Origin of the sequence: Salinimonas marina, from assembly GCF_015644725.1 — a bacterium.
In the GTDB taxonomy this organism is placed as follows: domain Bacteria; phylum Pseudomonadota; class Gammaproteobacteria; order Enterobacterales; family Alteromonadaceae; genus Alteromonas.
Genome location: NZ_CP064795.1, coordinates 3,659,739 through 3,716,290, shown reverse-complemented (window position 1 = coordinate 3,716,290; position 56,552 = coordinate 3,659,739). Strand labels below are relative to the sequence as shown.

Annotated in this window: 62 protein-coding genes and 4 pseudogenes (2 of these 66 cut by a window edge); 42 read left to right on the top strand and 24 right to left on the bottom strand. The window is 48.9% G+C overall.

Features of this window, described 5'->3' with window-relative positions; translation table 11 throughout:
- On the bottom strand, positions 1–633 hold the 5' portion of the coding sequence (gene elbB / locus IT774_RS16755) for an isoprenoid biosynthesis glyoxalase ElbB (protein ID WP_195810773.1). 21 nt of this gene lie to the left of the window's left edge; the window shows 633 of its 654 coding nt (coding positions 1–633); it begins with the start codon at positions 631–633; the stop codon falls past the left edge of the window.
- Positions 634–1,049: 416 nt separating this feature from the next.
- Here elbB and polA point away from each other — a divergent pair, with 416 nt between their 5' ends.
- Positions 1,050–3,806: a DNA polymerase I gene (gene polA, locus IT774_RS16750; RefSeq protein ID WP_195810772.1), complete on the top strand. Its 2,757-nt coding sequence runs from the start codon at positions 1,050–1,052 to the stop codon at positions 3,804–3,806.
- A 384-nt stretch (positions 3,807–4,190) separates the two neighbouring features.
- Here the strand turns inward: polA and yihA are convergent, their stop codons facing one another.
- A complete protein-coding gene (gene yihA, locus IT774_RS16745) occupies positions 4,191–4,799 on the bottom strand; it encodes a ribosome biogenesis GTP-binding protein YihA/YsxC (RefSeq protein WP_195810771.1) in 609 nt (202 codons plus the stop codon).
- Positions 4,800–4,975: 176 nt separating this feature from the next.
- Here yihA and IT774_RS16740 point away from each other — a divergent pair.
- From IT774_RS16740 to IT774_RS16725, 5 genes and pseudogenes are all read left to right on the top strand, one after another.
- A pseudogene (locus tag IT774_RS16740) lies at positions 4,976–5,598 on the top strand (c-type cytochrome).
- Positions 5,599–5,934: 336 nt separating this feature from the next.
- Positions 5,935–6,231, top strand: coding sequence for a hypothetical protein (locus IT774_RS17645; RefSeq protein ID WP_232365043.1), 297 nt, complete (start codon positions 5,935–5,937; stop codon positions 6,229–6,231).
- A complete protein-coding gene (locus IT774_RS17640; RefSeq protein WP_232365042.1) occupies positions 6,213–6,593 on the top strand; it encodes a methyltransferase domain-containing protein in 381 nt (126 codons plus the stop codon). Before IT774_RS17645 ends, IT774_RS17640 begins: the two co-directional genes overlap by 19 nt.
- A gap of 22 nt (positions 6,594–6,615) precedes the next feature.
- Positions 6,616–7,104, top strand: coding sequence for a Der GTPase-activating protein YihI (gene yihI, locus IT774_RS16730; protein ID WP_195810770.1), 489 nt, complete (start codon positions 6,616–6,618; stop codon positions 7,102–7,104).
- A 12-nt stretch (positions 7,105–7,116) separates the two neighbouring features.
- The gene (locus IT774_RS16725; RefSeq protein WP_195810769.1) at positions 7,117–7,569 is read left to right on the top strand and encodes a DUF2489 domain-containing protein; all 453 of its coding nucleotides are present in this window, start codon (positions 7,117–7,119) and stop codon (positions 7,567–7,569) included.
- A 1-nt stretch (position 7,570) separates the two neighbouring features.
- Here the strand turns inward: IT774_RS16725 and IT774_RS16720 are convergent, their stop codons facing one another.
- Entirely contained in the window at positions 7,571–8,155 is a 585-nt protein-coding gene (locus tag IT774_RS16720; protein WP_195810768.1) for a DNA-3-methyladenine glycosylase I, read from the bottom strand.
- A gap of 121 nt (positions 8,156–8,276) precedes the next feature.
- On the opposite strand from IT774_RS16720, the gene glyQ reads away from it, so the two are divergent.
- The 3 genes from glyQ to IT774_RS16705 all read left to right on the top strand — a co-directional run bounded on the left by glyQ (position 8,277) and on the right by IT774_RS16705 (position 11,781).
- Positions 8,277–9,182: a glycine--tRNA ligase subunit alpha gene (gene glyQ, locus IT774_RS16715; RefSeq protein ID WP_195810767.1), complete on the top strand. Its 906-nt coding sequence runs from the start codon at positions 8,277–8,279 to the stop codon at positions 9,180–9,182.
- A 2-nt stretch (positions 9,183–9,184) separates the two neighbouring features.
- Positions 9,185–11,257: a glycine--tRNA ligase subunit beta gene (glyS, locus tag IT774_RS16710; protein ID WP_195810766.1), complete on the top strand. Its 2,073-nt coding sequence runs from the start codon at positions 9,185–9,187 to the stop codon at positions 11,255–11,257.
- A 182-nt stretch (positions 11,258–11,439) separates the two neighbouring features.
- Entirely contained in the window at positions 11,440–11,781 is a 342-nt protein-coding gene (locus tag IT774_RS16705; protein WP_232365041.1) for a hypothetical protein, read from the top strand.
- A 75-nt stretch (positions 11,782–11,856) separates the two neighbouring features.
- On the opposite strand, the gene gyrB is transcribed toward IT774_RS16705, so the two are convergent.
- The 4 genes from gyrB to dnaA form a co-directional block, all read right to left on the bottom strand.
- A complete protein-coding gene (gene gyrB / locus IT774_RS16700) occupies positions 11,857–14,280 on the bottom strand; it encodes a DNA topoisomerase (ATP-hydrolyzing) subunit B (protein WP_195810764.1) in 2,424 nt (807 codons plus the stop codon).
- Between the two features lie 9 nt (positions 14,281–14,289).
- On the bottom strand, positions 14,290–15,378 hold the full coding sequence (gene recF / locus IT774_RS16695) for a DNA replication/repair protein RecF (RefSeq protein WP_195810763.1): 1,089 nt from the start codon (positions 15,376–15,378) through the stop codon (positions 14,290–14,292).
- Positions 15,379–15,461: 83 nt separating this feature from the next.
- The gene (dnaN, locus tag IT774_RS16690; RefSeq protein ID WP_195810762.1) at positions 15,462–16,565 is read right to left on the bottom strand and encodes a DNA polymerase III subunit beta; all 1,104 of its coding nucleotides are present in this window, start codon (positions 16,563–16,565) and stop codon (positions 15,462–15,464) included.
- Positions 16,566–16,597: 32 nt separating this feature from the next.
- Positions 16,598–18,094 (bottom strand): chromosomal replication initiator protein DnaA, encoded by a 1,497-nt coding sequence (gene dnaA, locus IT774_RS16685; RefSeq protein ID WP_195810761.1) that lies wholly within the window; start codon positions 18,092–18,094, stop codon positions 16,598–16,600.
- Positions 18,095–18,721: 627 nt separating this feature from the next.
- On the opposite strand from dnaA, the gene rpmH reads away from it, so the two are divergent.
- The 6 genes and pseudogenes from rpmH (at position 18,722) to mnmE (ending at position 23,068) form a co-directional block, all read left to right on the top strand.
- Positions 18,722–18,856 (top strand): 50S ribosomal protein L34, encoded by a 135-nt coding sequence (gene rpmH / locus IT774_RS16680; RefSeq protein ID WP_014290886.1) that lies wholly within the window; start codon positions 18,722–18,724, stop codon positions 18,854–18,856.
- 19 nt (positions 18,857–18,875) lie between these two features.
- Positions 18,876–19,232, top strand: a complete 357-nt coding sequence (gene rnpA / locus IT774_RS16675; protein ID WP_195812342.1) for a ribonuclease P protein component — start codon at positions 18,876–18,878, stop codon at positions 19,230–19,232.
- Positions 19,199–19,468 carry a membrane protein insertion efficiency factor YidD gene (gene yidD, locus IT774_RS16670; protein WP_408641190.1) on the top strand — a complete coding sequence of 90 codons (270 nt, stop codon included), beginning with the start codon at positions 19,199–19,201 and terminating at the stop codon, positions 19,466–19,468. Before rnpA ends, yidD begins: the two co-directional genes overlap by 34 nt.
- A 10-nt stretch (positions 19,469–19,478) precedes the next feature.
- A pseudogene (gene yidC, locus IT774_RS16665) lies at positions 19,479–21,142 on the top strand (membrane protein insertase YidC).
- Positions 21,143–21,194: 52 nt separating this feature from the next.
- Positions 21,195–21,677: a YajQ family cyclic di-GMP-binding protein gene (locus IT774_RS16660; RefSeq protein ID WP_195810760.1), complete on the top strand. Its 483-nt coding sequence runs from the start codon at positions 21,195–21,197 to the stop codon at positions 21,675–21,677.
- A 5-nt stretch (positions 21,678–21,682) separates the two neighbouring features.
- Positions 21,683–23,068, top strand: coding sequence for a tRNA uridine-5-carboxymethylaminomethyl(34) synthesis GTPase MnmE (gene mnmE, locus IT774_RS16655; RefSeq protein ID WP_195810759.1), 1,386 nt, complete (start codon positions 21,683–21,685; stop codon positions 23,066–23,068).
- Positions 23,069–23,531: 463 nt separating this feature from the next.
- Here the strand turns inward: mnmE and IT774_RS16650 are convergent, their stop codons facing one another.
- From IT774_RS16650 to IT774_RS16620, 10 genes are all read right to left on the bottom strand, one after another.
- On the bottom strand, positions 23,532–24,254 hold the full coding sequence (locus tag IT774_RS16650; RefSeq protein WP_195810758.1) for a helix-turn-helix transcriptional regulator: 723 nt from the start codon (positions 24,252–24,254) through the stop codon (positions 23,532–23,534).
- A 232-nt stretch (positions 24,255–24,486) separates the two neighbouring features.
- On the bottom strand, positions 24,487–25,368 hold the full coding sequence (locus tag IT774_RS16645) for a hypothetical protein (RefSeq protein ID WP_195810757.1): 882 nt from the start codon (positions 25,366–25,368) through the stop codon (positions 24,487–24,489).
- A complete protein-coding gene (locus IT774_RS17090; protein ID WP_218958933.1) occupies positions 25,358–26,371 on the bottom strand; it encodes a fimbria/pilus outer membrane usher protein in 1,014 nt (337 codons plus the stop codon). The genes IT774_RS16645 and IT774_RS17090 overlap by 11 nt, the downstream gene beginning before the upstream one ends.
- Positions 26,368–27,858, bottom strand: a complete 1,491-nt coding sequence (locus tag IT774_RS17085) for a fimbria/pilus outer membrane usher protein (protein WP_218958932.1) — start codon at positions 27,856–27,858, stop codon at positions 26,368–26,370. Before IT774_RS17085 ends, IT774_RS17090 begins: the two co-directional genes overlap by 4 nt.
- Complete coding sequence (locus IT774_RS16635) at positions 27,836–28,525, bottom strand: fimbrial biogenesis chaperone (protein WP_195810756.1); 690 nt, start codon at positions 28,523–28,525, stop codon at positions 27,836–27,838. Before IT774_RS16635 ends, IT774_RS17085 begins: the two co-directional genes overlap by 23 nt.
- An 11-nt stretch (positions 28,526–28,536) precedes the next feature.
- Positions 28,537–28,881 carry a hypothetical protein gene (locus IT774_RS17080; protein WP_218958931.1) on the bottom strand — a complete coding sequence of 115 codons (345 nt, stop codon included), beginning with the start codon at positions 28,879–28,881 and terminating at the stop codon, positions 28,537–28,539.
- A 56-nt stretch (positions 28,882–28,937) separates the two neighbouring features.
- Positions 28,938–29,231, bottom strand: coding sequence for a hypothetical protein (locus IT774_RS17075; protein WP_218958930.1), 294 nt, complete (start codon positions 29,229–29,231; stop codon positions 28,938–28,940).
- A 62-nt stretch (positions 29,232–29,293) separates the two neighbouring features.
- Positions 29,294–29,569, bottom strand: a complete 276-nt coding sequence (locus IT774_RS17070; RefSeq protein WP_218958929.1) for a hypothetical protein — start codon at positions 29,567–29,569, stop codon at positions 29,294–29,296.
- On the bottom strand, positions 29,566–29,793 hold the full coding sequence (locus IT774_RS17065; RefSeq protein WP_218958928.1) for a hypothetical protein: 228 nt from the start codon (positions 29,791–29,793) through the stop codon (positions 29,566–29,568). Before IT774_RS17065 ends, IT774_RS17070 begins: the two co-directional genes overlap by 4 nt.
- A gap of 86 nt (positions 29,794–29,879) precedes the next feature.
- Positions 29,880–30,383, bottom strand: a complete 504-nt coding sequence (locus IT774_RS16620; protein ID WP_218958927.1) for a hypothetical protein — start codon at positions 30,381–30,383, stop codon at positions 29,880–29,882.
- A gap of 413 nt (positions 30,384–30,796) precedes the next feature.
- Here IT774_RS16620 and IT774_RS16615 point away from each other — a divergent pair, with 413 nt between their 5' ends.
- From IT774_RS16615 to IT774_RS16530, 18 genes are all read left to right on the top strand, one after another.
- Positions 30,797–31,234, top strand: a complete 438-nt coding sequence (locus tag IT774_RS16615; protein WP_195810755.1) for a flavodoxin domain-containing protein — start codon at positions 30,797–30,799, stop codon at positions 31,232–31,234.
- A gap of 7 nt (positions 31,235–31,241) precedes the next feature.
- On the top strand, positions 31,242–31,904 hold the full coding sequence (locus IT774_RS16610; protein WP_195810754.1) for a DnaT-like ssDNA-binding domain-containing protein: 663 nt from the start codon (positions 31,242–31,244) through the stop codon (positions 31,902–31,904).
- 2 nt (positions 31,905–31,906) lie between these two features.
- Positions 31,907–32,731 (top strand): ATP-binding protein, encoded by an 825-nt coding sequence (locus IT774_RS16605; protein ID WP_195810753.1) that lies wholly within the window; start codon positions 31,907–31,909, stop codon positions 32,729–32,731.
- A gap of 557 nt (positions 32,732–33,288) precedes the next feature.
- Positions 33,289–33,441, top strand: a complete 153-nt coding sequence (locus tag IT774_RS16600) for a hypothetical protein (RefSeq protein ID WP_195810752.1) — start codon at positions 33,289–33,291, stop codon at positions 33,439–33,441.
- A 74-nt stretch (positions 33,442–33,515) separates the two neighbouring features.
- Positions 33,516–35,417 carry a tRNA uridine-5-carboxymethylaminomethyl(34) synthesis enzyme MnmG gene (gene mnmG, locus IT774_RS16595; RefSeq protein WP_195810751.1) on the top strand — a complete coding sequence of 634 codons (1,902 nt, stop codon included), beginning with the start codon at positions 33,516–33,518 and terminating at the stop codon, positions 35,415–35,417.
- Positions 35,418–35,473: 56 nt separating this feature from the next.
- On the top strand, positions 35,474–36,058 hold the full coding sequence (gene rsmG / locus IT774_RS16590; protein WP_218958977.1) for a 16S rRNA (guanine(527)-N(7))-methyltransferase RsmG: 585 nt from the start codon (positions 35,474–35,476) through the stop codon (positions 36,056–36,058).
- 11 nt (positions 36,059–36,069) lie between these two features.
- On the top strand, positions 36,070–36,864 hold the full coding sequence (locus IT774_RS16585) for a ParA family protein (protein WP_195810749.1): 795 nt from the start codon (positions 36,070–36,072) through the stop codon (positions 36,862–36,864).
- A 52-nt stretch (positions 36,865–36,916) separates the two neighbouring features.
- Complete coding sequence (locus IT774_RS16580) at positions 36,917–37,795, top strand: ParB/RepB/Spo0J family partition protein (protein WP_195810748.1); 879 nt, start codon at positions 36,917–36,919, stop codon at positions 37,793–37,795.
- A 179-nt stretch (positions 37,796–37,974) separates the two neighbouring features.
- A complete protein-coding gene (locus tag IT774_RS16575; RefSeq protein ID WP_232365040.1) occupies positions 37,975–38,373 on the top strand; it encodes an ATP synthase subunit I in 399 nt (132 codons plus the stop codon).
- A gap of 67 nt (positions 38,374–38,440) precedes the next feature.
- Positions 38,441–39,301, top strand: coding sequence for a F0F1 ATP synthase subunit A (gene atpB, locus IT774_RS16570; protein WP_195810747.1), 861 nt, complete (start codon positions 38,441–38,443; stop codon positions 39,299–39,301).
- Between the two features lie 105 nt (positions 39,302–39,406).
- Positions 39,407–39,628 carry a F0F1 ATP synthase subunit C gene (gene atpE, locus IT774_RS16565; RefSeq protein ID WP_012520222.1) on the top strand — a complete coding sequence of 74 codons (222 nt, stop codon included), beginning with the start codon at positions 39,407–39,409 and terminating at the stop codon, positions 39,626–39,628.
- A 49-nt stretch (positions 39,629–39,677) separates the two neighbouring features.
- Positions 39,678–40,148, top strand: a complete 471-nt coding sequence (atpF, locus tag IT774_RS16560; RefSeq protein WP_195810746.1) for a F0F1 ATP synthase subunit B — start codon at positions 39,678–39,680, stop codon at positions 40,146–40,148.
- 14 nt (positions 40,149–40,162) lie between these two features.
- Positions 40,163–40,696 carry a F0F1 ATP synthase subunit delta gene (atpH, locus tag IT774_RS16555; RefSeq protein ID WP_195810745.1) on the top strand — a complete coding sequence of 178 codons (534 nt, stop codon included), beginning with the start codon at positions 40,163–40,165 and terminating at the stop codon, positions 40,694–40,696.
- 13 nt (positions 40,697–40,709) lie between these two features.
- Positions 40,710–42,251 carry a F0F1 ATP synthase subunit alpha gene (gene atpA / locus IT774_RS16550; protein ID WP_195810744.1) on the top strand — a complete coding sequence of 514 codons (1,542 nt, stop codon included), beginning with the start codon at positions 40,710–40,712 and terminating at the stop codon, positions 42,249–42,251.
- 53 nt (positions 42,252–42,304) lie between these two features.
- Positions 42,305–43,165, top strand: coding sequence for a F0F1 ATP synthase subunit gamma (gene atpG, locus IT774_RS16545; protein ID WP_195810743.1), 861 nt, complete (start codon positions 42,305–42,307; stop codon positions 43,163–43,165).
- Between the two features lie 33 nt (positions 43,166–43,198).
- Positions 43,199–44,584, top strand: a complete 1,386-nt coding sequence (gene atpD, locus IT774_RS16540) for a F0F1 ATP synthase subunit beta (protein WP_195810742.1) — start codon at positions 43,199–43,201, stop codon at positions 44,582–44,584.
- Between the two features lie 65 nt (positions 44,585–44,649).
- Positions 44,650–45,066, top strand: coding sequence for a F0F1 ATP synthase subunit epsilon (locus IT774_RS16535; RefSeq protein WP_195810741.1), 417 nt, complete (start codon positions 44,650–44,652; stop codon positions 45,064–45,066).
- Positions 45,067–45,348: 282 nt separating this feature from the next.
- Entirely contained in the window at positions 45,349–46,290 is a 942-nt protein-coding gene (locus IT774_RS16530; protein ID WP_195810740.1) for a hypothetical protein, read from the top strand.
- Positions 46,291–46,346: 56 nt separating this feature from the next.
- On the opposite strand, the pseudogene IT774_RS16525 reads toward IT774_RS16530, so the two are convergent.
- Positions 46,347–46,861 (bottom strand): annotated as a pseudogene (locus IT774_RS16525) (tRNA-uridine aminocarboxypropyltransferase).
- 35 nt (positions 46,862–46,896) lie between these two features.
- On the opposite strand from IT774_RS16525, the gene IT774_RS16520 reads away from it, so the two are divergent.
- The 5 genes from IT774_RS16520 (at position 46,897) to IT774_RS16510 (ending at position 49,333) form a co-directional block, all read left to right on the top strand.
- On the top strand, positions 46,897–47,238 hold the full coding sequence (locus IT774_RS16520; RefSeq protein WP_195810738.1) for an MGMT family protein: 342 nt from the start codon (positions 46,897–46,899) through the stop codon (positions 47,236–47,238).
- A gap of 65 nt (positions 47,239–47,303) precedes the next feature.
- Entirely contained in the window at positions 47,304–47,957 is a 654-nt protein-coding gene (locus IT774_RS17970) for an HD-GYP domain-containing protein (RefSeq protein ID WP_332308869.1), read from the top strand.
- Positions 47,957–48,340: an HD-GYP domain-containing protein gene (locus IT774_RS17965; RefSeq protein WP_332308868.1), complete on the top strand. Its 384-nt coding sequence runs from the start codon at positions 47,957–47,959 to the stop codon at positions 48,338–48,340. Before IT774_RS17970 ends, IT774_RS17965 begins: the two co-directional genes overlap by 1 nt.
- Before the next feature lie 5 nt (positions 48,341–48,345).
- Entirely contained in the window at positions 48,346–48,504 is a 159-nt protein-coding gene (locus tag IT774_RS17960) for a hypothetical protein (protein ID WP_332308867.1), read from the top strand.
- Positions 48,505–48,691: 187 nt separating this feature from the next.
- Complete coding sequence (locus IT774_RS16510) at positions 48,692–49,333, top strand: OmpA family protein (protein WP_195810737.1); 642 nt, start codon at positions 48,692–48,694, stop codon at positions 49,331–49,333.
- A gap of 330 nt (positions 49,334–49,663) precedes the next feature.
- Here the strand turns inward: IT774_RS16510 and IT774_RS18110 are convergent.
- Positions 49,664–49,876, bottom strand: a pseudogene (locus IT774_RS18110) (nuclear transport factor 2 family protein); the annotation flags it as partial.
- A gap of 117 nt (positions 49,877–49,993) precedes the next feature.
- On the opposite strand from IT774_RS18110, the gene IT774_RS16505 reads away from it, so the two are divergent.
- Positions 49,994–50,551 (top strand): DUF1439 domain-containing protein, encoded by a 558-nt coding sequence (locus tag IT774_RS16505; protein ID WP_195810736.1) that lies wholly within the window; start codon positions 49,994–49,996, stop codon positions 50,549–50,551.
- A gap of 60 nt (positions 50,552–50,611) precedes the next feature.
- On the opposite strand, the gene IT774_RS16500 is transcribed toward IT774_RS16505, so the two are convergent.
- From IT774_RS16500 to IT774_RS16490, 3 genes are all read right to left on the bottom strand, one after another.
- Positions 50,612–51,148, bottom strand: coding sequence for a lactoylglutathione lyase family protein (locus tag IT774_RS16500; protein ID WP_195812339.1), 537 nt, complete (start codon positions 51,146–51,148; stop codon positions 50,612–50,614).
- Between the two features lie 290 nt (positions 51,149–51,438).
- Positions 51,439–52,335 carry a homocysteine S-methyltransferase family protein gene (locus IT774_RS16495; RefSeq protein WP_195810735.1) on the bottom strand — a complete coding sequence of 299 codons (897 nt, stop codon included), beginning with the start codon at positions 52,333–52,335 and terminating at the stop codon, positions 51,439–51,441.
- A 146-nt stretch (positions 52,336–52,481) separates the two neighbouring features.
- The gene (locus IT774_RS16490) at positions 52,482–53,345 is read right to left on the bottom strand and encodes a YicC/YloC family endoribonuclease (protein ID WP_195810734.1); all 864 of its coding nucleotides are present in this window, start codon (positions 53,343–53,345) and stop codon (positions 52,482–52,484) included.
- Positions 53,346–53,536: 191 nt separating this feature from the next.
- On the opposite strand from IT774_RS16490, the gene rph reads away from it, so the two are divergent.
- From rph to tusA, 3 genes are read left to right on the top strand one after another with little or no spacing between them, the layout of a single operon-like run.
- Complete coding sequence (gene rph / locus IT774_RS16485) at positions 53,537–54,250, top strand: ribonuclease PH (protein ID WP_195810733.1); 714 nt, start codon at positions 53,537–53,539, stop codon at positions 54,248–54,250.
- Between the two features lie 9 nt (positions 54,251–54,259).
- Positions 54,260–54,901 carry an orotate phosphoribosyltransferase gene (gene pyrE / locus IT774_RS16480; protein ID WP_195810732.1) on the top strand — a complete coding sequence of 214 codons (642 nt, stop codon included), beginning with the start codon at positions 54,260–54,262 and terminating at the stop codon, positions 54,899–54,901.
- Positions 54,902–54,903: 2 nt separating this feature from the next.
- Entirely contained in the window at positions 54,904–55,158 is a 255-nt protein-coding gene (gene tusA / locus IT774_RS16475) for a sulfurtransferase TusA (protein ID WP_269749779.1), read from the top strand.
- A 63-nt stretch (positions 55,159–55,221) separates the two neighbouring features.
- On the opposite strand, the gene IT774_RS16470 is transcribed toward tusA, so the two are convergent.
- Positions 55,222–56,013: a DUF1206 domain-containing protein gene (locus IT774_RS16470; RefSeq protein WP_195810730.1), complete on the bottom strand. Its 792-nt coding sequence runs from the start codon at positions 56,011–56,013 to the stop codon at positions 55,222–55,224.
- Between the two features lie 126 nt (positions 56,014–56,139).
- Positions 56,140–56,552 carry the 3' portion of a hypothetical protein gene (locus IT774_RS16465; RefSeq protein ID WP_195810729.1) on the bottom strand. It continues 49 nt past the right edge of the window, so 413 of the gene's 462 nt are visible here — the last part of the coding sequence; its start codon lies beyond the right edge, outside the window; it ends in the stop codon at positions 56,140–56,142.

Below are 56,552 nucleotides of genomic sequence, written 5' to 3'. Positions count from 1 at the left end.
TTCGACCAGCTTCGAAAGCCCGGCATGAGCCTGTAAAATATCCTCGGCCAGCATATAAGCCGGCGTGGTTACCAGGCGCGCCTCACTGTCGATTACAATCTCATCAACAGGACAGTCAACATGCTGAGCACCCAGGGCATTAAGGCCCTGGGCGGCTTCACAATCGTTGCCAATGGTCATATTAGTATTGTTCCCATACACCGAGGCTGCCAGCGCCGGAGCGATACAGGCATAACCGGCTGGTTTTTTAGCCTGAGCAAAGGCTTTACACACGTTAAGGACCTCAGTATCAGGCTGGCTGTTTGCCCCGTCCACCGCAAAGGTACACAGATTCTTTGCCGCCCCGAAGCCGCCGGGCAATATGAGCGCATCGAAATCTTCCGGTTTACACTCGGTCACCGGCTTTATGTCACCCCGGGCAATACGCGCTGACTCTGTCAGTACATTGCGGGTGGCACCAGGCTCAGTATCGCCAGTAAGGTGATTGATCACGTGCAGTTGGTCTTTATCAGGCGCAAAACACTGATACGTGGCTCCTTGCTGACGAATCGACAGCAACGTGATGACCGCTTCATAAATCTCGCTACCATCATAGACACCGCACCCACTCAAAATTACTGCTACATGCTTCATTTTATCCTCCTGTGCCTGTCCCAGGCTTATATCGTTTTAGATTAAAAAACAAACAACCTGATTAAAAAAAGATCTGAGATAACCCTTTAGGATTTGATTTTTAATATGCTACATTACTCAACCCATTTGGCTATAGCCGAATGGTGTCAGCAACATAACCACCAACTTATCCACATTTTCAAGGATGAAAAATGACGCACGGTAGCGCTCTGATGACTATTCTGTAACCCTTATTTTATCTGGCGTAGAAAGATTGATCTAAAGTCAAGCCCGATCTTTTTATCGGATCGCCTATTGACACAGATCACAAAGTTATCCACAGATCTCTTCTGTGGGTTTCAGCGCAATGCTGTGTAGCGATCAGCCTTTGCCTGTGGCATCCTTGCCGTAACAACTCTTGAGACAAAAACGGGTCTATGTCTAATACACAACAGCCACCTTTCATCCTGGTAGATGGATCATCTTACCTTTTTCGAGCCTTCCACGGCCTACCGCCACTGACCAACTCCAAAGGACAGGATACGGGCGCGATCTACGGTGTGATCAACATGCTTCGTAGCCTGATACGCCAGTACAATCCCACGCATATGGCAGTGATCTTTGATGCCAAAGGCAAAACCTTTCGCGATGATATTTATACCGAATACAAAGCCAATCGCCCGCCGATGCCAGACGAGCTGGGCAGCCAGATCAAACCCTTGCACGAAATCATCCGGGCTATGGGATTGCCGATCATTGTGGAAGACGGTGTGGAAGCAGATGACGTGATCGGCACGCTGGCGGCTCAGGCCACCGAACAGGGTATAGACTGTCTGATCAGTACCGGCGATAAAGATATGGCTCAGCTGGTAAATCAGCATGTTACTTTGATCAATACCATGACCAACCAGTTGATGGATGTTCCCGGGGTCAAAGAAAAGTTTGGTATTCCCCCAGAGCTGGTCATCGACTTTCTGGCGCTGAAAGGCGATAAGGTGGACAATATTCCCGGCGTGCCGGGGGTCGGCGATAAAAGCGCGCAGGCATTGCTAAACGGAATCGGCGGGATTGATGACATTTATCAAAACCTCGACAAAATTGCCGATTTGGGTTTCCGTGGCAGTAAATCGATGGCGAAAAAAATGCAGGAATACGAAGAGCAGGCCCGCTTGTCGTATGAACTGGCGACCATCAAATGTGATGTACCGCTGGATTTTGCACCGAAAACCCTGGTCCCCACCGACCCGGACAACGCGCAGTTACAAACCTTGTTTGCCGAGTATGAATTCAAGCGCTGGCTCAATGAAGTGTCTTCAAAAGAGGCCGCCGAACAGACCCATGAACAAACCCAGGAAGAGCCTGCCTCGGTACTGGAGATTGATCGCAGCGGCTATGTCACCATTTACGATAAAGCCACATTTTCGCAGTGGCTTGAAAAATTATCTGCCGCACCGTTAATAGCCTTTGATACCGAAACCACCAGTTTGAAATATATGGAAGCGGAGCTGGTCGGCGTGTCCTTTTGTATCGCACCTGGTGAAGCCGCTTATGTACCGGTCGCCCATGACTACCCGGATGCCCCCGAGCAGTTAGATCGCGACTGGGTGCTTGAACAGCTTAAACCCTTGCTGGAAGATGAAAATGTTAAGAAAGTCGGCCAACACCTGAAGTACGATAAAAATGTACTGGCCAACTATGATATTCATCTGGCCGGCATTGCTTTTGATACCATGCTGGAGTCCTATGTACTCAACAGTACTGCCTCCCGTCATGATATGGACTCCCTGGCGCTGGCATACCTGAATCATCAGACTATTCATTTTGAAGATATCGCCGGTAAAGGCGCAAAGCAGCTAACCTTCAACCAAATTGATTTATCAGAAGCAGCGCCGTATGCCGCCGAAGATGCTGATATCACCTTTCGTTTGCATGAAGTGTTGTGGGAAAAGCTTAAAGACGACGAAAAGCTTAAGTCTATTTTGCTGGATATTGAGGTCCCCCTGGCCAGCGTATTGTCGCGGATGGAACAGTTGGGCGTATTTATCGATAGCCAACGCTTAGCCCAGCACAGCCAGGATCTGGCAAAACGGATAGATGAACTGGAAAAAACGGTTCATGAAGAAGCCGGCGAAACCTTTAACCTGGGGTCAACCAAACAGCTGCAGAAAATATTGTTCGAAAAACTGGACCTGCCTGTTATTAAAAAGACGCCGAAAGGCGCGCCCTCGACCTCAGAAGAGGTATTGCAGGAACTGGCGCTGGACTACCCTATTCCCAAGATGATCATGGAATATCGGGGTCTGAGTAAATTAAAAAGTACCTACACCGATAAGTTGCCCAAGATGATCAATCATCGCACCGGGCGGGTGCATACGTCGTATCATCAGGCGGTTACCGCTACCGGCCGGTTGTCTTCTACCGATCCCAACCTGCAGAACATCCCTATTCGCAACGAAGAAGGTCGTCGGGTCAGACAAGCATTTGTGCCACGGGATGGTTACAAATTTGTAGCGGCTGATTACTCGCAGATTGAATTGCGTATTATGGCGCATTTGTCCCAGGATCAGGGCTTATTAAACGCCTTCTCTCAAGGTAAAGATATTCACCAGGCCACGGCCGCTGAAGTCTTTAACCTGCCGTTGGATGAGGTCACCTCCGAGCAGCGCCGCAGCGCCAAAGCCATAAACTTCGGGTTGATTTACGGGATGTCGGCCTTTGGGCTATCCCGCCAGTTAAACATCCCCCGGCACGAAGCTCAGCAATATATGGACCTGTATTTTGAACGCTATCCAGGCGTGCTCAAATATATGGATGACACCCGGGCGCTGGCTAAAGAAAAAGGCTATGTTGAAACGGTCTTTGGCCGCCGCTTATATTTGTCGGATATTAAAGCCAGTAATGGCGCCCGTCGTAAAGGTGCTGAACGTGCCGCGATCAATGCTCCGATGCAAGGCACCGCTGCTGATATTATCAAAATGGCCATGTTACAGGTCGATGAGTGGATAACCAGTCTCAACAGTGATGACATCTATATGATGATGCAGGTACACGATGAACTGGTGTTTGAGATTCACGAGTCGGTATTAGAGGAGTCTATCACCAAAATTGTCGACTTGATGGAAAACGCCGCCACCTTGTCCGTGCCTTTAGATGTAGAAGCCGGAGTGGGGAAAAACTGGGATGAAGCCCACTAAAAAGTAAAAATATTACAGAATTGTCAAAATCAGCAGATTTACCCGACAATTTTGGTAATAAAATTACGTAAATAGCTTGCTTTTTTTGCGCCGGATACGGTAATCTTCCTTCTGTAGGGTACAGAGGTGAGAAAGCTGTTTTCAAACCTTTGCTTTAACCCCAGCATGCTTATGCTGGGGTTTTTTTATGTCTGAGAATAATTGAGCCCGCCTTAAAAAACCTAACTGTCTGAACTAAAACAGGTTTTTAATAGTTTTGTATTTTTTTTGCAATCTTTGGGAACTAACGCTGACCAGCTGACTCTATATCTATGGTTTTTATGTGTTTTCTCTCAGTCCTTTTGCCCCATCCTGCTGTGATGGGGCTTTTTCTTTTCCAGAGGCTTATTTTTTCTCTTCGTGTCGATGAAACCAGCCGTCCAGCATTTGCTCAAGCTCAGGCAATCCCTGCCTGTTGTGTGAAGAAAAGGTCTGTACCGTTACATCACCCATAAAGGCCAAAGCAGCCTCTTGTGCCATCATCAGCTGGGCTTTCCGTTTACCCGCTTTTAGTTTGTCTGATTTGGTCAGCAAGGCCAGTACCGGAATATTTGCCTCTACCGCCCAGTAGATTAAATCCTGATCCAAATCCTTGAAAGGATGGCGAATGTCCATCAATACCACCAACCCTTTTAAACTCTTTCGTTTTTGTAAATACTCACCCAGGGCCTGCTGCCATTTCTTTTTCATGGCAATAGGCACCTGGGCAAAGCCGTATCCCGGTAAATCAATAAGACGGCGGCCCTCTTCAAGTTCGAACACATTGATCAGCTGGGTGCGCCCCGGCGTTTTACTGGTACGCGCCAGGTTCTTTTGTCGTGCCAGCGTATTTAGCGCACTGGATTTACCTGCATTTGAGCGGCCGGCGAAGGCCACTTCAATGCCTTCATCACCCTCAAGATGACGGATATCGGGGGCGCTGGTGCTAAACTTGGCTTGGGTGTAATACGTCATAGTGTTCTGTCCGTCTATACTGCTTGATTATCATCAAAAAATTATGTTCACAAGATTGTACATTTTTAAAGCATCGTTTTACTATGGGTTTGGATTTCAGATGCATTAAATGTGCTCAATAACAATAATACCACGTATACCAGCCATACCGCTGGATCCTTTACGGAAGTTAACTTATGAAAAAACTGTGTTTTATGGTGTGTTTATCTTTTGGTTTAACCGGCACCACCCTGGCTCAGGGCGATGCGCAGGCAGGTAAAGAAAAGTCCGCGGTGTGTGCAGCCTGTCACGGGGCGGACGGTAACAGTGCAATACCCATGAATCCCAAGCTAGCCAGCCAGCATGAGGATTATTTAGTTAAACAATTAAAAGAATTTAAACTGGCTTCCCAGACTGGTGGTGAAGAAGGCCGTAATAACGCAGTAATGAATGGGATGGCAGCCCCTTTATCTGAACAGGATATGCAGGATTTGGCAGCCTACTATGCTGAACAAAAACCCAAGCTGGGAACCACTCCTGAAAGTGCTGTTGAGGCGGGCCAGGCCCTGTACCGTGGTGGCGATGTAGATCGTGGCCTGGCCGCTTGTATCGCGTGTCATGGCCCCGGGGAGATGGCATGGGGTTAGCAGGCTTCCCGGACATCAGCGGTCAGCATCCGGAGTATATTGTGGCTCAGCTAAAAGCGTTTCAGTCGGAACAGCGCCATAACGATATGAATGGGATGATGCGCGACATCGCCATGAAACTCACCGACGATGAAATGCAAACCCTTGCCGATTATTTAGCCGGATTGCATTAAAAAACCGCCCACATGTTAACTTTCTGTTAACCTGGGTGTTGTAATCTGTTTTTTTTCGTGTAAGCTACAGTCCTAGTTTTGGTACTCGCCTAAAGCGAGCTGAAACATAAAACAATAATAATAAGCATATGGAAGATTGGATAAAGCGTCAGGAAGACCTTAAACAACAATGCCAGCTCTGTAAAAAACAATAAAAAGTAGAGCACTTCGGGCTAGGAAGCCAATGTAGCACAAGGTGTGCAAAACGGGAGAAGTGTCATACGACACTGAAACATCGAGGGTGATGGCGCAAGCCATCACCCTTTTTTCTTTTCTGGCCTATTCGAATACCACTTCATGTCTGACCCAATGTGCCCTCTTTGTCGCACACCCAAAGCGCCTTTTTATCATCAGGATCGCCGCAGAATCTATCATCAGTGCAGCGTTTGCCATCTGGTATTTGTGGCCCCGGCCTATTTACCTACTGCCCAGAATGAACAGGCGGAATACCAGTTACATGAAAACCATGCCCATGATGCTGGCTACCGGCAATTTTTAATCCGGGCCGCGGCCCCCTTTGTGCACGGCTTGAGCACCCTGCAACGGGGCTGGACTTTGGCTGTGGGCCTACCCCGGTGCTCGCCGGCATACTAGAAGCAGCCGGTCACCACGTGCAGCTGTACGATCCTTTTTTTTATCCTGACACAAAAGTACTCAACCAGCGTTATCACTTTATAACCTGTACCGAAGCCATCGAGCACTTTCATTCCCCCGCCACCGAACTGGCCCGGCTCGATGCCTGTCTTGAAAATGCAGGATGGCTGTGTGTAATGACCAAACGGGTGATCAGCGCTGAGCGCTTTGCAAACTGGCATTATAAAAACGATCCCACCCATGTGAGTTTTTTCAGTGATGAAACTTTCTACTATATTGGCCGTAAATATGGATATAAAGTGCATCTTGTTAGCGCCGATGTCGTATTAATGCACAAGCAAAGTTATACTACACCGTTATAAATTAAGGTATCAAAGAGCAACTATGTCGTCTCGAAGCAAGAAAACCAGAAAAGTCGGTCAGATTGGGGTAAGAAAAGACCCTGACAGAAAACCACGTACCACTGTGCAACAGGGTAAAAAGAAAGGGAAAGGAAAACCTTCAGGCACCCGTAATGCCCAGGAGCAGGACAGCACCAACCATAGCCAGCGTAAGCAGGTCAATGATCCGCGCCATGGTAGTAAAAAGCCCGTGGCGTTGGTGAAAGAGGCCTCAGTGCCAACGTATGCCACCCCAGCTGAAGAACTCGCCGCCATTGAAGCAGACAGTAAATTGATGCTGTTGCTGGACAAAGCCGACGAAGGTCAGACCATGACCAAAGCCGAACAGCGTTTTATGGATGAGAAAATGGCTCGTCACCGCACCCTTTGTGAGTTGCTGGGTATCGACCCTGAAGCTGATGAAGAAGCTGACGATGACCACGATCCATTAGATGACTTAGACGCTATCAAGATGGACGATTTTAAAAAGTAAAGGGGATGTCTCATGGCCACGACCATCGTGATCATTATAGCGATAGTCATTATTCTGGCTTTAGGTGTGTATGCAGGTCGTTTGCTGTTTATGCTAAAACAGCAAAAACAGCGACACACGGCAGCCCGGGACAAACGCACCCAATCCATCACCGAAAGCATTCTTGTGATAGCCAAGGCCATGGAACAGCAGCAATGTGATTTGTCTGAAGGAACTATTCGGATCGTTAATCTGCTCAATGCGTTGCCCCTGGAGTCACCGCCAAATTTTGCAAAAAAGTTTCCCCATATTCATACCCTGTTCGCCCAGGTGAATGGCTTTGCAATTCTGGAAGAGCGCAATAAATTGCCTAAGTCAGAAAAGCGCCGGCAAGATCAGGCCCGTGAAGAAATTGAAGCTGAGCACGAAACCAAAGTTATTGCTGAGTTACCCGAGATAAAAACCTACTGCCACAGCATTGTTTAAATTAAGCTAACGCCTCACGACAGGCTGCTGTATAACAGTGGCAGCCTGCTTCGTGATCCATAACCATCCCCGTCGCCTGCATAAAAGCATAACAAATGGTTTCTCCCACAAACGTAAAGCCATAACTTTTAAGCGCTTTTGCCATTGCTTTTGACTCGGCACTACTCACTGGCACCTCCCGGGCACTGGACCAATGATTTATCAGAGTTTTGCCTTGCGTAAACTGCCAGATAAACTCGTTAAAGGGCTGTTGCTCCTCAATCTTTAAATAGCCGTGGGCGTTTTTGATAATACTTTTTATCTTTAAACGGTTACGGATAATCCCGGTATTGAGCATCTGCTGTTCGATATCTTTGTCGGTCATCTGAATGATTCGGCCAGGCTCAAAGTTATAAAACGCGGCTTCGTAATTCGCCTGCTTTTTTAAAATAGTGAGCCACGACAACCCCGCTTGCTGGCCATCTAAGCATAATTTTTTAAACAGCATCTGGCTGTCTGTTTCCGGTCGCCCCCACACAGTATCGTGATATTGCCGGTAAATAGGATCCGCGGTCACCCATGCGCAGCGTATTGGTTGTTCCTTCATGCGGTGTTCTCACTTTTTGGTGTTGATTTAATACGCATTTGACGCTTTAACCCTACATACAGTGCCAGACAAATTGTATACTATGCCACCTTTGAATAGTTTAAAACGAAGCAGCAATTGTATGCACAAATACGATATTAAGACCTTTCAGGGGTTTATCCTGGCTCTGCAGGATTACTGGGCCCGACAAGGCTGCGTCATTATCCAGCCACTGGATATGGAAGTTGGCGCCGGTACCTTCCACCCGATGACATTTCTTCGCTCGCTGGGGCCCGAGCCCATCAGTAGCGCGTATGTTCAACCTTGTCGTCGTCCTACGGATGGTCGTTACGGTGAAAACCCCAACCGGCTACAGCAATATTATCAATTTCAGGTGATGATGAAGCCCTCCCCGGATAATATCCAGGAGTTGTATCTTGGTTCATTAAAAGAGCTTGGCTTTGATCCTCTGGTGCATGATATTCGCTTTGTTGAAGATAACTGGGAATCCCCCACTCTGGGCGCCTGGGGCCTTGGCTGGGAAGTCTGGTTAAATGGCATGGAAGTGACTCAGTTCACCTACTTTCAACAGGTTGGCGGAATTGAATGTAAGCCGGTAACCGGTGAAATTACCTATGGGCTTGAACGGCTGGCTATGTATATCCAGGGCGTTGACTCTATTTACGATCTGGTTTGGACTGATGGCCCCATGGGCAAGGTCACCTACGGCGATGTTTTTCATCAAAATGAAGTTGAGCAGTCTAAGTACAACTTTGAGCATGCCAGTGTCGATTTTTTATTCGCCACCTTTGATGAATGTGAAGCAATGAGTAACCGTCTTATTGAAAATAATCTGCCGTTGCCGGCTTACGAACAGGTCATGAAAGCCTCCCACGCGTTTAATCTGTTGGATGCACGACATGCCATTTCAGTGACTGAGCGCCAGCGCTATATTTTGCGTGTGCGCACACTGGCCAAAGCCTGTGCGCAGAGCTATTACCAGGCCCGTGAAGAACTTGGCTTTCCGCTTTGCCAGAAGGAGTTGTAATTGTGCGCACTGAAAATTTACTGATTGAACTGGGCACAGAAGAGCTGCCTCCTAAATCCTTGAAACAACTTGGTCAAAGCTTTGCTGATCAATTTCAGCTGGCCCTGGAAGGCGCACAGCTATCCTTTGGCTCGGTAAGCTGGTTCGCAGCGCCCCGCCGGTTAGCGGTCTATGTTTCGGCGCTGGCAGAAGCACAGGAAGATAAGGTGGTAGAAAAACGCGGCCCTGCTATCAGCGCTGCCTTTGATGACAATAATGAGCCCACCAAGGCAGCTTTAGGCTGGGCTCGGGGTAATGGCATTGAAGTCGCCGATGCTGAGCGCATGGTTACCGATAAAGGCGAATGGTTGTTGCACCGTGCGCAGGTGCCGGGCCAGCCGGTCGCCGCGCTGCTTGAAAGCTTGCTGAACCAGGCATTGTCGAAGCTGCCTATTCCCAAGCCAATGCGCTGGGGTAACTACACTACCCAGTTTATCCGGCCGGTGCATACCCTGACCGTCTTGTACGGCGCGCAGGTTATCCCGGTCACCGCATTGGGCCTTAACAGCGACCGCATGGTGTTAGGTCATCGTTTTCATGGTGATGGCCAGTTTGAATTAGATCATGCTGACAATTATGCTCAGGCGCTTAAAAAGCAATATGTTATGGCCGACTTCACCGAACGAGCCGAAGCGATTCAAAACAGCCTGGAGCAGACCGCCAATGATCTCGAGCTTACCCCAGATTACGACACTGCCCTGCTGGAAGAGATTGCCGCGTTAGTGGAATGGCCGGTAGTACTGACTGCCTCATTCGATGACAGCTTTTTAGCGGTTCCTAAAGAAGCGCTCATCTATACCATGAAAGATGATCAAAAGTATGTGCCGCTGCTTAATCGCGATGGTTCACTGGCGAGCACCTTTTTGTTTGTAAGTAATATAGACAGCCACGACCCTTCACTGATTATCAGTGGCAATGAAAAAGTCATTCGTCCGCGCCTGGCCGATGCTGAGTTTTTCTTCAATACCGATAAGAAGCAGACCCTGGAAGCTCGTTTACCCAGCCTGTCTTCGGTATTATTCCAAAAGCAACTGGGAACATTGGAAGAAAAGTCGCAACGCATTAGCACACTAGCCGGATTTATCGCCGGTCATATTGACGCGAAGGTGGAATATGCCAGCCGTGCCGGGCTGTTGTCTAAAACTGACCTGATGACCGAAATGGTCATGGAGTTTCCTGAAGTGCAAGGTGTGATGGGCATGTACTATGCTCAAAACGACAATGAACCTGAGCCTATTGCCACAGCCTTGTATGAGCAATATATGCCGCGCTTTGCCGGTGATGCTTTGCCCTCACATCCGGTCAGTGCCGCTGTGTCGCTGGCTGATAAGCTCGACACCCTGGTCGGTATCTTTGGCATCAATCAATTGCCTAAAGGTGATAAAGACCCCTTTGCATTACGCCGGGCCGCCATTGGTGTGCTTCGAGTGATCAGTGAAAACAACTATAGCCTCGATTTGACCACGTTGGTTGAGAAGGCCATTGAGGTTTATGGTCAAAAGCTGACAAATGAAAATACGTCACAACAGGTGGTCGATTTTGTATTGGGCCGGTTTGTGTCATTGTTGCAGGACCAGGGTGTGGGTACCGATGTCATTCAGGCTGTATCAGCCCGTCGCCCTACTCGTCCGGCTGATTATGTTGCCCGTATTGAGGCCGTTGCCGAGTTTAAGCAACGGGATGAAGCCGAGGCATTGGCAGCAGCAAATAAGCGGGTGGCCAACATTCTAACCAAACAAGGCATTACCGGTGAGGCGCATATCGATGCCGGCTTGCTGGAAGATGACGCCGAAAAAGCCCTTTATACCTCACTGATGGATGTAAAGGAAACCGTGACCCAGGCCGCGGCGCAACAACAGTATCGGGAAGTACTTCGGGCCCTGGCGACATTACGCGAGCCGATTGATGCCTTTTTCGATAATGTTATGGTGATGGCCGAAGATGAGCGGGTGCGGGGTAATCGCCTGGCCTTATTGTTGCTATTACGAAGTCTGTTTCTAAAAACCGCTGACATCTCGCTACTGGCCAAATCTTAATCAGCAATCGCACGTAACAATAGTATATCCATTATGCCCAACATGTTTGTTGGGCATTTTTTTACGAGGTTCCCGTTTTGAAAAAAATTGCTTCTGTCTTTATTGCTGCTTTTCTTACAGGCTGCTCGTCTAACAGCATTGTCAATCAACTCCCCGGTGTTAGTCCTACACCCCAGGTAAATATGTCAGAGTTGTATCTTCGTGGGGTATTTAACTGGTGGGAGGCCTCACCTGCGTATCAGCTTAGCCAGGGTCGCGATGGCTGGTATGCCGATATTGAATTGATTGCCGATGGCCAGCCTTATGACTTTAAGGTAGCAGATAGTGCGTGGACGCCGGCCCAAACCTGTGGCGGTAACTATCAGGGCCAGCAGGTAACAGTCTCAGATACGGCCACTCTGATTTGCGGTGACAAAGCCCAGAACCTACAGTTCACCCCGAATAATACCGGGACTTATCGGTTCACGTTTGAGAAGACCGATGCGGACGAGCTTGAACTTACCGTCAGGCTAAAAAGCCAATAAGCCGCTCCCTTTTTAGCTGCTCCTACAAAAAGACCGCCGTAATGGCGGTCTTTTTATTTACATGACAAAGCTTAGCTACACGTCAAGATTTTCCACATTAAGTGCGTTCGCTTCGATGAAGTCCCGACGCGGCTCTACCTGGTCGCCCATCAGTGTGGTAAATAACTGATCGCAGGCAACGGCATCCTCAATGGTTACCTGCAGCATACGGCGGCCTTCCGGATCCATGGTGGTTTCCCACAACTGTTCAGGGTTCATTTCGCCCAGCCCTTTATAGCGCTGAATGTACTGACCCTTCTTCGCTTCGCTCATAAGCCACTCGATGGCAGACTTAAATGAATCAATCGACTTGCGACGTTCGCCACGCTGTACATAAGCCGTATCCCCCATCATGCCATTGATGGACTCGTTCAGCTCACGAATGCGCGTGTACTCAGTGGACTCGATAAAATCATGGCCAATTTTGTACTCATAATCAATACCATGCATACGCATCACAATGAGAATATAAAATTCACTTAGTTCATCATCACGCTTTATTTCATAGCGATAGGTCGCCCCATCATTTTCTCTATCGTTCAGACTACTAACAAACTTATCTGCGACCGAGTCCAATGTAGCCTGGTCTTTCAGATCCACCAAATTTAACGTTGGTGAGTAGATAAAGCGATACAAAATGGCTGGCGGCATTAAACGATGCAATCTATCTATCATCTTTTCAACGCTTTGATATTGCTTAACCAGGTTTTCTAATCCTACCCCTGAAATGCCTGGCGCATCTTCGCTGGTGTACAGCGCGGTACCATCTAAGGCAATGTTGGTTAGGTAAGCTGTTAATGCATCATCGTCTTTCAGGTATTGTTCCTGCTTGCCCTTTTTCACCTTATACAAAGGCGGCTGCGCTATATAAACATAGCCACGCTCGATAATCTCAGGCATTTGACGATAGAAAAAGGTCAACAGCAGAGTACGAATGTGAGAACCATCCACATCCGCATCGGTCATAATGATGATGCTGTGATAGCGCAATTTGTCCGGGTTGTACTCGTCCCGGCCAATACCACACCCCAATGCAGTGATAAGGGTTGCCACTTCCTGCGAAGACAGCATCTTGTCAAAGCGGGCCTTTTCAACGTTAAGGATTTTTCCCTTGAGCGGTAAAATAGCCTGATTTTTACGATTACGCCCCTGCTTAGCAGAACCGCCTGCAGAGTCACCCTCCACAATATACAGTTCGGATAATGCCGGATCTTTTTCCTGACAGTCAGCCAGCTTGCCTGGTAGCCCTGCCAGATCGAGAGCACCTTTTCGACGAGTCATGTCCCGTGCTTTACGGGCAGCTTCACGGGCACGGGCCGCATCAATGATTTTTGAGGCTATGGTTTTGCTGACGGTTGGATTCTCTAACAAGAATTCTGAGAGTTTTTCATTCATCGTCGATTCGACCGCGGGCCGAACTTCCGAAGACACCAACTTCTCTTTTGTTTGAGATGAGAACTTTGGATCAGGCACTTTCACCGAGACGACTGCCGTCAAACCTTCCCGGGCATCATCACCAGTGGCTGAGGTTTTGGCTTTTTTATTTAAGCCTTCCTGTTCCATATAGTTGTTCAAAGTACGGGTTAACGCGCCCCGAAAGCCGGCCAAATGCGTTCCGCCATCCCGCTGCGGGATGTTGTTAGTGAAGCAGAATACATTTTCCTGAAAGCTATCATTCCACTGCATGGCAACTTCAACCGCGATGCCATCTTCTTCACGCTCCATGGTGAAGTGGAAAACTTTGTCATGAATCGGTGTTTTCTTTTCGTTCAAATACTCCACAAAGGCTCGGATACCACCTTCATATTTGAACAAGTTTTCTTTGCCATCACGTTCATCTTTAAGACGGATGGCCACCCCTGAGTTTAGGAACGACAATTCACGTAGACGCTTTGCCAGGATGTCGTAATGAAATTCAGTATTAGTAAAGGTGTCGTGGCTTGGCCAGAATCGAACCGCAGTACCCGACTTGTCGGTTTCACCCATCACCTCAAGGGGCGCCTGTGGAACCCCATGTTGGTATTCCTGCTCATGGGTTTTACCAGACCGGCGGATTCGTAGCTTTAACTTGCTGGACAAAGCATTAACTACCGAAACACCTACCCCATGCAAGCCGCCTGAGACTTTATAGGAATTATCGTCGAATTTACCACCGGCATGCAAAACGGTCATAATGACCTCAGCGGCGGAGACACCCTCTTCTTCATGAAGTTCGGTTGGAATACCACGGCCATTATCAGACACGGATACCGAACCATCAGTATGAATTTGTACTACAATTTCTGAGCAGTAACCTGCTAATGCTTCATCAATTGAATTGTCGACGACTTCGAACACCATATGGTGCAAACCTGTGCCATCATCGGTATCGCCGATATACATACCCGGACGTTTACGAACGGCATCCAGGCCCTTCAACACCTTAATGCTGGACGAGTCGTAGTTATTCTGCTCTGACATAATTAGCTTTTACTCCTCTGTCACGTGGCCATGTTCCACGTGAAACATCTTTTTATCATTGTATTTATCTACAAATTCGAGCTGCTGAGATTCTATCGCAGTAACAAATATCTGCGTATCCATTGCCAACAGCCCATCAATAAACCGTTCTCTTTTGTCGATATCCAGTTCCGCCCCGACATCATCAAGTAAAAATATACTTTTGCGGTTTGTTTGTTTCGAGAACAAAGCGGTTTGCGCCAACTGCAATGCCGCGACGGCCATTCTCAGCTGTCCTCGAGAAAGAATTTCCTGGGCATTGATACCGTTCACCTTGAACCTGACATCTGCTTTGTGTGGACCTGATGATGTGTGTCCAACCCGAAAATCGTATTCGTATTTTTTGTCTAGTGCTTCGGCTAGCGAAGCCTCTTTTTCCCACCCCTTATAATACGAAATTTCCACCGAAAACTCAGGTAAAAATTCACTAGAAATAGCGTTAAATACTGGTTTTAATGCTTCCATATAACGCTGACGCTGTAAATCTAGCTTTTCGCCTACCACCACCAGCTGTTCTTGCCAATAGTTGTGCTGGGGCTCTTTGAGGGTGGCGTTTTGTTTTAATAAAGCATTTCGTTGTTTAAGAAGTTTGGTATACGCGGCGTGAAGTCCATGAAACGATTGTTCCACGTGGAACAATCCCCAATCCATAAATTTCCTTCGTTCTGCCGGGGAGCCAATCACCAGATCGGTACTTTGCGGGGTGAAAAGCTGTACCGGTATCAGACTGACCAAATCTGCCAGACGATGGGAATGTTCACCATCTATTGAACAGGTGAACTGATCGGTGTTACGCCGCTCCATCCCTACTTTGAAAGTCGCCTCGTTATCATTGGTGCCTTGCGCAAAGATACTAAATGCGGGTTGCTCATGTTGAATCACCGACCGGTGTTTTGCGGTACGAAACGAACGACCAAAACCCAGGTAAAAAATAGCTTCGAGCAAAGAAGATTTACCACTGCCATTTTTGCCGGTAATTACCGTCAAGCTTCGGGACGGTAACAACGTGGCGGAAGAAATATTGCGAAAATGAGTTAGCTGGACTTTGTCCAGTTTCATAACAGACCGTACAAAATAAAAACATTACCAAAAATAGGAATCAGGAAAAGAAAAAGGCGATAATGTCTATCGCCCGCAAGCCGTTACAATCGCATTGGCATGATGACATACAAGGCGGCATCATCTTCGGCGTCTTCAATTAATGCACTTGAATTAGAGTCTGATAAGGTCAGTTTAACCTGTTCGCCGACTAATGAGTTCAAAACATCTATCAGGTAAGCGACATTGAACCCAATCTCCAGCTCATCTCCCTGATAATCAACATCCACCAACTCTTCGGCTTCTTCTTGTTCAGGGTTATTGGCCGTAATTTTTAGCTCACCAGAGGCAAGATTCAATCTTACGCCGCGAAATTTTTCGTTCGATAATATTGCTGCACGAGAAAAGGCTTCTTTTAATACTGCCTTACTGGCCAAAATTGTTTTATCGCCATCGCGCGGTAATACCCGGCGATAATCCGGAAAGCGCCCATCTACCAGTTTGCTGGTAAAGATAAAGCCACTGCCCTGCAAGCGTATGTGGTTTTCGCCGACCTGGACCCGCAATAATTGATCATCATCGCTAATCAGACGAGAAATCTCCAATACCCCTTTACGAGGAATAATGACCTGGCGAGCAGGTAAAGCAGACTGAGCATACGCCAGCCGGCATAGTGCCAACCGGTGTCCGTCGGTCGCCACAGAACGCACCAGATTTTCTTCTGTTTCCAACGACAGGCCATTGAGGTAATAACGAACATCCTGCTGAGCCATCGAAAAGTGGGTGCTATCAATTAATTTTTTGAGTTCACTACAGCTTAATTCAAACTCAACTTCGCTTTCCCAGTCTTCTAAATTAGGATAGTCATTGGCGGATAACGTGGATAAGGTATACCGTCCGCGACCGGCCCGTAAAATCGCTTTGTTTTCATCTAATGAAAACTGGATGTCGGTTCCCTCAGATAAACCACGAATAATGTCGAACAGTTTTTTGGCTGGAACGGTAATTTGCCCTTCGTCAAAATCCCCGTCTAGCATCACACTGGAGACCAGCTCTAATTCTAAGTCGGTACCGGTTAGCCACAATGATCCTTCACTTACCTTGATTAAGACATTAGATAAGATAGGCAGCGTGTGACGGCGTTCTACGGCTCCTGAAACCATTTGTAATGGTTGTAAAAACTGTTCTCTGCTGATTGTAAATTTCATCGGCTTGTTATCTCGCGTCGTGCTTGAATTGGTTAAGAAGACAAGGTTCTGATAAGGTTTTTATAGTCTTCCTTTATATCATGACTTTCTTCTCTAAGCTGCTCTATTTTACGGCACGCATGCAGCACTGTTGTATGGTCACGGCCACCAAATGCATTTCCCAGTTCCGGCAGACTATGGTTGGTAAGCTCTTTTGCCAGCGCCATCGCTACCTGACGGGGGCGGGCAACACTCCGGCTACGGCGTTTTGATAAAATATCTGATACTTTGATTTTGTAATAATCGGCGACGGTTTTTTGAATATTATCCACCGTGACCAGCTTTTCTTGCAACGCCAGCAAATCTCTCAGGGCTTCGCGAACAAAGTCGATGGTAATGGGGCGACCAGTAAAATTCGCATTGGCGATAACCCGGTTGAGTGCGCCTTCCAGCTCCCGAACATTTGAACGCAATCGTTTGGCGATAAAAAACGCCACTTCATTGGGTAAATGAATACGGTTCTCTGCCGCTTTACGCATTAATATTGCCACCCGGGTTTCAAGTTCGGGAGGTTCGATGGCGATGGTCAGACCCCAACCAAAGCGAGACTTCAGCCGATCTTCTACCCCATCAATTTCCTTAGGATAGCGATCAGAAGTAAGAATGATTTGCTGATTACCTTCAAGCAGTGCATTGAAGGTGTGGAAGAACTCTTCCTGTGAACGCTCTTTATTAGCAAAAAACTGAATATCATCAATCAGCAGTGCATCCACCGAACGATAAAATTTCTTAAAGTCTTCAATGGCATTGTTTTGCAGTGCTTTTACCATATCCTGAACAAAACGCTCTGAGTGCATATATACAATTTTTGCATCTTTGCGATTCGCCACAATGCCGTTACCCACCGCATGCAACAAGTGAGTTTTACCTAAGCCGGTGCCCCCATAAATAAACAAAGGGTTGTACGACCCACCGGGATTGTTAGCCACCTGGGTTGCCGCGGCCCTGGCCAGCTGATTAGACTTACCCTCAACAAAGTTATCAAACTGATAGTTAGGGTTAATATTGCTTTTATGCTTCATGCCTTCCGGAATGGGAATAACATTGGGTGAACGCCCCGCCGCCTGATTCCCCCGGGCCGCTGCCGAGATATTTTCGCCATTGGCGTGCGGAGGTGCAGGTGCCGATGGTTTGGGCGCTGCTTGCTGATACCCTGACTGATAGTGACCACTATCACTTTGTGAGTTGTAGCCACCCGATGTCGTTGCAGGTGTACTGGGTTTTGGGGCAGGCGCCGGCGCTGGTGAAGTAGAACGTTGAACCACCTCCAGGCGCAACTCAGGCGCATCCACCCCACAAAATTCAGCAAACAGCTCGGTGATTTTATTGCGGTACTTGTCGCGAACCCAATCCAGCACAAACCGGTTTGGGGCAAACAAGGTAATGCAGCCGCTGTCTTCGTCGGCGGTGAGCGGTCTTATCCACATACTGAACTGCTGGGTGGGCAGTTCCTGCCGCAAGCGGTCAAGACAATGATTCCATAAAGACATGTAATGTAGGGCTCCGAATGACGCCTGAAAAGCAAACCCATGCAAAGAGCAGGCATCACGGTCAGATGCCGCGAAACCTGGAAGAAAATAGATGCATGTATTTGGGTATCAGCGCAGAATTTGTTTTTTGATCTTATCGCTGTGGATTATCTTATTTTACTAACAGAATGTAAATGGGGATCTTGCAGGATCCCATCGATCTTAATACAACTGATCCCGAATCCGCTCCCTTTTCTGATCCTTGTCGATCGCCTGATCGCCACGCCCTGTCAAGTGTGCAGGTAACGTGAGGGATCTTCTTTGCCCGGGAGGATCAAGGTTACTCTTATTAGAGTGAAAAACTGTGGATAAATCTGTGGCTTCTGCCCGGTTATGCACAATCTTTTGCCGTGCATGTCCCGGTTATAGCCTTTTTTTGATTCGGGTTAACACCACTAGCGAAAAAATAACCAAATAATGTTGTCTATTCCGTCATTATACATTGACAGGAGGCCACGAGATCTCTAGAATTCGGCATCCTTTTTGGATGGGCTGTGTTAGTTACCTAACGACGTAAAAGACTTTGGTCTGCTGTCTTCGTTATTTCAATACCGCCTGTGTTTTAACTAAATAAGTGAGACTTTGGTCATGAAAAGAACATTTCAACCGAGCAACTTAAAGCGCAAGCGTTCACACGGTTTCCGTGCTCGTATGGCGACCAAAAATGGTCGTAAAGTACTAGCGGCTCGCCGTGCAAAAGGCCGCGCTCGCCTTTCTGCTTAATAAAAGAAATAATCCTAAAGTGGGTGAAAATCAATTTTCCAGGGAGTTACGGCTGTTAACTCCCTCCCACTTTACATTTGTGTTTGAAAACGCAATACCAGCGGTATCCCCTTCCTTTACGCTTCTTGCCAGACCTAATCAACTCGATGCACCTCGACTGGGCATAACATTGTCTAAAAAACGGGTACGTAAAGCTCATGATAGAAATCGTTTGAAACGGTTAATTCGTGAAAGTTTTCGTCATCGCAAAGACAAGTTACCTAATGTTGACATTATTGTTGTGGGAAAATCTGGTGCAGATAAACTTTCAAATGAGGAAGTGTTCGCCACGCTTGATAAGCAATGGAAAAAACTAACCAAACGCTGCGCAAAATAGCAATCTTTTTGCCGCTGGCGCTTATCAAATTTTATCAGTGGTGTATTTCCCCGATGTTGGGGCAACGATGCCGGTTTCATCCTACCTGTTCGTTTTATGCAATTGATGCCTTAAAAACACATGGTTTTGTAATTGGCGGTTGGTTATCGTGTAAACGCATTATAAAATGCCACCCTTTGCATCCGGGTGGTTATGATCCGGTACCTGAAAAACACGACACTAAACACTCAAAATAAAGAGACCTCTATGGAATCGCAACGTAGTTTTTTGTTAATTGGCCTGGCTTTGGTCAGTTTTCTGCTGTGGCAACAGTGGCAGAAAGATTATGGGCCTCAACCCGTACAGCCAGTTCAATCTGAACAATCAGCCCAGCAGCAGGATAATGGTATCCCGTCTGCCAGTATCGAGGCTAATGGAGCAGATATGCCCAGTAGCAGCGGTGATGTACCCGGCATGGCAGCCGTGCCGCAACAGAATCAAAACCGTCTGGTACAGGTACAAACCGATGCTTTAAAAGTTAGTATCGATCTTTTGGGTGGTGACGTTGTGTCAGCCAACTTGCAGGACTTTCCGGTAACTCAGGGCTCTGAAGAAACCTATAGCCTGTTGCGCCCGCAAAATGGTCTGTATGTGGCCCAAAGTGGTTTGATTGGCCGGGATGGCCCTGATAGCAATGGTAAGGGACGTCCGCGCTATGCCACCGAGCAGACCACCTACGAACTGACCGGAGACACACTGGAAGTACCGCTGGTATGGCAAAGTGCTGAAGGTTTAACTGTTACCAAGACCTTTGTTTTTGAGCAGGGTTCACATGATGTTTCGGTAAATTATCAGGTTGCCAATAATACTGGTAAGGCCGTTAGCATGCAGCAGTTTGGTCAGTTAAAACAAACCACCGTGGTGCCTGATGGCGGCAATATGTTTATGCCGACTTATCGTGGCGCGGCTTATGGTACCGATAACGATAGCTATGAAAAGTATACCTTTGATGATATCGAAGATGACAACCTGAACATTTCTACTGTGGCAGGTTGGGTCGGCATGCTCGAACATTACTTTGTTTCCGCCTGGGTACCGCCGCAGGATCAGAAAAACGAGGTTTATTCAAAGTTGTCGGCTAACCAGTTTGCGATTATTGGTTTTAAAGGCCAGCCAGTAGCGGTTCCGGCAGGCGACAGCGCCACAATTTCCGCCAACCTGTATATGGGCCCCAAAGACCAGGAGATTCTGGCCGGCATGGCTCGGGGCTGGATTTAACGGTGGATTACGGGATCTTGTTCTGGATATCGCAGCCATTATTCAGCTTACTGAAGTTCTTGCATAGCCTGGTGGGTAACTGGGGCGTGGCGATTATTCTGATCACCGTTGTCGTTAAGGGGATTATGTATCCGCTAACGAAGAAACAGTATGAGTCGATGGCGCGTCTGCGTAATCTTGCGCCCAAAATGCAGCAGCTAAAACAGCGTTTTGGCGATGACCGCCAAAAGATGTCTCAGGCGATGATGGAGCTGTACAAAAAAGAAAAAGTAAACCCCATGGGTGGTTGCTTACCACTGCTGCTGCAAATGCCTATCTTCCTGGCCCTTTACTGGGTACTGCTGGAAAGTGTGGAATTGCGTCATGCTGACTTTGTATTGTGGATCACGGATTTATCTACCAAAGACCCCTACTTTGTGCTGCCAGTGCTTACCGGCGCCAGCATGTGGTTGCTGCAAAAGCTGCAGCCCACCACGGTGACCGACCCCATGCAGCAGAAAATCATGCAGTTTATGCCCGTGGCCATGAGTGTGTTCTTCCTGTGGTTCCCGGCCGGTCTGGTACTGTACTGGCTGGTGAGTAATATCATCACGCTGATTCAGGCGAAAGTGATATACGCCTCGATGGAAAAACGCGGTCTTAAAACCAAATAACTACTAACATCAGCCCGCGTTTGCGGGCTGATTTGTCTTAAGGAGCAACACTATGCCTTCATTTGATGTGGTATCTGAGATAAATATGGAAGAGGTGCGTAACGCCACCAACAATGCCAATAAAGAACTGGCCACCCGCTTTGATTTTCGGGATGTGGATGCCAGCTTTGAATACAAAGATGAGTCGGTCCTGATGACCGCGCAGGCTGAGTTTCAGCTGCAGCAAATGGACTCGATGTTCCGCGGCGCCTGTGCCAAACGCAATCTGGATACTTCTGCGCTGGAAGTAAAACCAATGGACCAGCACGGCCGCACCTGCCGTCAGCACATTGTATTTAAGCAAGGTATTGAACAGCCGGTCGCCAAAAAAGTGATAAAAGCTTTGAAAGATGCCAAATTGAAAGTCCAGGCTTCGATTCAGGGCGAGCAGCTCAGGGTCACCGGTAAAAAGCGGGATGACTTACAACAAGCCATCGCCCTGATTAAGGCCGAAGACTTTGGTCAGCCGTTTCAGTTTACTAATTTTCGCGACTAGTTGTTATGCAGCAAACCTCCTTCAATGAAACTATCGTTGCCCAGGCTACCGCCCCGGGACGTGGCGGTGTGGGCATCGTACGGGTCTCAGGGCCTAAGGTTATGGCCGTAGCCAAAGCTATCGTGCCCTCCTCTCTTGCGCCGCGTATGGCGACTTACACGCCGTTTCATGATGCTGAAGGTCATATCATCGACCAGGGTATCGCGCTTTATTTTAAAGGGCCGAATTCCTTTACGGGTGAAGATGTATTAGAACTTCAGGGACATGGCGGGCAAATCGTCATGGATATGTTGATTGATGCGGTGTTAAAGACCCCCGGGGTACGGCTTGCCCGGCCCGGCGAGTTTAGCGAACAGGCATTTATGAACGATAAGCTCGACCTGGCTCAGGCCGAAGCGATAGCCGACCTGATTGATGCCAGCTCCCAGCAGGCAGCCCGCAGTGCGCTACGTTCATTGCAGGGGGAGTTTTCGGATGCCATTAGTCTGTTATCCGATCAGATCGTACATCTGCGCATGTACGTCGAGGCCGCCATTGATTTTCCTGATGAAGAAATTGATTTTTTATCGGATGGCAAAGTGGCCGGCGACTTAGAAGCCATCATCATCTCGCTGGCAAAGGTACAGGCCGAAGCCAAACAAGGCACCCTGCTTCGTGAGGGTATGCAGGTGGTGATTGCAGGGCGTCCTAATGCCGGTAAGTCCAGCTTGCTTAACGCCCTGGCCGGCAAGGACAGCGCAATTGTGACCGAAGTGGCGGGCACCACCCGCGATGTTCTAACAGAGCATATTCATATCAATGGCATGCCGGTGCATATCATCGATACCGCCGGTCTACGAGAAAGCCCGGATAAGGTGGAACAAATCGGTATTGAGCGGGCCTGGCAGGCTATCGCCCAGGCAGACCGGGTGTTATTTGTGGTCGACAGTACGCAAACCCAGGTTGTGGATCCCTACAGCATCTGGCCAGAATTTATGGCCCGTTTACCGGCCAATATCCCTACCACGGTGGTTCGCAATAAAGCCGACTTATCGGGTGAGACAATAGGTGAGCAAGTACTTACTACAGAGCATGGTGACGTGACTGTAGTGGGGCTGTCTGCCCAAACCGGAGACGGCGTTGCTCAGCTACGGGAACATCTGGCCGTAAGCATGGGGCTGGACACGACCACCGAGGGCCAGTTTATCGCCCGCCGCCGGCACCTGGATGCGTTGGCCCAGGCAGCCGCTCATATTGATAGTGGGCAGGACCAGCTTCACAACAGCCAGGCCGGAGAACTTCTGGCTGAAGAATTACGGCTGGCCCATCAGGCCCTGACCGAAATTACCGGTGAATTTACCTCGGATGATCTGCTGGGTCAGATATTCTCTTCATTTTGTATCGGCAAATAAGCCGCACACTGTTTCCTTCTTCAACCGCATTCGGTCGGGCCTTGTGGTCCTGAGCGGATGCGGTTACTCGCTAGCTGATGGTACGCCAGACCAGCAAAAATTCTGGGTTAATAATTTATTTATCAAAACCTTTACCTTAGTGGCGGTGAGTCCGGCAATGCTCTTTTAGCCTATACCATAAGCCGATAACCCCTGCCTGGTTTTCGCACTAACCACCTGGTGACTGATGAGCGGCTGAGTCTGGCCCCCAAACGGATCAGGGGGATATAACGGGTTACTATCTCTGGGGTACGCTCCATAATCACGCTCTAGGGTCAGGATCCTGGGTCGAAAAGGGATTGGTGTAGCGACAAAAAAGTGTGGGTAAAAAGCGTTAACGAGGAGAAGGAATGAAGGTTTTTAGAGGAATTCCGTTCCTCTGGAGGTAAGTACACTCCACTGTACGGCTGAGACTTAATACAGGTCAGTTCAACTGGGTGTTATTCAATTTGCCGGGAGAGCCATTCAACCGGGCAGCAGTCACGATTGGCTTTTTTGCGCGCAGATGACTGAATTTTTGAATCGCTTCTTTGCGGCAACAGACATTCAGCTTTTTGTACAGCTTGTAGATATGTGTCTTTACTGTACTTTCAGCGACAAACAACTCTTCGGCAATCTCCAGGTTAGACAATCCTTTTACCAGTCGGTCTAAGATTTGTTTTTCACGTTTGGTTAAACTGTTGTGGTTTACTTCCTGTAAGCTTAGTACATAAGGCTTGTAATCTAACAGCATCTTAGCCATGACCTTTCGGGGCAGCCAGTATTCACCATTTTGCACCGCTTCAATACAACGACTGAGATGCTCAATCGGCGCATTGTCATGCAAAACCCCTTTCAGACTGGGACAATAAAACAGGACCAGCTCAGCGATATCGAGGGGCACATCATAAACCACCAAATCGATATCCGGGACCTGCTTTACAATAAAGTCAAAACAGTCACGGTCGGTCAGTACTGTGTTTGCAACCACTATCTGCGTGTACGGCACCACCGGCGTGGCTACCCTGATTTGAGAAAGACTCTTTCGAAGTATTTTGAAGCGTTTGCTTTTCTCCAGCTCACGTTGGATAAATTGATTTTGAATACTGCACTCGCCAATAAGCAGGATATTTGTGTCCATTTCCTTTTTTTGTATCTCGCCTAACATAACCAATCCTATTGTATTAATTAGATTACGTGTTAAACCTGCACTAATCCTGTGGTTGTTATAAATGGGTATAGTGCCCTTTTGCTCTCTTTTCGGTGTTACTTCCAAAACATTTGCAGGTGCTGAGCTATTGGCTCTCCTTATAGTGATATAGATTAGATTTTTCGCATTTAATCAGGTAGATCACGGTCTGTTTCCCAATGTTATGTTTTTTATCTGCTATCCCGGCGTGTTACGGGGGTGAGGATAGAAGCGGCTCTATGGAGATATACAGCGTATCCTGGTATCTTCCTGCCGGGCGGTTGTGAGTGTCTCCAATAGTCAGTTGTAGCGGCACGCTATGGCCTGACGATGCGGATAAAAAAGACAATGCCGCATTGGACTGTCGCAAATCAACTGTACGATTATTGAACAATGTATCATAAGGAATATCCCAGCGGCTGTCATCTGATTGATGGCGTAATCTGCCCTGATATTGTGATTTCAGCACCACCCGGTAAGCAGCATTGCTTTGAATCCAGAGTTTTGGCGCCGAATTTATCACTTTATTGCTGTGTAATACTCCCATGTCCAGGTCATAATGCTGCTGACTTAGCCCATAAAACTGGATTTTTGAGACCGGCGGCACCCACACGTTTACCTCCATAGAGTCTGGCGGCAGCAGATAAGCCGCAGCCACATCGGGTTTATTGAAATGTGCGCTCAGCGCGCCGGTATAATTACCGGCCGGCAACCACTGACCAGCCCCGTAGCGCATCTGCACCAGAGCTTCAGGGTGCAGCTCACTGAGTATCACTTTCCAGCTGTTAGCCTGGCGATAGCCTTTGACCCCCGTCCATTCAAAATGCAGGCGCTGTGCCTCAGGCCCCGTTAACGCGGGCTCTCCGCCATCCAGATTAAGGATGACCTCGACCTCGCACCCCGACCCCACAATCGTACTGCGCACCCGAAACACCGTAATCAGACTAAATGGCCCCGGTGCAAACAGATCGTAGCGATTTTGACCGCCTACCGGCTCCAGGTGCAATGGCCCAAACTCACAGGCGGCCATAGCAGGCAGCGGTAACATCAGAATGATAAGACATAGGCCCAGACAACTCGTTTTAGTCCACATAAAGTTCTCCAAGACGAATCAGGGTAGTGCTGTTTTCTTCTAAGCGAATTTCTACCGTTTGCTGTTCGGCCGTATCCAGCGTCAACTGATAGCGTCCCGGTCTTAACCCGGACAAGGCAAACACCCCATTTCGGTTGGTGAAAAACTCCACCTCAGCCTGGGGCGCCTCTCCCAGATAACTGGCCACGCCTGCAACCAGTGCCAGCGGTGTCTCGGACCCGCTGTTGAGCAATTTTCCAATCACGGTTAATACTGAGTCGGAGCCCACTTTGAGCTGATAACCCCGGCGATAGCCCGGATTAAGCCAGAAGGCGCCGTCGCCCAGGTCGTAGCCGGGCGGTAAATTCTGCACATCAAAGTCAATTAGCTGCTGACTGTAAGCCACCAGATCAGGCACCACTACTGCCGCTTTGCCATAACTGAATACCCTTGCATGGTCGCCATCAGCGGTGGGCGCTATGGCTAATCGATTTTCTCGCAGGCTCGGGTGTTTAGACACAATTGCAAACGCTTCACGTATCGGCCGGCCAACCGCCCACTGGTTACCGGCAAACGCCAGTGAACTGCTCAGCTCTACCCGGGTATTGTGCGTTCTTAGCTCTTCACTGAAGCTTTGTAAACGCGTGCCATGGTCAGCAATAACCTGAAAACGGTTAGCCGCATAGTTAACTCCCGCATCAATCTCTGCATCCGTGTCACGATTGTGGGTAACCCCTGCGTAAGCAGAAATACCGCCAGTATTGCCGATGTGCTGTTGATAGGTGGTTTCAACCCTAAGCTCGTCCTCGCGGCTGTTATAACGGCCCACGGTACGGGTGGCCTGACTAAACGGCCAGCTTAAGGTGAGCCCCACGCCCCATTCATGATCGCCGCTGCGATTATGCTGAAAATTAACCCGGGCGCTCCAGGTTGCGGGGGTACTAAAGAAGTTTCCGGATAACCCTGGGCTCAGGATCCAGACCTCATCGTGGTTCTCTTCACCTTTGCGGTAATTAAAGCTCACCGCCCCCGTAACTGTTCACTAAGCTGCAACGAACCGAATGCCGAAATAAAATGGTTGGTGGTATTAAACAAAGGTTCAATATCCAGCACAGGCTCGCGCTGCACATGATTAATACCAACAAAGTCTGAGGCGCGATATTCATATACCAAGCTGAACTGCGGCTGCCACACACTGTTGCGGTCAAACAGGGCATCGAAGGCCAACCGATAGGCTTCACCATGACGATTCATTGCGTTGGTACTGCGCGCGGCCGCCAGTTCGGTCACCCCCACCCCAGAGGCGAATAAAATACTGGCTCCGAGTTGATGAAGCTGTTCTCGTTGCTGACCATTGATGCCTACGGTGAGCCAGGGGGTCAGACCAACTTCAAAATAACCATGCAACACTTTTTCTTCAAACAGATAGTCCAGCTCGTTTTGAACAAACACCCTGGGCACCCCATACATCAGGCTGTATTCAAACTCACCGGCGGCCAGTAGTTCATTACCGGTGGCCACAGAAAACTGAATAAGCTCGCGTTGCCCTACCGAGTTGGTGATCACCAGCTGCACATCGTTGGTGCCCTGGGCCAGCGGAATATCACTTAAATCATAGCTGCCCGCGCCCAGACTGAGTCGCTGCACCACCACGCCATCAATAACCACGTCTACCTGGGAAGCGCGCAGTAAGGTAAATTGCTGACTGGCAGTAGGCCGTGCGTTGCGGGTAGGGATCAACGTAAAATCCCGGGTAATACCGACTCCTAAAATATCGCTGCCATCCTGAAAGCTGGCTCCCGGGTTATACATATCACCCACCACCAGGCGGGTGCCCTGGTGCGGAAAATCAAGGTTAAGTCGGGTGCCCTCGCGCTGGTAGCGCGCATCGTCGCGGGAGGAATTTTCAAAAATGGCTTCGTACTCAAAATTTGCCCGGCCAATGTTTACTGCCGACTCAATTCTGGCCCCATAAATACTTTGCCGCTCATTGCGTTCCAGCAAGGTTTGATTTTCATTGCCGATAAGATTGAGATTAACAAATCCACTGAAAAACTCCGGGCTCACATAGTCGACCTGGGCCGCTTGTTCCATAAGTGAAATAGACCGGGTCAGACTGACCTCGCCGGGCACCGTCACGATGCATTCCAGGCTGCTCATATCAAACATCAAATCCAACCCGGCCGCCCTGAAATCCGAGGGCGTCAGAATCTCACCCGGCACCGCTCGCAGTATATTCAGCGCCTCGGGGATCACCACCTCTTCCAACAGAACGATGGTGCTGTCTTTGGGCAACAAAATATCATCCTCAGCAGTCAGTGTTACCTGAGCCTCGCCCAGAATGGTGTCACTCATGCGCAATAAAGAAATCAGTTCAATATCGCGGCCGGTAGGGTTCAGACGGGCGGGTACTTCAGCCGCATATAACTCGAATGACGTAGACACCCACATAGCCAACAGCACAAAACCAAACCAACTCGAAGTACTCTTAGAATCCGATTTCGCGTCCATGGTATTCACCGGCTGGAAGGGTTAAGCCCGCATCAACAACCAATGTTGTATAGGGCGCAATAAACTGGTCACCCACCACAGTCTCGAATTGCGACTGTATCTCTGAGTCAATGGCTTCGAAATTTAACCGGTTGGTGTAGGTAAACCGATCGCCAAGGTTGGTAAGCCTGGCACTTCCTTCATCATCCACCCGTAAGACAATATCGGCACGCTGGCGATCCGAATACACATGCAATAAGGCATTGTAGTTGATTTGAATATTCACCCCGGTATCTGAGGGACGCAGCCCTGCCGGCATCGTGGCCGGGGTTAACTGAATATGCGCAAAACGCACAAAAAAACTTTGCGAGGCCGGTAAGTCCGAGACGCCGCTCCATTGCACTCTGAAGGCCTGTTTTTGACCGGCGTGTATCATCGCCGCCGGAGGAAACACCATCAATGTGGCGGCCGGCTCAGTGGCAGACTGGTAGCTTCCGTCTGGCTCAAATAACAACTGGTGAACCGACACTTCCAGTGGTAGCGTCGCGGTGGCATTGTTGGTGATGACAAACTGTGCAAACCCGCCCTTATCAATATTTAAGGGCATCACAGTAGGCGTTAATATTATCGCCGCTGACAAAGGACAATAAAACAAAGCCACAATAATTAAACATTGGAACGGCCTCATTGTTGTTCATCCTATTCGATGGTTATCAAGGTATTGTCAATATTAAAACCCACTAACGGCGTCATTTTAAAATACCGGATTGAATTAGGTAACACTAACGTTCCTTTTATATATTCGCTTATCTTTTGGCCCTTCAATATTTTTGTATTTACGCCATCCGAAATATTTAATCGCGCGGCGGTCAGACGTCCATAACTATTACCCGAATTTGCTATGGCAACCAGCCATTCGCCATCTTGCTGATCAATACTTTCAACGGTCAATTGTGCTGATGTATTATTGGGTCGGACATTAATTAATGTATTAAATTGAAATAACAGCCCCATTTGCGCTACTTGCTGGCTTTGTCTGTGCACCTGCACCTGTTTTATGGCGACTCGGTAGGCCTTCGATTCGGTAATTCCCGGATCGCCTAAATACCGAAGCATGACCGATTGTGAACGACCAGGGGGATAATCGCGGTAGCGGGAATCACCAGCAGTTCATCATCCGCAGGCACCCGGGTTTCTTCACCGTAAGCATCCATAGTCATTGAGTAGGAAAAGAGTTCTACGGTAAGCGGTTTATCGGAGGTATTGTCGATTCGCATCGACATCTGCGATTTATTACCAATAGGTCGCATTTCAGCAGACATCGGCTCAACTTTGAAAGCCTGAGCGGGGAAGCAAATGATTAATAAAGCAACAACACTTATCCACCGAAACATAACAAATTCCTTGTGAACATAAATAAAAAAGGAGGCTCAAACCAGCCTCCTGAAAGCACCGACTAGTTGGAGGTGATATTGATGGTCAGCGTATCTGAATAACCACCGGCCCAGGGTGAGCCTTCTGTAGTAACCACTGATAGCGTGCCGCCCACACCGCCGGCAAGTGCCGCTGTACTGCTATAGGATAAAGACGCAGAAACATCATTCAGACCAGGGCCGCCTGGGGCAAACAATGAAAATGAAGGAAGCCCTCCGGCAGGAGCAAACGTGGCCGTGTAGGTCAGGGCAAAATCTTCATCATCGTCAGACTCCAGTCCGCCTTCAGAGCTTGTCATGGTGACAGTGGCACCATCCACATCATTACATTGCAAACCGATGGGGTGGATACTGATTGCCCTGACGACACCACACTGCCGAAATCAAGTAGTTGGGTAAACAGTCCGGTAACTTCGCACACAGGTGAAACAAATCCAACCAGCTGCACATCACCTGGCGACGCATTGGCCTGAGTAGAAAGAACCACGGTTACTGCTGCTGCACACATTGTTAACTTTTTCATCACTGTATTCCTTTTTGAAGAGATATCATGTTTATTGAGCTCGAAACCGCCGGAGCTTTAGTGTCTGCCAACTACGCAGAGTGTGTTTACTTGCTGACATTATGTATTGATGGAAATACATCAATGGCTATAACGTCGGAGTAAGAACCTGCGTAAAGCAGGTTTTCTTTCAGAGTCACCTTAAGCTGCCCACTTGCGGCAAAAGGAATGACTCCTGAACTATTAAAATTAAGGCCGGAGAGGAGATCTTTGCTGCTAGCTTTAGCAGCAATATTCGCCTTTTCAATATTCAAATTAAAAATATAATCAATCGCAGGGAAGTCCGATTTTTCTTGTAATTTCAAGCCACCATTTTTTGAGTTTATTTTGATACTCATCGCTTGATTACAATAGATATCTAGCGGCAACATTCTTTCTTTTACACTTGATAAATCTATTTTATTCCCCCCTAAAAAAATAATTTCGCATTTTGACTCTATATCACCGTAAATCGATAAAGATAAATTCTCAGCGCCACTAATAGTCGAAAATAAAAGCAACACAACGCCGATAATGAGGTGGAAATTTATTCGGTTGCGTTTTGTTTTCATTTTGATGAATTATTTTTAATGTTGGAACGAGCTAAATTATAAACGCCAATCTAGAGGTGCAAGTAGGAAACAAGGTGGAATAGTACGAAGAAAGTTGTATGAATAGTCGTAATAACCCGCAATAAAGGCAATGTACTTAAACTAGGATAAACTGCTTTTAATCAATAGCTTGAATTAAAAACAATGCGAAAATGAGCGACTATTACCGGGGCCGCTCGCCCCATAGCCATGATTATGGGAAAATACCTCGCTGCAGTGATACACCCGATGTTCCTCGTGAAACATTGTGTAATATTTCAACGCGCGGGTGGTACTACAGGCTAGAATGGCCTGCACCTGGCTTGCCGCAAAAACCGGCGCTGGTGCGTCATTCAGTAGCAGGCACTCACTCGTTCTAATCGGAAATACAATATATGTCTCAACACCTTACAATACTTGTGGGATCGGTCCTTGGCGCGGCAGAATATGTCGCCGATGCCCTGGCCGAGGTTGCCCAGCAAGCGGGATATCAAACCGACATTCAGCTGACGCCGGATATTGAAGCGCTGGCGCCCGGCACCACCTGGCTTATCTGCACCTCAACCCATGGCGCAGGAGATTTACCTGATAATATCCAGCCATTTGCCAAGCAGCTGCAGGATCGTGATTTAACCGGCGTGCAAGCCTATGTGGTGGGACTGGGTGATAGCAGCTACGACACTTACTGCTATGGTGCACAAACCATGACGCAATTGCTTGAACAAGGTCATGCCACATTATTAAGTGCACCACTGCATATTGATGTTTTGCATCACCCGCTGCCCGAAGAAAAGGCGGTGGAATGGTTTACCCAACAACTGGCACAAAGGTAACGCAACAATGTTTACTCAGGCCGAGTACCACGCTCTATGCACACCACTTTGCAATGCAGCCAGGGTTCTGTACAGCCTGGGGCTGCGTCCTACGGCCAATCTTGTTACTACGGCCAGTGAGCCGCTCAATTATAAATTTATTCTGAAGCTGCTAAATGGCGATGCGCCGGAGGGAGCCGCTTACAATCGCGGTCGACAGATAAATGCCCTGCTTCGGCAGCTGGAACAAGCGGGACTGGTGGCCCTGCCCCAGCCTCTGAGCTTTGAACAATCCCTCAATGGAAAAGCGTTGCTATTACCATTGTGTGCTCAGGCGCAGGATGATTTTGCTCATTTGCATCGTCAGCATCAGCCTATGAAAGCTAACTGGCAACCTGACAAAGCATTATTTCAGCAAATGGCTAACCTACTGGGCCTGATTGATAAAGAATTTGATGACAATGATGTGGGCGAGTTTATTGCCTACTGGCTGGGTCGGCCTGCGGCCGTATTCAGTCACTTTCAATGGACGCAGAAGTTTACCTATGCCATGCGTCAAAAACGGCTGGCATCGGGGTCACCACTTAAGCAGCAGGTGGGTAGCCAGCAAGTGCCGGTTGCACCCGGCTTGGAAGCAGATGATAATGCGCGTAAGCTGGTAGCCAAATATTCATCGCAGAAGAAGTCCTGATTATGGAATCCATAAAAGATCGTATTAATAGTCTGGCCCGGGCCATGGGCAAACCTGCCGTTACCGAAGATGAATACATCGATTATAAAACCTTACGTACCCAGTACGAACAACAGGCAAACGCCGAAGTACGTCAGCGGCAGCTGCGCAGTAAAAAAGATCGGATTGCAGAGATTCATGGACGTTCGGATTTAAACCCCAAATGGACCTTTGGCAATTTGATAGAAGACAGTGAAGATGTCATCGAAGCCGTCAGTATTGCCCAGTCCTTTATTGCTGCACATGAAGATCCTTCCTGGCGCAATGCCGGTTCTCATATGATGCTGTTTTACGGTGATTATGGCCGGGGGAAATCACACATCGCCGGAGCCATTGCGCACCAGCTAATTGATCAATATGAAATTAGTGTCTTGTATCGACAGCTATCGACCCTCCAGGAAATGCGCTATTTTTCTTATGATTTCAGCGCTCAGGACAACATTGGTCAAAAATTTCGCGCCGCCCACCAGGAACTGCTGGAGGTCGACCTGCTGGTATTAGATGAGGTGTGTGTAAATGAAACGGTCCTGAAAAAGAACACCCAAAGCTGGCTGGGTAATCTTTTGCGTCAGCGTCTGGTGAACAAAAAGAACTGTATCCTGATTACCAATCATAATCTGGCCGAACTGGAACATGCCATTGGGCGTTATTGTTTCGAAAGCATCAAAGAATATGACACCTACCGGGTGCGCTTTTCCGGCCCCAGTCGTCGTGGTGGTATTTCTTCCAGTGAAGCAGAACCAACCAGTAGCGCACCCTTACGCTACCAACCCAACCAGGTACGCTAACGAAAGCCTGACCTGAAGCTCTTCAGGTCAGATCCCCGCTCCTGCTACTTTGCTTTCTGTGTGTCATTGCTAATAAATGCCAGCCATTGCCCCCGATCATTGCGTAAAATAGCGACCATCGGGCAGGCAAATCAGCTGATCGTGAGCGCTGACATCGGTGGTATTTCGACCTGTAATAGTCTTTTTTGATCACGCTCTGTCTTAAACAAGCCCCCATAACCCAATAATGTGAAAAAAAAAGATCTGGGTTAATTCGGATCTATTGATCAATGTGGATAAGATCATCTGTGTAAAACGATCAGGCTCAAGACCTTTATATTCACGATCCGGCGATCCCAATCCCAATTTCTTCACCAACTTATCCCCACTGGGATCACAACTTGATCACGCTTGTGGATATGATCCCCCACAGCACTGTGTATAAGCTTTGATCATTAATTAGATAACTTTCGGTGAATGGCCGCCTGTGGATAAATAGGCCCCTTATACACAGGATCCGCCCCCGGTTATGATCTCTCATGTACAAGGGTTGTTAATCCGCTAAGATCCTGTGATCTATGAAGAATGATCGCTTATCAACAGATCTTGCCGATCCTAATAATAATAAAAATAAAGAGATCTTAAGAGATCATATTATATATAAGGCCAGCCCTCTGGCCGATTCAGGCACTTTCACTGAAGAAGATTTAACCATTTTCATTACCGGTTAAGTCAGCTAAAATACGCGCCCTTTTGATCGAAGGGTCCCGGATCATTTTTACACCGTAGCGTTGTGAGGTTTAGCATGTTTTATCAACAAGAGTTTGATGTCATTGTGGTTGGCGGCGGTCATGCCGGTACCGAAGCCGCGATGGCTGCAGCCCGCATGGGAGCGAATACGCTTCTGTTGACTCACAATATCGAAACTATCGGCCAGATGTCGTGCAACCCGGCTATCGGCGGGATTGGCAAAGGTCATCTGGTCAAAGAGATCGATGCTTTGGGCGGTGCTATGGCATTGGCTACCGATCACAGCGGTATTCAGTTCCGCACGCTTAATTCCAGTAAGGGTCCGGCAGTACGTGCAACCCGGGCCCAGGCCGATCGGACCCTGTATCGCCAGGCGATCAGAACCATGGTGGAACAGCAGGACAACCTGACGTTGTTTCAGCAAAGCTGCGATGATCTGATTGTTGAAAATGATCGTGTCTGCGGTATGATCACCCAAATGGGGTTGAAATTCAAAGCCAAAACCGTGGTTCTGACTGTCGGGACCTTTTTAGGCGGGACCATTCATATCGGTCTGGAAAATTATCGGGGTGGCCGGGCTGGCGATCCGCCTTCCATTGCCTTAGCAGATCGGCTCCGGGCCTTACCTTTTCGGGTGGATCGTTTGAAAACCGGTACCCCGGCACGGCTGGATACCCGCAGTCTTGATTTTAGCAAAATGCAGGCTCAACCTGGTGACACGCCGGTACCGGTGGTGTCTTTCATGGGCAACCGGGATATGCACCCGCGCCAGGTGCCATGTTATATCACCCATACCAATGCCCGTACCCACGACATAATTCGCACTGGCATGGATCGTTCACCGATGTATACCGGGGTTATCGAAGGGGTGGGTCCACGGTATTGCCCTAGCATCGAAGATAAGATTACGCGTTTTGCTGACAAATCCTCGCATCAGATTTTTGTGGAGCCGGAAGGGCTGAACAGCATGGAAGTCTATCCGAATGGCATCTCGACCAGCCTGCCTTTTGATGTACAAATTGAAATGGTGCGCTCCATTGTCGGATTTGAAAATGCGCATATTGTGCGTCCTGGTTATGCCATTGAGTACGACTTCTTTGATCCGCGGGACCTTAAGCAAACATTGGAAACCAAGCATCTGAACGGATTGTTTTTTGCCGGTCAGATCAACGGCACCACGGGTTATGAAGAAGCCGGGGCCCAAGGTCTGATTGCCGGGGCAAACGCCGCCTTGCAGGTGCAACAAAAAGATCCTCTGATCCTGCGCCGGGACCAGGCCTACATGGGCGTGTTAATTGATGATCTGGCGACCATGGGCACCAAGGAGCCCTATCGTATGTTTACCAGTCGCGCCGAATATCGGTTGCTGCTGCGTGAAGACAATGCCGACATGCGTCTGACCGCATTAGGTCGTGAGATTGGGTTGGTAGATGATACACGCTGGCGCGCCTTTAACCAGAAAATGGAAGCGGTGGAAGGTGAACAGCAACGCCTGCGCAGTCAGTGGGTACATCCGGACCACAGTGCAGTAGAAGCGTTAAACCCACTGCTTAAAAATCCGGTGAGCCGGGAGCACTCATTGGAAGAATTGATTCGACGTCCTGAAATGACCTATGACAAACTGATGCAAATTGATGCTCTGGGGCCTGGCCTTAGCGATCCGATTGCCGCCCAGCAGGTCGAGATTCAGATAAAGTACGCCGGTTATATTGCTCGTCAGCTTGAAGAGATTGCTAAAACCCAGCGGCATGAGAACACGTTGTTGCCGAAAGATTTTGACTACAGCAAGATTTCGGGTTTATCCAATGAGGTGGTGGCCAAGCTGACTGACGCGCGGCCTGAGACCATTGGCAAGGCATCGCGTATTTCAGGTATTACCCCGGCCGCGGTATCTTTGTTACTGGTTTATCTTAAAAAGCATGGACTATTACGAAAGCAGGAGCAAATCAGCGCGTGACACAGACAGTGGACAAGCAACGGCTTAGTGAAATACTGACCGCCGGGCTACAAAAAATGACCGTGGCGGTGGATGCACACCAGCATCAGCAACTTATTGAATTTGTGTGTCTGATGCACAAATGGAATAAAGCCTACAATCTTACCTCGGTACGCGACCCGGAACAGATGGTAGTAAAGCACCTGCTGGACTCGCTAAGTGTGGCACCCGCGATTGATGCAGACCATGTCATTGATGTGGGCACCGGCCCTGGGTTACCGGGTATGCCCCTGGCCATTATCAATCCGCAGGTAAATTTCACGCTGCTTGATAGTCTGGGTAAGCGGGTTCGCTTTATGAAGCAATGTGCTTATGAGTTAAAATTAAACAATGTTACCTGTGTGCATAGCCGTGTGGAAGAGCATCAAATCCCCCGGCCCTATGCTATAGTACTCAGCCGGGCCTTTGCTTCGTTAAAAGATATGTTGCACTGGTGCGAGCATCTGGTAGATTCAGAAGGAAAATTTTTAGCACTCAAGGGACAGTTCCCCCAAAGCGAAATCGATGAAGTAAGTAGTCACTTTCGTGTTGAATCTGTAACTGCCTTGAAAGTGCCGGATCTTGTCGGTGAACGTCACCTGGTGACCATTCGAAAAGTTTAACGGGATTTAGTGTGGCAAAGGTAATCGCAATTGCGAATCAAAAAGGCGGTGTTGGAAAGACCACCACCGCAGTCAATGTTGCCGCATCCATGGCGGCAACCAAGCGCAAAGTTCTGCTTATTGATCTGGACCCTCAGGGCAATGCCACGATGGGAAGCGGCATCGATAAGTATGATGTGCCGGCGACTTGTTTCGAACTGCTTATTGAAGAGCAGCCTATCAGCGAGGTAACGCTAAAAAGCACCAGTGGCAAATACGATCTGATTCCGGCCAATGGTGATGTTACCGCGGCAGAAATCAAGCTGATGGAAATGTTTGCCCGGGAAGTACGCTTACGCAATGCCCTGAAGCCGGTGCTCGACTATTACGATTTTGTCTTTATTGATTGCCCGCCTTCCTTGAATCAGCTTACCGTCAATGCTCTGGCTGCTGCAGATTCGGTGCTGGTTCCCATGCAGTGCGAATACTATGCCCTGGAAGGCATAACCGCGCTGATGGACACCATTGGCAAGCTCGCCTCCGTGGTGAACCCCGATCTTAAAATTGAAGGGGTGTTACGGACAATGTACGACCCACGAAACCGGCTTGCCAACGATGTTTCAGAACAGCTAAAACGCCATTTTGGCGAACAGGTTTATCGTACGGTTATTCCCAGAAACGTGCGTCTGGCCGAAGCGCCGAGCTTTGGCACACCGGCCATGTACTATGATAAATCGTCGACGGGTGCGAAAGCCTATCTGGCCCTGGCGGGTGAAATTCTGCGGCGTCGCGATAAAGCCGGCTTGCAGGCGGCAAAAGCCGGATAATCAATAACAATGACCGGGCACAACCGGCGTAAAGTTAGTTTTTGAGGATACTATGTCAGCAAAAAAAAGAGGACTAGGACGTGGCCTGGATGCCCTGTTGGCAACCAGTCAGTCTTCACCCCAGCAAGCACCGGAACAAGCAGCCCCTGCCCCAACCGATTCTGAGCTATGTAAGCTGCCCATAGAGTTTTTGCAGCCGGGCCGATATCAGCCCCGTAAAGACATGTCGCCAGATGCGCTGGATGAACTTGCCTCTTCAATCCGCTCCCAGGGCGTGATTCAACCCATTGTGGTACGTCAGCTTGAGACCCAGAAGTATGAAATTATTGCTGGTGAGCGACGCTGGCGGGCGGCCCAGTTAGCCGAGCTGGATGTGGTACCCTGCATTCTTAAGGATGTGCCCGATGAAGCGGCGGTGGCCATTGCGCTGATTGAAAATATTCAGCGTGAAGATCTCAATGCCATGGAAGAAGCCATGGCGCTGGACCGGCTAATGAAGGAATTTGAACTGACCCATGCCGAGGTGGCCGAGGCGGTAGGAAAATCCCGTACGTCCGTGACCAATTTGTTGCGTCTGAATAACCTCAATGAGGATGTTAAGCTTTTGCTGGAGCATGGGGATATTGAGATGGGTCATGCCCGCGCCCTACTGGCCTTAACCGGCGAGCAGCAAACCGAAGCCGCGCAGGTGGTATCAGGTAAAGGGCTTACGGTTCGCGATACCGAGAAGCTGGTACGTAAATTTTTAGAACCGCAACGACCAAAACCGGAAAAAACCATCGACCCGGATGTTCAGGGATTAATGACCCGTCTGTCAGAAAATTTTGGCACCCCGGTTTCTATCGATCATAATGCCCGGGGCAAGGGTAAAATCGTTATCAACTTTAGTGATTTAGAGCAGCTCGATGGTATTTTATCGAAAATGAATTAGCGCATTTTGCTCTTTTGTTAAATAGATGGTCGAAATGTAAGCAGATTTATGTCTAGAATGGCCGCTGTAACGTAATCACCACAGAAAAGTTTCAGAATCACTTTCAATATCCGATGTACTGTTGAAAATTATCGGTAAAACAGTATACTTCTGACGCTTTTTAGTTGGGCGGAATTACGTTGAGAAATACCAGTCGTACTGACCTTGCGGCCACCGGAAAATCTATTGCCAAGCGTGCAATAGCCGTACAGGCCATAGTTACCGTGGTCATCGCGATAATTGCCGGGTTGGTGACAGACACAAAAATCGGGTTATCGGTATTTTTCGGGGCATTGATAAGCTTATTGCCCAACATGGTTTTTGCCATTTTCGCGTTTAGATTTTCCGGGGCACGGCATAATCAGCAGGTTGCCCGAAGTTTTAGCCAGGGAGCAAAGGTTAAACTGGCACTAAGTATTATTTTATTCGTTATTGCATTTAACTGGCTTAATGCCAGTCCGCTGGCACTGTTTGCCGGCTTTGCAGTAGCCACGGTCAGCCACTGGCTGGCCCTGCTTCAACAACATGATCGCCAATAATAAACAATTAAGTAACCGGCGCTGAAGCACTGATTCGATTTTTACACTTTCAACTTTGGGTTTAAGCATGGCATCTGAGCAAACTACACAAGAGTATATTGTCCATCACTTGACCAATGCCACCATGTGTATGACAGACGATGGTCTGACAACAAACTATGGTAAGGGATTGGAAGAAGCCGCCACGGCGTGTCAGGAAGCTGGTTTTTGGGTATGGAATATCGATACCCTGGGCTGGTCAATTGCGTTGGGCGTGTTGTTTTTATGGCTTTTCCGCCGGGTTGCCAAAACAGCAACCACTGGTGTACCGGGCAAAACACAGGCATTTATTGAAATGGTAGTGGAATTTGTGAACGATAATGTTCGCGATTCTTTCCATGGCAGAAATAACCTGATTGCGCCACTGGGATTAACTATCTTTGTCTGGGTTTTTCTTATGAACCTGATGGATTTGGTGCCGGTTGATCTTTTACCCTGGGCCGCAGGTCAGATTGGCGCTGCCGCTACCGGCGTAGATCCACACCATGTGTACATGAAAGTGGTTCCTACTACCGACCTGAACTTGCCGCTGGCGCTGGGTCTGGGCGTATTTGTCCTGATTCTGTTCTATTCCATTAAGGTTAAAGGTGTAGGCGGTTTTGTGAAAGAACTGACGATGCAGCCTTTCAATCATTGGTCAATGATTCCGGTAAACTTCATTCTCGAAAGTGTGACTTTACTGGCTCGACCTTTCTCTCTGGCACTGCGGTTATTCGGTAACCTGTACGCCGGTGAGCTTATCTTCATTCTTATTGCAACCCTGGGCTTATGGCAGTTGCCGTTACACTTCCCGTGGGCTGTATTCCATATTCTGGTCATTGTACTGCAGGCGTTTATTTTCATGATGTTGACCATCGTGTATCTGAGCCTGGCGCACGAAGACCATTAACGAAGTACCGGTATCAGCTCAGGGCCACAGCGCGTTGTGAGTTGGTACCATGCATTTTCAACTTTAACTTTTAACTTTAATATTTAACTTAAATCGGAGACGTAAATGTTATACATCGCTGTTGCACTATTAATCGGTCTGGGTGCCCTGGGTACTGCTATTGGTTTTGGTCTGTTGGGTGGTAAATTCCTTGAATCTGCTGCACGTCAACCTGAACTGGCACCTCAACTGCAAGTAAAAATGTTCATCGTAGCGGGTCTGATTGACGCCATCGCGATGATTGGTGTTGGTATCGCCCTATACCTTCTGTTCGCTGTTGGTGCTTAATTTTAAAAAACTACCGTCTATTAGCGAACATTTATGAGGAGGAGCGGTTGTGAATATTAACGCCACTCTAATAGGTCAATTAATCGCGTTTATCGTCTTTGTGTGGTTCTGCATGAAGTACGTATGGCCGCCACTATTGGCCGCGATTGAAGAGCGTCAGAAAAAGATTGCCGATGGCCTTGAAGCTTCCGATCGTGCTGAAAAAGACTTAGAGCTTGCTCAGCAAAAAGCGACGGAACAATTGAAAGAGGCGAAAGCGCAGGCAGCTGAAATTATCGAACAGGCCAAGAAGCGGGGTTCTCAATTAGTTGATGAGGAAACGCAACGTGGCCAGGCCGAACGCGAGAAAATTGTCGCTTCCGGTTATGCCGAGATTGAAGCTGAACGCAATCGTGCCAAAGAGGAATTGCGTAAGCAGGTTGCTGCCCTGGCGGTTGCCGGCGCTCAGCAAATCCTACAGCGCGAAATTGATGCACAAGCACATAACGACATTGTTGAAAAACTTGTCGCTGAGCTTTAAGAGGGAGATGAGCCATGTCTGAATTGACAACCGTTGCTCGTCCTTACGCTAAAGCTGCTTTCGATTTCGCAGTCGAGCACAACACTGTTGCCCAATGGCAAGATATGCTGGTATTTGCTGGCCAGGTAGCTCAGAACGACGACATGCACCAGGTATTAACTGGTGCTATCGCCCCTGAGGCTCTGGCAGAGATATTTATCAATGTGTGTGGTGAACAACTCGACCAAAACGGTCAGAACCTGATTAAGGTTCTGGCAGAAAATGAACGTTTGGTTGCCTTACCAATCATTAGCGAACTGTTTGATAAATTTAAAGCCGACTATGACAAAGTCATTGAGGTGGATATTACATCAGCAACTGAGCTAACCGCTCAGCAACAGTCGCAAATATCGGCAACATTAGAAGAACGTTTGGCACGTAAAGTGAAGCTTAATTGTAATGTAGATTCTGCCCTGGTGGCTGGCTTTGTAGTAAAAGCTGGCGATACAGTAATTGACGGTTCAGTTAAATCAAAACTGGAACGTCTGGCCGATACGTTACAAGCATAACGGGGATAAGAGCATGCAACTTAATTCCACTGAAATTGCAGAACTGATCAAAAAAAGAATTGAACAGTTCAATGTAACCAGTGAAGCACGTAACGAAGGTACTATCGTTGCGGTTACCGACGGTATTATCCGGATTCATGGCCTTGCCGATGTTAAACAGGGCGAGATGATCGAGCTTCCTGGTAGTCGTTATGCAATTGCACTAAACCTTGAGCGAGACTCAGTTGGTGCGGTTGTGATGGGTCCCTATGCGGATCTGACCGAAGGAACAAAAGTACAATCAACCGGCCGTATTCTGGAAGTTCCAGTAGGTCGTGCCCTGCTTGGCCGTGTGGTAAACACACTGGGTGAGCCTATTGATGGTAAAGGTTCAATCGATGCTGCTGGCTTTGAGCCGGTTGAAAAGATTGCCCCTGGGGTTATCGAACGTCAGTCAGTTGACCAGCCAGTACAAACTGGTTACAAGTCTGTTGATGCGATGGTTCCGGTTGGCCGTGGCCAGCGTGAGCTGATCATCGGTGACCGTCAGACCGGTAAAACTGCTATGGCAGTCGATGCCATCATCAACCAAAAAGGTACAGGCATTAAATGTGTGTACGTAGCGGTTGGTCAAAAGGCCTCTACCATTGCCAACGTAGTACGTAAGCTGGAAGAACATGGCGCGATGGAGCACACCATTGTGGTGGCAGCATCAGCATCTGAGTCTGCGGCATTGCAGTACCTGGCGCCGTATTCAGGCTGTACCATGGGCGAGTTTTTCCGTGACCGTGGTGAAGATGCTCTGATTATCTACGATGACCTGTCTAAACAAGCCGTGGCGTATCGTCAGATTTCATTGTTGCTTAAACGTCCACCAGGTCGTGAAGCCTATCCGGGTGATGTTTTCTATCTTCACTCGCGTCTGCTAGAGCGTGCGGCCCGTGTAAACGAGCACTTTGTTGAAAAATTCACTAACGGTGAAGTGAAAGGCAAAACCGGTTCCTTGACCGCGCTGCCAATCATTGAAACCCAGGCTGGTGACGTTTCTGCGTTCGTACCAACCAACGTTATCTCAATCACCGATGGTCAGATCTTCTTAGAAACTGACCTGTTTAACGCAGGTATTCGTCCTGCGGTTAACGCCGGTGTTTCAGTATCGCGGGTAGGTGGTTCAGCACAAACCAAGATCATCAAAAAGCTGGGCGGTGGTATTCGTCTGGCACTGGCACAGTATCGTGAACTGGCTGCGTTCTCACAGTTTGCTTCTGACCTTGATGAAGCAACCCGTGAACAGCTTGAACACGGCGAACGTGTAACTGAGCTGATGAAGCAGAAGCAATATTCCCCACTGTCTATTGCTGATATGGGTGTGTCTCTGTTCGCCGTTGAAAAGGGCTTCCTGAAAGACGTCGCACTGGACAAGATTCTTGATTTTGAATCTGCACTGCATTCATACATGAACAGCGATCACGCTGAGCTGATGAACACTATCAATGAGTCTGGTAACTACAACGACGACATTGCTGCGCAATTAAGTGATGCTTTGAAAAAATTCAAAGAAACACAAACGTGGTAATCGATAGTGCCGGCTGCAAAGCCGGCACAACGTTAGGTTAACGGGAGATAGTCATGGCCAGCGGTAAAGAGATAAAAGGTAAGATTGGGAGTATTAAAAATACTCAAAAAATTACCAGTGCTATGGAAATGGTTGCCGCGTCGAAAATGAAAAAGGCGCAGGAACGTATGTCCACCGGACGTCCATACGCACAGAACATGCTTAAAGTGATTGGTCACATTGCAAACGGTAACCTCGAATACCGTCACCCTTACCTTGAAGAGCGTGACGTGAAGCGGGTTGGCTACATTGTCATTTCTACTGACCGCGGACTTTGCGGTGGTTTAAATACCAACGAGTTTAAGCGTGTTACCCAGGAGATTAAATCCTGGAGAGACAAAGACGTAGAAGTCGACTTTGCAGCCTTAGGCGCAAAAGCGTGTGCCTTTTTTAAACGGTTTGGTGGCAACTTGCTTGCGGCAGAATCGGGCATGGGCGACGCCCCCACAGTAAGTGATGTCGTGGGTGTGGTTCGGGTCATGCTTAAAGCATACGACGAAGGCAAGTTAGATCGGATTTATCTGGTATTTAATGACTTCGTGAACACCATGACGCAAACGCCAGTGGTCAATCAATTACTGCCTTTGCCAAAGTCAGAAGACGAAAATTATCAGCATCGCTGGGACTACATTTACGAGCCCGACCCGAAAGAAATTCTGGAGTCGCTGATGGTTCGTTACATTGAGTCTCAGGTATATCAGGGTGTGGTAGAAAATGCTGCTTCCGAGCAGGCCGCACGAATGGTGGCTATGAAAGCCGCCACCGATAACGCAGGCAATCTTATTGATGATCTGCAACTGGTATACAACAAGGCACGTCAGGCTGCAATCACACAAGAAATCAGTGAGATTGTAAGCGGCGCCGCGGCGGTGTAGGCGAAGGTTTAGAAAAGATAACGAGGACAAATTATGAGTCAAGGTAAGGTCGTCCAAATCATTGGCGCCGTTGTGGATATCGAATTCCCACAAACCGCGGTGCCAGGTGTATACGACGCACTACGAGTCACTGAAGGTGACTTATCTGGGTTGACCCTGGAAGTGCAACAGCAATTAGGTGGCGGCGTAGTACGTGCCATCGCAATGGGCTCTACCGATGGTCTGCAACGTGGACTGGCAGTAGAAGATACCGGCAAAGCGATTCACGTTCCGGTGGGTACCGCCACATTAGGCCGTATCATGGACGTGTTAGGTAACCCTATCGACGAAGCAGGCCCGATTGGTGAAGAAGACCGTATGTCTATTCACCGTGCGGCGCCCAGCTACGAAGAGCAGTCCACTTCGGTAGAACTGCTGGAAACCGGCATCAAGGTTATCGACCTGGTATGTCCGTTTGCCAAAGGTGGTAAAGTTGGTCTGTTCGGTGGTGCCGGTGTTGGTAAAACCGTAAACATGATGGAACTTATCCGTAACATCGCCATCGAGCACAGTGGCTTCTCGGTATTCGCCGGTGTTGGTGAGCGTACTCGTGAAGGTAACGATTTCTATCACGAAATGAACGAGTCTAACGTACTGGATAAAGTTTCTTTGGTGTACGGCCAGATGAATGAGCCACCAGGCAACCGTCTGCGTGTAGCATTGACCGGTTTGACCATGGCGGAAAAATTCCGTGATGAAGGTCGTGACGTACTGTTCTTCGTAGATAACATCTATCGTTATACTCTGGCAGGTACCGAAGTATCGGCACTGTTGGGTCGTATGCCATCAGCGGTAGGTTATCAGCCTACGCTGGCCGAAGAGATGGGTGTACTGCAGGAGCGTATCGCGTCAACGAAGACCGGTTCAATCACCTCAATTCAGGCGGTATACGTACCAGCCGATGACTTGACTGATCCGTCTCCGGCAACCACCTTTGCTCACTTGGATGCCACGGTTGTATTGTCACGTGATATCGCGTCTTTGGGTATTTACCCAGCGGTAGACCCGTTGGACTCAACCTCACGCCAATTGGATCCATTGGTTATCGGTCAGCAGCATTATGACGTAGCCCGCGGTGTACAAACCGTACTGCAACGTTATAAAGAGCTGAAAGACATCATTGCGATTCTGGGTATGGACGAGCTGTCTGAAGAAGACAAGCTGGTAGTAACCCGTGCCCGTAAGATTCAGCGTTTCTTATCTCAACCATTCTTTGTAGCAGAAGTATTTACCGGTGCACCGGGCAAATACGTATCACTTAAAGACACGATCAGTGGCTTTAAAGCGATTCTGGATGGTGAATACGACGATCTTCAAGAGCAGGCCTTCTACATGGTTGGCACAATTGAAGAAGCCGTAGAGAAAGCCAAAAAAGCGTAATGAGGAAGGTCGTCTCAAAACAGGCGACCAGTCTTTACGTTGACTACCTACCTTAGGAGGTTTACATGGCAGCTATGACAGTACATCTGGATGTGGTAAGTGCCGAGCAGAAAATCTTTTCTGGTCGTGTTGAAACGCTTCAGGTGACCGGCAGTGAAGGTGAACTGGGTATCCACCCGGGTCACGCGCCCCTGATCACAGCAATTAAACCGGGTATGGTGCGTTTGGTCAAACAGCACGGTGAAGAAGAAATGATTTACATTGCCGGTGGCGTACTGGAAGTACAGCCTGGCAATGTAACCGTTTTGGCCGACACCGCTGTCCGTGCAGAAGATTTGGACGAACAGGCTGCTGAAGAAGCAAAACGTCGTGCTGAAGAGCACATCGCCAACCCAGGCGCTGACTTTAATTACGCACAGGCCGCTCACGAGCTGGCAGAAGCAATTGCTCAACTGCGATTGATTCAAAAGATGCGTAAATAATATTCAGTGTATGCAAGCTTGATAAAACCCGGCAAATGCCGGGTTTTTTTATGGGCGTCGTTTTGTCGCTAACCCGTTCAGCCGGTTAGCCATAATTGTCCGTTGATTGCTTATTTGCATACTCATTCAGGGGTTCGGTTAAACAAAAACATTGCGTGCCAAAGTGGAATAAGTACACTAGCGCCCTTCTGACCATTGAGGGTCGGATACATAATAATAACTGCCCGAGGCAGAACACAACAATGTTAAAGGACTTTGACGCAAACATACGGAAAAGGTCTGATGACGCTTAGTATACAGTCGAACACCATCGTACCGCTGCCAATTTGGCTGACCCCCTTCGGCTATGCGGTGGCAGTTGCGGTTTTACAATCGATTTTTGTACCTACCATCAATACTCCGGTTATCAGTCAGGTACTGATGACAAGTCTGGTGAACGGGGTAACGCTGCTCGCTGTTTTAACGGCCTGTTTCTGGGCAGCCCTGCTCATCGTTCATAACAAGGCCCACAGTGCGATGTTGGGGTACTTGCTGGACCAAAACAGTCTGAGTCAGTTCGCAGCCTTTCGCCGAAGAGCACAAATTCGATTGCGCAACCACTGCATTGCTGCGCTTACCGCCGCGGTTATCTGTTATCCATTGATCTTTGACAGTCTGCCCGACTCCCTACTCCCGGCAACCATTCAGCGTATGATCATGTTGGGTTGTGTATTTATGGCGTGGCTGTATATGTTCCAGGGGATTAGCCTGGCGCGTTTTTTATACCGGCATTTTCTAACCCAGTCACCCGACTCGCTGCATACTATGAAATGTCAGCAGCAGGTCAGTGATGTGGTGAAAATATTGCTGGTGGCGTCGATGAGCCTGTTATTGCTGTTACCCCTTTCGGCGGCAGGCGATCTGCCCTATGCTGAATTAGGCGTAGGGTTTAGTGCCGGGCTGGCCATAATGATTCTGACGGCCTTCAATGTGCTGTTTTCGGCTCAGCAAAAAGCTCGGGCCTATCAGCACCATGCAATATCACGAATCGACACTAAACTGTATTACCTGCAACGCCAGTCCAAGTACCGAAAAGATGCCCTGGAACATGCCATGGCGCGGTTACGCAAAGAAAAGAAAGGCTTACAGCGCTGTCAGTGCGAGCCGGTATCCTTTTCCATGCAGCTGGCGTTGGCGCTCTGGAGTGTTACGGTGCCGGTGCTCTGGTGGCTGGTTTCAGTTTGAGTTACGCTGATGATTCACAGGCCCTTGCCAAAATCGTTGCATCTGCTGTTGCAAGGTTAACAAGGGGTACTGTGACACTGATACCCTTGCGATAAGCAGTAGGCCACCGCTTCCAAGGTAGACAGACTATCGGGCTTGTCGGTATGGCGAATACGATAGCCTGAGCCAGGGGCTTGCTCAAAATGCCAGCAGGGCAGCCGATGCAGCCAGGTGAGTTGTTGGTACAATCCGAAGGCCTGGCGCCAGGAGCCATCCAGAAACAGCAGTTGCTCTGGGGGGCCTGAGTAAAAGCCGGACTTTCAATGGGCTGACTGCCGGGACTAGGGTAAATGACCGCGCTTTGATAGTGTTCACATAATTGCTGCGCCGGATAAAAGTCTTCAGGTTGGCTGCCCGCTACAATCAGCGTGTCCGGGATAACAAGCGGCACCAGACGGGCGGTATTTTTCGCATGCCCTGCTTCTTTGTGGTGCTGTAAGATGATGAGTTTTACCGGACAACTTATGCTTTCGATGGCACTACAGACACAGGTAGAAACGGGAAAATCACAAGTAGAACAATAGGGGCGCATTAAATTTTATTCGCTATACTTACCATATGTCTAGTATGCCTAATATGACACCTGGGCAGCAAATTGTCGCTACCATTGAGATGATACCTTCGGGGTACGTGGTCTCTTATGGTCAAATTGCGGACTTGGCCGGGTTGCCTGGCCGCGCCCGGCTGGTGGGCAGTGTATTAAAAGCTCATTCGCAGGCCAGTTTGCCGTGGCACCGGGTGGTGCGCGCCTCCGGGGCGATTGCATTTGCTGCCGGCTCTGAGCAGGCGCATGAGCAGCGTCAGCGGCTGCTGGCTGAAGGGGTTGCAATAAAAGGTCACAAAGTTGTGCTCCCGGACTACTTATGGCGCCCAGATATGTATACCTTGTTGTATAAATTACAGGCATAATGTTGTTGTGCGCTATGCCTGATCGGTAATTTTTAGCGGTTAACTATTTCTTTTTGAAGGAACTCATGAAAGAAAGCTCATTCAAGACGATATCTATTTCAGAGCTTGCTCCGGGAATGTACGTAAGCCGGATTGTGGAGCAAGCCGGTGGTGTTAAAATCAAGTCTGAAGGTAAGGTCACCTCGCAGAATATCGTAGATATGCTGAAAGCGAAGGGCGTGAAAAAGCTGGTGGTCGATATTGCCAAAAACTTTGCCGCTGAGAGCCCCGCCTCAGCGACGGCCCCGCCGCCCCAGGAGCCATCTGATCCAGCTGAAAAACCACCTAGAGTTCCTTTTTTTAAAGAAATTCAGCGGGCAGAAAAACTGCATGCCCAAGGCAAGGCGATACAAAAATCCTTATTGGCCACCGTGCAAAAAGGCCTGCCGTTTGATAAGACTATCCCCCGGGAATTTTCCAGCAAGCTGGTAGAGTCTATCGAACGCAATCCTGATGCCCTGCTATGTTTGACCAAAATTCGCGAAAAAGACGATTACTTGTTGGAGCACTCGTTAAACGTGGCCATCTTACTGGCCAACTTCGGGCAGTTTATGGGCATGACGGAAGCTCAGGTCAATGATCTGGCTTATGCAGGATTCTTACATGATATGGGTAAGATCCTTATCCCCGACGATATTTTACACAAACCAGGACGCCTCACCGACGATGAAATGGGGTGATGAAGCAGCATGTGCAGTTTGGCGTAGAAGCATTGGAAGCCGCCAACATCGCGCCAGCCCTGGTAAATGTAGTCAGTGAACATCACGAACGATTAGATGGCAAAGGCTATCCGGCCAGCAAAACCAGTGCGCAGATTTCTAAGGAAGGCCGGATGTTGGCGATTGCCGATATGTATGACGCGCTTACGGCCGATCGCTGTTATAAGCCCGGCATGCCCAGTCAAAAAGCCATGAAAATATTGCTCAGCGAAGCCCCGAGAGACTCGACAGTAATCTGGTGCAGATGTTTATTAAATGCATGGGTATTTATCCTGTGGGCAGTCTGGTTAAGTTGTCGAACAACAAACTGGCCATGGTGGCCGAACAAAACGCTTCGCCATTAAGACCGGTGGTTAAAGTATTTTATTCTTTAACCGGCGATCATTTTTTAGAGCCAAAAAATATCAATCTGGCTACCGATACCCGTCTGGCTATCGACTCAGCGGTACTGGCCAGTGACTATAAAATTGATTTTAATACTTTTTTCGAGCGCTCTATTACCGTCTAGTAGAGGTTAACGCCGCCTCGTTTCATTACCACAGCCAAAGGCTGTGCGTTTAGCTAAGGTTCAGGTTGGGTGGCTTATACTAAGAAGGCTTTGGTAAACCAACTGGAATAACTTTTGCAGCCTTGGTAAGAAATCATTAAAAGCGGCAGGCCGCTTTTTTCTTTTATCGACAATAAATGAGGATGTTATGAAAAAAACACTGATTGCAGGTGTGGTCGCAATGAGCGTAGGCATGGTCGGCTGTGCAAATGATCCGTCGAACACCCAAAAAGGGGCCGCGATTGGGGCCGTAGTGGGCGCTTTATTAGGAAAAGCCACCGGTGATAACGATAAAAGCCGTTATGCCTGGGGCGCGGCGGTAGGTGCCATCGCCGGGGGCGCGATTGGTAACTATATGGACCGTCAGGAAGAAGCACTGCGTAAAGAGTTGGCGGACACCGGCATCGAAGTGGTGCGAGAAGGTGACAACCTGAAGCTGATCATGCCCGGCGATATCACCTTTGCCACCGACAGTGCGTCTATTGCATCCCAGTTCAACCCGGTACTTAATGATGTGGCCACCGTGGTTAATGAATATGAAAAAACGGTGCTGCTGATAAAAGGTCACACCGACGACACTGGCTCAGAGCAATACAATCAGTCGTTATCAGAGCGGCGCGCTCAGTCGGTAAAAAACCTGCTGACCAGCTATAATGTTAATCCAAAACGGGTCTCGACGGTGGGTATGGGCGAATATCAGCCCAAAGTGCCTAATACCAGCGCTCAGAACCGCCAGCAGAACCGTCGGGTGGAGCTGGAAATTCAGCCTTTGACCAAAGAAAATACCTAATACGCTAGAAAATCCGGGCGCTGCGCTGTAGTTGCGCCCGAAACCATGCTTACCCGCAGGTTCAGCGCCGCCCCTGAGATTGTTTAATAAGGCTCGTAACCTGTTGCGCCAGAGTATTTGGCACCAGAATCGCCAAATGGTATTGCTGTATTTGCCAACTCCCCCTCTTGGTGTTCTACTACCCCGGCCCCAGGTTCCCTCAGATAGCGCCCTGCATTTTTTTTCAGGATTTTCCCAAACCAGGCCCCAGGCCACGGTACGATGTGTATCGAAGCTCTGCCTTATCCTGAATAGCATTGTCATGGCCGATAGGTCAAGCCAGCCCTGGCCTTTAGCAAAGACCGGCTGTGTATAGGACCTAAACTGATACAGCGTCCAGGTGTCGCTGACACCGGTGCCGGTAGAAACCTCATCAGGGGCATACACACCAAAATAACGGTCAAAACAGACCGTCGCAGCCGCCGCATGCATCTCATCAAGGAGCTTGTTGACCTGTTCAGGCGCCCCCGCGAAAGCCGGCTGCGTCAAAAGCCATAACCACACCCCATAGGTGTACACGCAGCATTGTTGTTTCTTATCAGCTTGCTGGCGACAGTGGTAATCATCTATCGGGATGAGTACACTGTATTGTAATCACCCGGCAAAGAAAGGCGCGCGCACATGAAACATCTGATATTCGGTTTGCTGATTCTATGGTTGAGTGGTTGTGCCACTTTCTCGGAATTATCGTCTTATTCGGTTACTCAGAGCGAACTGGAAGAATTGCTTGATAACGAGCTGACCGACTTGCAGAAGCAGGCGCGAGTGGCGGGGATTCCGGTCACCATGACCGTAGACGATATGAGTGTGGTCATTGGACCTGAAGGGCGTGAAATTGTGCAATTGGGGACGGCGGCTACCGCCACGGTAAGTGCGTTTGGGTTTTCTTATCCCGCCAAGGTTAGGTTGCAGTTGGAAGGACAGCCTTATTACGACCAAGATAAAAAAGCGATTTTTCTGCGTTCGCTGAAATTGCTCGACAGCAGTGTCGATGCGGGCAGCTACAAAGGCAATCTGGCCCCGGTAAGCGGTCAGGTCATGAGCCTTATTAATGGTTATCTGAACACGCATCCGGTGTACCAGCTGGATACCACCAATACCGCGATTAATTTGCTTTCCAGTGTACCCTTGCAGTTACACATCGAAAATAACCGGTTGACGCTGAAGCCGGCCCGATAATAACCCAATGCGCATGGTCTTTGAAAAACACTGCCCCAAAGACCATGTTATCGCTAGGTTTTACTGATAAGCACCATTGGCATAATGTAATTCATAGCTGTGGCTATAAATTTCGATGATATTGCCAAACGGGTCTTCCATATAAATCATCCGATACGGCTTGTCGCCGGGATAGTAAAAGCGTGGCTTGTCCATTCGACGTTTGCCGCCAGCATCCACAATTTTCTGTGCCAGTTCTTCCAGATTAGGATCCTGCACGGCGAAGTGAAAAACCCCGGTTTCCCAGTATTTAAAGTTATTGTCGGGATTTTTCTGGTTTTTAAACTCGAACAGTTCAATGCCGACTTTGTCGCTGGTAGACATATGGGCAATACGATAGCTGCCCCAGCCTTTGCCAAAAACATCCGTAGACATCTGGCCAATAGCGCTGTCATCTTCTACCACTTTGGTGGGCGTCATAATGGTGTACCAGCCCAGCACTTCACTATAGAATTCCACCGCTTTTTCTAAATCCGGAACCGAAATACCAATATGTGAAAAAGCTCTGGGATAGGCTTGCTGAGTCTCCGTATTCGGTACTTTTTGGGTTTCCGCCATTGCCGACAATGGCAATACCAAAGCCATCGAGAACACTACTTTTGCTAATAGATTCTTCATCGTTTCCTCACTCTTTTCTGCATTAATATCAGTAGCTGAACGCCGCGGGTATGCTGGGTAACAGCCACCCCGGCCACAACGTGCTGCAAATACTACGGCACGCCTGAGGAAACTAAAAATTATCAATTACTATCATATTGATAATTTTGTTTTATGATTGTCAGCGTGTGGCCAGCCTAGGCCTGGTCTGACTGGCGTTTGCACATGCTTAGCTGAATAATTTTTCTGACTTAGCTGTGCTTCCCTTGGGCCAGAGCACGAATATGCTCAGGGCCTATCCCACAACACCCGCCAATCAGTGTGGCGCCAAGTTCTGCCCACTGCCTGACGTACTGCAGGTAATCCTCAGGAGAGAGCTCACGCATGGGCTGAGACTCAGAATTGGCAGAGTAGTCGGTAGGAATGGGCACAAAGTTGTTGGCATAGACGCCCACCGTCAAAGCACACGATTGCTGTTGCAGAAGCTGCTGGGTTTCGGTGAGCGCCTGCGCCATCACCTCGGGCACCGAACAGTTAAAGGCGATGCCTGCGGGCAAGGGTGCAGAACATACTAAGGCCACGGCGGAAGCCACAGATTGTCCCGACCTTAGCAGCGCTCCCTGGGCTGGCTCATCCTGCAATGAAAAAGCATAATACAATGGTTTAGACGTTTGTTGCGCGGCTAGCTGAACCACTCGCAACTCTTCCAGACTGGCCAGCGTTTCGACGATGAAAAGGTCACAAAAAGGCGCCTGCGCCAGCAGCAGCTCCTGGTAAATCTCAAGCGCGGCGGTGGCTTCAAACAAGTCGGGGCGATAGCTGCCCATCGGCGGCGGTAAGCTGCCGGCCACCTGCACCTGCTTATCGGGGTATTGGTTCACGGCCTCGCGGGCAATTTCAGCCGCTTTCGCGGCCAGCGCCGGGCCCTGCTGTTGGTACCGCGTTTCACCCAGATGAAACGGCACGCACGCATAACTATTGACGGTGATAACCTGCGCCCCGGCTTCAATAAAGCGACAATGGGCCTGATACACAGCCTCTGGTGCTTCCCACAGCGCCTGAGCGCTCCAGTAGGGATGATCAAAGGGTGCCCCGGTGCGTTTTAGTTCGCGGCCCATGCCGCCATCCAGAATAGTGATGTCTTGCATAGTAATAGATGCTGTGTAAAAAGGTATTGGCTCTCACGGTAAGCCAATTTATCGGGGAAGGAAATGCGCCTGTTTAAAACAAATCGTCATAAGGCATAAAAAAGCCCCGCGTAGGCGAGGCTTACCAACCGAAGGAATCAGCGGTTTTATTCAATATTCTGGATCTGCTCGCGCATCTGCTCTATCAGGACTTTAAGTTCCACCGCAGACTGGGTTATCTCGGTGCTGATGGATTTAGAGCCCAGCGTATTGGATTCGCGGTTAAACTCTTGCATCATAAAATCCAGACGGCGGCCACAGGCTCCGCCTTTGTTAAGGATATTGCGGGTTTCGCTGACATGGGAATTCAGGCGGTCCAGCTCCTCGGCCACATCTACCTTTTGCGCCAGCATAATCATTTCCTGCTCGAAACGACCGGCATCCAGTTCTACCTGAGCTTCTTCAAAGCGGGTTTGTACCCGATCCCGCTGCCACTGCATAATTTCCGGCATTTTTGCTGCCACCGTTTTCACTTCGGTTTCAATGGCATCAAGACGTTGTTCCAGTAGCGTTTTCAAAGTGTTACCTTCGGCGGCCCGGGCTTCAATAAATTGAGCCAACGCGGTATCAAAGGCGGCCATTACCTCTTGCGTGATCGTGTCCATGCTGGTTTCTTCAGCGGCGATGACCCCGGGCCAGCGTAATACATCTAATGGATTTACGCCGGTGGACTGGCCATGGGACTGCACCCAGTCAGCAGCTTGCATGACCTGCTTAGCCAGCTCTTCGTTAAGGGTCAGCTTGCCGGTGGCCGCATCGCTGGCAGAAAAACGCAGGGCGCATTCTATCTTGCCGCGTTGCAGCTTTTTCCTGAAACGCTCGCGCAGCATGGGTTCTAACGAACGAAACTGCTCCGGCAGACGAAAATAGTTTTCCAGAAAACGTTGATTCACAGAGCGGATTTCCCAAACCGCTGTGCCCCATTCCTGCTTTGTTTCGCTACGTGCGAACGCTGTCATGCTGTAGATCATAAATTCATCCGTTTCGGTTTGCCGCCTTGGTATTGAACCCTGATCATACGCCAATCGATGCTTTTGTGCCTAGCACTTATGCAATTGCCCTTTCTTTCATTCATTTTCATTGCCCAAATACGTTATACTTTCGTCTCAATTATCATCTTTATTTAGCCCGCGTGCTTACGCCGCCTTGCTAGGAGAACACTATGCGTCCAAGTGGCAGAACTGCCAGTCAAATTCGCCCGGTTACCATCACCCGCAACTATACCTGTCATGCTGAAGGGTCGGTTCTGATTGAGTTTGGGAACACCAAAGTGCTGTGTAACGCAACCGTGGAAGAAGGCGTACCGCGCTTTATGAAAGGCCAGGGTAAAGGCTGGATAACCGCGGAATACAGCATGCTGCCCCGCTCTACTCACACTCGCAGTCAGCGTGAGGCGGCCCGCGGCAAACAGGGTGGCCGTACCTTAGAAATTCAGCGGCTGATCGCGCGCTCCCTGCGTGCTGCGGTTGATCTGAAGTTACTGGGTGAAAATACCCTGACCCTGGACTGTGATGTGATTCAGGCCGATGGTGGCACCCGCACCGCTTCTATTACCGGAGCCTGTGTCGCGATGGTTGATGCACTGACCTTTATGCGTAGCAAAGGCATCATCAAAACCAACCCGCTTAAGCATATGATTGCCGCATTGTCGGTAGGCATCTGCGATGGTCAGCCGGTGTCTGACTTAGAATATGTCGAAGACTCCAAAGCCGAAACCGATATGAATGTGGTGATGACCGAAACCGGTAAACTGATTGAAGTTCAAGGCACCGCCGAAGGTGAGGCATTTTCATTTGAAGAAATGAGCGAGATGCTGGAGCTGGCCAAACACGGTCTGCGTGAACTGTTTGATATCCAGAAAGCGGCGCTGGCCTAAGGAGCGCAGGTGAAGTCTTTTCAACGAGAATTTATTGAGTTTGCGATTAATCGCGGGGTACTGAAGTTTGGCGAATTTACGCTCAAATCAGGACGTACCAGCCCGTATTTTTTTAATGCCGGCCTGTTTAACCGTGGCGGCGACCTGGCCCGTCTGGGACGTTTTTATGCTACCGCGTTGACCGAAGCGGGCGTCAAATTCGATACTCTTTTTGGACCGGCTTACAAAGGCATTCCTATTGCCACCACCACCGCAGTGGCGCTGGCCGATGAACACAATCTGGATGTGCCTTATTGTTTCAATCGTAAAGAAGCCAAGACCCATGGAGAAGGCGGCAACCTGGTCGGCAGCCCGCTGGCCGGAAACGTCATGCTGGTGGATGATGTGATCACCGCCGGCACTGCCATTCGTGAGTCGATGCAGCTGATAGAGCAAAACCAGGCGGTGCTGGCCGGGGTTCTGATTGCGCTGGATCGCCAGGAAAAAGGTCAGGGCGAGCTTTCTGCGATTCAGGAAGTAGAGCGCGACTTCAATACTCAGGTGGTGGCGATTGTGACGCTGGCAGATGTGGTGGCTTACCTGCAAGAGCAAGGCGATCAGCAGCACCATATCGAGACCATTAATGCCTACCGTGAACAGTATGGGATATGACTGTGGCTGATGTCACCGATTTCGAAGACGCCGATCACGAACTTGATGCGATGGGACTGCGTTGCCCGGAGCCGGTGATGATGATTCGTCTGAAAGTCAGAAAACTGGCCGAGGGTGAAACCTTGTACATCACCGCCGATGATCCATCCACAGCCCGGGATATTCCAAGCTTTTGTCGGTTTATGCAGCATACGCTGGTGGCCCAGCAAACAGAAATGTTGCCCTATCAGTACCTGATTAAAAAAGGTCTGGAGTAACAAACTGCTAACGCAGCCCCCGTGAATTGACAAGCCAATCCGCGGGGGCTTTTTTATATGGGCTCAGGTTTTATGGTAACGACTTTCCAGAGCGCAAAATAAGCCAAAGGTAAACAAGCCGGCGCCCACAAACATCAACGCGAACTGTCCATAGCTTTGTTGCATGATGGTCCCCAGCGCCTCTTGCAGGCCACCTGCCTGTTGCGGGTTGGCGGTAAGTGCCGCATGCACAAAAAAGCTGCCCACCATAATGTATATAATCCCTCTGGCGAAAAACCCAAAGCGGCCCACTTTGTTCGCCGCCGAACGTGCCTTGGCAGACATTTTATGCAAATCAAACTTATCCATAAAATCGGCTTTAACGGCGTGTTTAAACTGAATAAACGAAAACGCGATTATTAGTCCCCCGACCAGCCCGATTGCCCACAGCCCCCAAGTTTCCTGCATTAATGTTGACGACATTTGTTCGCTGTTGCTCTGTCCGCCCCCCTCGCTGCGTGCCCCTGTAAAGACCTTAATGGCCAGGTATGTACCAAAGCCATAAATAATGGCGGACACAACATAAAAAATACGCATCACGATGTCTTTGGCACTGGTGCCTAAATCATCGGTATTGAAAAAGGCCTGGGTAAGACGCCATAAAACATAACAGCCCATACCAATGATCACGATACCTAAAATAACCTGACCAAAAGGTTGTTCCACCAGTTTAATAAAAACTGATTTTTGCGAGGGAGTGTCTTGTCGAAAGCTGCCGATGGCGGTTCCAATCACTAACAAACCCAGCAAACAATACACTACGGTTTTGGCTGCATAACCACCAAATACAAGGGCAGTACGTAGACTCTGTGTCACAGTATTCTCAATTCAGTTTATTAACATAATCCTGTATACGTAAAACCATGCACAATGATTAACTTAGCGTCTTAATATTTATGATTTTGCATATAGCATGACGACTGCGCAGGGTTTCCCGCCTTACTAATGAAACTGATCCGGGTTAGTGGGTGACTGGGTGCCCGGGTCAGCCGCCGGGCTTAAGCCCTGCACAATAGACTGAATGAGTGTCGCCATGTCGGGTTCACTGGCAAATAAGGGGGTCAGCGCCATCAGTTGTTGCTGGCTGTCCTGGTAAACCTGCTGGGCCGCGGCGTTTTCTTCAATATCCTGATAGCGGGCGGCCAGGTATACCGTCAGTGCCCCATAGGCAATAAAATCATCGGCAATGGTCTCTGAGGTAGTATTCGGGTTTTGCAGTGCCAGAATGGCTGCGTGAGCGCTTTCCAGGGCGCGACCCGCGTATTCCAAGGCCTCAGCCTGATTAACCTGCTGCTGAAAGTACTGAGCCTGCTGATGCAGTTCGGTGCGCTGGGTACGGGCTTCCTCAGGGTGTT

Excerpts from the sequence above, each read along its gene's own strand:
- recF (WP_195810763.1), bottom strand. The coding sequence starts at position 15,378 with ATGAAACTGGACAAAGTCCAGCTAACTCATTTTCGCAATATTTCTTCC.
- IT774_RS16495 (WP_195810735.1), bottom strand. The coding sequence starts at position 52,335 with ATGCAAGACATCACTATTCTGGATGGCGGCATGGGCCGCGAACTAAAA.
- rph (WP_195810733.1), top strand. The coding sequence starts at position 53,537 with ATGCGTCCAAGTGGCAGAACTGCCAGTCAAATTCGCCCGGTTACCATC.
- mnmE (WP_195810759.1), top strand. The coding sequence starts at position 21,683 with ATGCAGCAAACCTCCTTCAATGAAACTATCGTTGCCCAGGCTACCGCC.
- gyrB (WP_195810764.1), bottom strand. The coding sequence starts at position 14,280 with ATGTCAGAGCAGAATAACTACGACTCGTCCAGCATTAAGGTGTTGAAG.
- IT774_RS16510 (WP_195810737.1), top strand. The coding sequence starts at position 48,692 with ATGAAAAAAACACTGATTGCAGGTGTGGTCGCAATGAGCGTAGGCATG.
- IT774_RS16705 (WP_232365041.1), top strand. The coding sequence starts at position 11,440 with ATGTCAGAGTTGTATCTTCGTGGGGTATTTAACTGGTGGGAGGCCTCA.
- yidD (WP_408641190.1), top strand. The coding sequence starts at position 19,199 with ATGGAAAAAACTAACCAAACGCTGCGCAAAATAGCAATCTTTTTGCCG.
- atpH (WP_195810745.1), top strand. The coding sequence starts at position 40,163 with ATGTCTGAATTGACAACCGTTGCTCGTCCTTACGCTAAAGCTGCTTTC.
- polA (WP_195810772.1), top strand. The coding sequence starts at position 1,050 with ATGTCTAATACACAACAGCCACCTTTCATCCTGGTAGATGGATCATCT.
- atpG (WP_195810743.1), top strand. The coding sequence starts at position 42,305 with ATGGCCAGCGGTAAAGAGATAAAAGGTAAGATTGGGAGTATTAAAAAT.
- IT774_RS16620 (WP_218958927.1), bottom strand. The coding sequence starts at position 30,383 with ATGAAAACAAAACGCAACCGAATAAATTTCCACCTCATTATCGGCGTT.
- rsmG (WP_218958977.1), top strand. The coding sequence starts at position 35,474 with ATGACCGTGGCGGTGGATGCACACCAGCATCAGCAACTTATTGAATTT.
- IT774_RS16725 (WP_195810769.1), top strand. The coding sequence starts at position 7,117 with ATGGCCACGACCATCGTGATCATTATAGCGATAGTCATTATTCTGGCT.
- IT774_RS16530 (WP_195810740.1), top strand. The coding sequence starts at position 45,349 with ATGACGCTTAGTATACAGTCGAACACCATCGTACCGCTGCCAATTTGG.
- IT774_RS17075 (WP_218958930.1), bottom strand. The coding sequence starts at position 29,231 with ATGTTTCGGTGGATAAGTGTTGTTGCTTTATTAATCATTTGCTTCCCC.
- atpA (WP_195810744.1), top strand. The coding sequence starts at position 40,710 with ATGCAACTTAATTCCACTGAAATTGCAGAACTGATCAAAAAAAGAATT.
- IT774_RS16605 (WP_195810753.1), top strand. The coding sequence starts at position 31,907 with ATGGAATCCATAAAAGATCGTATTAATAGTCTGGCCCGGGCCATGGGC.
- IT774_RS16645 (WP_195810757.1), bottom strand. The coding sequence starts at position 25,368 with ATGTGGACTAAAACGAGTTGTCTGGGCCTATGTCTTATCATTCTGATG.
- IT774_RS16505 (WP_195810736.1), top strand. The coding sequence starts at position 49,994 with ATGAAACATCTGATATTCGGTTTGCTGATTCTATGGTTGAGTGGTTGT.
- dnaN (WP_195810762.1), bottom strand. The coding sequence starts at position 16,565 with ATGAAATTTACAATCAGCAGAGAACAGTTTTTACAACCATTACAAATG.
- IT774_RS16650 (WP_195810758.1), bottom strand. The coding sequence starts at position 24,254 with ATGTTAGGCGAGATACAAAAAAAGGAAATGGACACAAATATCCTGCTT.
- atpB (WP_195810747.1), top strand. The coding sequence starts at position 38,441 with ATGGCATCTGAGCAAACTACACAAGAGTATATTGTCCATCACTTGACC.
- IT774_RS17085 (WP_218958932.1), bottom strand. The coding sequence starts at position 27,858 with ATGGACGCGAAATCGGATTCTAAGAGTACTTCGAGTTGGTTTGGTTTT.
- IT774_RS16580 (WP_195810748.1), top strand. The coding sequence starts at position 36,917 with ATGTCAGCAAAAAAAAGAGGACTAGGACGTGGCCTGGATGCCCTGTTG.
- atpD (WP_195810742.1), top strand. The coding sequence starts at position 43,199 with ATGAGTCAAGGTAAGGTCGTCCAAATCATTGGCGCCGTTGTGGATATC.
- mnmG (WP_195810751.1), top strand. The coding sequence starts at position 33,516 with ATGTTTTATCAACAAGAGTTTGATGTCATTGTGGTTGGCGGCGGTCAT.
- yihI (WP_195810770.1), top strand. The coding sequence starts at position 6,616 with ATGTCGTCTCGAAGCAAGAAAACCAGAAAAGTCGGTCAGATTGGGGTA.
- IT774_RS17965 (WP_332308868.1), top strand. The coding sequence starts at position 47,957 with ATGAAGCAGCATGTGCAGTTTGGCGTAGAAGCATTGGAAGCCGCCAAC.
- rpmH (WP_014290886.1), top strand. The coding sequence starts at position 18,722 with ATGAAAAGAACATTTCAACCGAGCAACTTAAAGCGCAAGCGTTCACAC.
- IT774_RS16600 (WP_195810752.1), top strand. The coding sequence starts at position 33,289 with ATGAAGAATGATCGCTTATCAACAGATCTTGCCGATCCTAATAATAAT.
- IT774_RS16660 (WP_195810760.1), top strand. The coding sequence starts at position 21,195 with ATGCCTTCATTTGATGTGGTATCTGAGATAAATATGGAAGAGGTGCGT.
- IT774_RS17645 (WP_232365043.1), top strand. The coding sequence starts at position 5,935 with ATGTCTGACCCAATGTGCCCTCTTTGTCGCACACCCAAAGCGCCTTTT.
- IT774_RS16535 (WP_195810741.1), top strand. The coding sequence starts at position 44,650 with ATGGCAGCTATGACAGTACATCTGGATGTGGTAAGTGCCGAGCAGAAA.
- IT774_RS17065 (WP_218958928.1), bottom strand. The coding sequence starts at position 29,793 with ATGAAAAAGTTAACAATGTGTGCAGCAGCAGTAACCGTGGTTCTTTCT.
- IT774_RS16635 (WP_195810756.1), bottom strand. The coding sequence starts at position 28,525 with ATGAGGCCGTTCCAATGTTTAATTATTGTGGCTTTGTTTTATTGTCCT.
- IT774_RS16615 (WP_195810755.1), top strand. The coding sequence starts at position 30,797 with ATGTCTCAACACCTTACAATACTTGTGGGATCGGTCCTTGGCGCGGCA.
- IT774_RS16520 (WP_195810738.1), top strand. The coding sequence starts at position 46,897 with ATGCCTAATATGACACCTGGGCAGCAAATTGTCGCTACCATTGAGATG.
- IT774_RS17070 (WP_218958929.1), bottom strand. The coding sequence starts at position 29,569 with ATGACAAGCTCTGAAGGCGGACTGGAGTCTGACGATGATGAAGATTTT.
- IT774_RS17970 (WP_332308869.1), top strand. The coding sequence starts at position 47,304 with ATGAAAGAAAGCTCATTCAAGACGATATCTATTTCAGAGCTTGCTCCG.
- yihA (WP_195810771.1), bottom strand. The coding sequence starts at position 4,799 with ATGACGTATTACACCCAAGCCAAGTTTAGCACCAGCGCCCCCGATATC.
- IT774_RS16500 (WP_195812339.1), bottom strand. The coding sequence starts at position 51,148 with ATGGCGGAAACCCAAAAAGTACCGAATACGGAGACTCAGCAAGCCTAT.
- glyQ (WP_195810767.1), top strand. The coding sequence starts at position 8,277 with ATGCACAAATACGATATTAAGACCTTTCAGGGGTTTATCCTGGCTCTG.
- IT774_RS16610 (WP_195810754.1), top strand. The coding sequence starts at position 31,242 with ATGTTTACTCAGGCCGAGTACCACGCTCTATGCACACCACTTTGCAAT.
- IT774_RS16490 (WP_195810734.1), bottom strand. The coding sequence starts at position 53,345 with ATGATCTACAGCATGACAGCGTTCGCACGTAGCGAAACAAAGCAGGAA.
- IT774_RS16720 (WP_195810768.1), bottom strand. The coding sequence starts at position 8,155 with ATGAAGGAACAACCAATACGCTGCGCATGGGTGACCGCGGATCCTATT.
- atpE (WP_012520222.1), top strand. The coding sequence starts at position 39,407 with ATGTTATACATCGCTGTTGCACTATTAATCGGTCTGGGTGCCCTGGGT.
- dnaA (WP_195810761.1), bottom strand. The coding sequence starts at position 18,094 with ATGTCTTTATGGAATCATTGTCTTGACCGCTTGCGGCAGGAACTGCCC.